Source organism: Streptococcus infantis, assembly GCF_047463635.1.
GTDB classification, from domain to species: Bacteria; Bacillota; Bacilli; order Lactobacillales; family Streptococcaceae; genus Streptococcus; species Streptococcus infantis_W.
The window spans coordinates 1-57,671 of the sequence record NZ_JASHDL010000010.1; the positions used below are offsets into that span (position 1 = coordinate 1).

At 39.3% G+C, this 57,671-nt stretch carries 55 protein-coding genes (1 of these 55 running past the window's edge); 48 read left to right on the plus strand and 7 right to left on the minus strand.

Features of this window, described 5'->3' with window-relative positions:
* Positions 1-230: 230 nt before the first annotated feature.
* The 11 genes from QM867_RS06790 to QM867_RS06840 all read left to right on the plus strand — a co-directional run bounded on the left by QM867_RS06790 (position 231) and on the right by QM867_RS06840 (position 13,735).
* Positions 231-1,268, plus strand: coding sequence for a M42 family metallopeptidase (locus QM867_RS06790; protein WP_414315401.1), 1,038 nt, complete (start codon positions 231-233; stop codon positions 1,266-1,268).
* 1 nt (position 1,269) lies between these two features.
* Positions 1,270-1,740 carry an HIT family protein gene (locus QM867_RS06795; RefSeq protein WP_414315402.1) on the plus strand — a complete coding sequence of 157 codons (471 nt, stop codon included), beginning with the start codon at positions 1,270-1,272 and terminating at the stop codon, positions 1,738-1,740.
* 3 nt (positions 1,741-1,743) lie between these two features.
* Complete coding sequence (ldcB, locus tag QM867_RS06800) at positions 1,744-2,460, plus strand: LD-carboxypeptidase LdcB/DacB (protein WP_414315403.1); 717 nt, start codon at positions 1,744-1,746, stop codon at positions 2,458-2,460.
* 278 nt (positions 2,461-2,738) lie between these two features.
* A complete protein-coding gene (gene pheS / locus QM867_RS06805; protein ID WP_414315404.1) occupies positions 2,739-3,785 on the plus strand; it encodes a phenylalanine--tRNA ligase subunit alpha in 1,047 nt (348 codons plus the stop codon).
* A gap of 131 nt (positions 3,786-3,916) precedes the next feature.
* Positions 3,917-6,322, plus strand: coding sequence for a phenylalanine--tRNA ligase subunit beta (gene pheT, locus QM867_RS06810; protein ID WP_414315433.1), 2,406 nt, complete (start codon positions 3,917-3,919; stop codon positions 6,320-6,322).
* Between the two features lie 234 nt (positions 6,323-6,556).
* Positions 6,557-7,450, plus strand: a complete 894-nt coding sequence (locus QM867_RS06815) for an ABC transporter ATP-binding protein (RefSeq protein WP_414315405.1) — start codon at positions 6,557-6,559, stop codon at positions 7,448-7,450.
* Positions 7,447-8,646 carry an ABC transporter permease gene (locus tag QM867_RS06820; protein WP_414315406.1) on the plus strand — a complete coding sequence of 400 codons (1,200 nt, stop codon included), beginning with the start codon at positions 7,447-7,449 and terminating at the stop codon, positions 8,644-8,646. Before QM867_RS06815 ends, QM867_RS06820 begins: the two co-directional genes overlap by 4 nt.
* A 292-nt stretch (positions 8,647-8,938) precedes the next feature.
* Positions 8,939-9,514 (plus strand): DNA-directed RNA polymerase subunit delta, encoded by a 576-nt coding sequence (gene rpoE / locus QM867_RS06825; protein WP_000418422.1) that lies wholly within the window; start codon positions 8,939-8,941, stop codon positions 9,512-9,514.
* A 321-nt stretch (positions 9,515-9,835) separates the two neighbouring features.
* Complete coding sequence (locus tag QM867_RS06830) at positions 9,836-11,443, plus strand: CTP synthase (RefSeq protein ID WP_281334723.1); 1,608 nt, start codon at positions 9,836-9,838, stop codon at positions 11,441-11,443.
* A gap of 98 nt (positions 11,444-11,541) precedes the next feature.
* Positions 11,542-12,495 (plus strand): class I SAM-dependent methyltransferase, encoded by a 954-nt coding sequence (locus QM867_RS06835; protein WP_248035703.1) that lies wholly within the window; start codon positions 11,542-11,544, stop codon positions 12,493-12,495.
* 49 nt (positions 12,496-12,544) lie between these two features.
* Complete coding sequence (locus tag QM867_RS06840) at positions 12,545-13,735, plus strand: acetate kinase (protein WP_045763559.1); 1,191 nt, start codon at positions 12,545-12,547, stop codon at positions 13,733-13,735.
* A 55-nt stretch (positions 13,736-13,790) separates the two neighbouring features.
* Here the strand turns inward: QM867_RS06840 and birA are convergent, their stop codons facing one another.
* The gene (gene birA, locus QM867_RS06845; RefSeq protein WP_414315407.1) at positions 13,791-14,726 is read right to left on the minus strand and encodes a bifunctional biotin--[acetyl-CoA-carboxylase] ligase/biotin operon repressor BirA; all 936 of its coding nucleotides are present in this window, start codon (positions 14,724-14,726) and stop codon (positions 13,791-13,793) included.
* Positions 14,727-14,937: 211 nt separating this feature from the next.
* Here birA and QM867_RS06850 point away from each other — a divergent pair, with 211 nt between their 5' ends.
* A complete protein-coding gene (locus QM867_RS06850) occupies positions 14,938-16,128 on the plus strand; it encodes an O-antigen ligase (RefSeq protein WP_315639487.1) in 1,191 nt (396 codons plus the stop codon).
* 52 nt (positions 16,129-16,180) lie between these two features.
* On the opposite strand, the gene QM867_RS06855 is transcribed toward QM867_RS06850, so the two are convergent.
* A complete protein-coding gene (locus QM867_RS06855; protein WP_414315408.1) occupies positions 16,181-16,729 on the minus strand; it encodes an NADPH-dependent FMN reductase in 549 nt (182 codons plus the stop codon).
* A gap of 261 nt (positions 16,730-16,990) precedes the next feature.
* On the opposite strand from QM867_RS06855, the gene QM867_RS06860 reads away from it, so the two are divergent.
* From QM867_RS06860 to QM867_RS06890, 7 genes are all read left to right on the plus strand, one after another.
* Positions 16,991-17,479: a DUF5590 domain-containing protein gene (locus tag QM867_RS06860; protein WP_414315409.1), complete on the plus strand. Its 489-nt coding sequence runs from the start codon at positions 16,991-16,993 to the stop codon at positions 17,477-17,479.
* Positions 17,476-18,654 carry a pyridoxal phosphate-dependent aminotransferase gene (locus QM867_RS06865; protein WP_414315410.1) on the plus strand — a complete coding sequence of 393 codons (1,179 nt, stop codon included), beginning with the start codon at positions 17,476-17,478 and terminating at the stop codon, positions 18,652-18,654. The genes QM867_RS06860 and QM867_RS06865 overlap by 4 nt, the downstream gene beginning before the upstream one ends.
* Before the next feature lie 149 nt (positions 18,655-18,803).
* On the plus strand, positions 18,804-20,147 hold the full coding sequence (asnS, locus tag QM867_RS06870) for an asparagine--tRNA ligase (protein ID WP_414315411.1): 1,344 nt from the start codon (positions 18,804-18,806) through the stop codon (positions 20,145-20,147).
* Positions 20,148-20,416: 269 nt separating this feature from the next.
* A complete protein-coding gene (locus QM867_RS06875; RefSeq protein WP_414315412.1) occupies positions 20,417-21,616 on the plus strand; it encodes an MFS transporter in 1,200 nt (399 codons plus the stop codon).
* A gap of 67 nt (positions 21,617-21,683) precedes the next feature.
* Positions 21,684-22,451 (plus strand): epoxyqueuosine reductase QueH, encoded by a 768-nt coding sequence (locus QM867_RS06880; protein ID WP_000567559.1) that lies wholly within the window; start codon positions 21,684-21,686, stop codon positions 22,449-22,451.
* Positions 22,452-22,813: 362 nt separating this feature from the next.
* A complete protein-coding gene (locus QM867_RS06885; RefSeq protein ID WP_414315413.1) occupies positions 22,814-23,581 on the plus strand; it encodes a class I SAM-dependent methyltransferase in 768 nt (255 codons plus the stop codon).
* An 18-nt stretch (positions 23,582-23,599) separates the two neighbouring features.
* On the plus strand, positions 23,600-24,457 hold the full coding sequence (locus QM867_RS06890; protein ID WP_414315414.1) for a helix-turn-helix domain-containing protein: 858 nt from the start codon (positions 23,600-23,602) through the stop codon (positions 24,455-24,457).
* A 351-nt stretch (positions 24,458-24,808) separates the two neighbouring features.
* Here QM867_RS06890 and QM867_RS06895 read toward each other — a convergent pair whose 3' ends face one another.
* The 3 genes from QM867_RS06895 to QM867_RS06905 all read right to left on the minus strand — a co-directional run bounded on the left by QM867_RS06895 (position 24,809) and on the right by QM867_RS06905 (position 26,991).
* Positions 24,809-25,342 carry a DUF402 domain-containing protein gene (locus QM867_RS06895; RefSeq protein WP_000775325.1) on the minus strand — a complete coding sequence of 178 codons (534 nt, stop codon included), beginning with the start codon at positions 25,340-25,342 and terminating at the stop codon, positions 24,809-24,811.
* 88 nt (positions 25,343-25,430) lie between these two features.
* A complete protein-coding gene (gene recX / locus QM867_RS06900) occupies positions 25,431-26,207 on the minus strand; it encodes a recombination regulator RecX (RefSeq protein WP_414294317.1) in 777 nt (258 codons plus the stop codon).
* Positions 26,208-26,217: 10 nt separating this feature from the next.
* Positions 26,218-26,991 carry an aminoglycoside 3'-phosphotransferase gene (locus QM867_RS06905; protein WP_414315415.1) on the minus strand — a complete coding sequence of 258 codons (774 nt, stop codon included), beginning with the start codon at positions 26,989-26,991 and terminating at the stop codon, positions 26,218-26,220.
* Positions 26,992-27,046: 55 nt separating this feature from the next.
* Here QM867_RS06905 and rlmD point away from each other — a divergent pair, with 55 nt between their 5' ends.
* The 13 genes from rlmD (at position 27,047) to whiA (ending at position 39,490) form a co-directional block, all read left to right on the plus strand.
* Positions 27,047-28,414 carry a 23S rRNA (uracil(1939)-C(5))-methyltransferase RlmD gene (rlmD, locus tag QM867_RS06910; protein WP_414315416.1) on the plus strand — a complete coding sequence of 456 codons (1,368 nt, stop codon included), beginning with the start codon at positions 27,047-27,049 and terminating at the stop codon, positions 28,412-28,414.
* A gap of 118 nt (positions 28,415-28,532) precedes the next feature.
* On the plus strand, positions 28,533-29,291 hold the full coding sequence (tpiA, locus tag QM867_RS06915; RefSeq protein ID WP_075232122.1) for a triose-phosphate isomerase: 759 nt from the start codon (positions 28,533-28,535) through the stop codon (positions 29,289-29,291).
* A gap of 124 nt (positions 29,292-29,415) precedes the next feature.
* A complete protein-coding gene (locus QM867_RS06920) occupies positions 29,416-31,152 on the plus strand; it encodes an ABC transporter ATP-binding protein (protein ID WP_414315417.1) in 1,737 nt (578 codons plus the stop codon).
* Between the two features lie 10 nt (positions 31,153-31,162).
* Positions 31,163-32,944: an ABC transporter ATP-binding protein gene (locus tag QM867_RS06925; RefSeq protein WP_414315418.1), complete on the plus strand. Its 1,782-nt coding sequence runs from the start codon at positions 31,163-31,165 to the stop codon at positions 32,942-32,944.
* A gap of 149 nt (positions 32,945-33,093) precedes the next feature.
* Positions 33,094-33,612: a Dps family protein gene (locus QM867_RS06930; RefSeq protein WP_075232119.1), complete on the plus strand. Its 519-nt coding sequence runs from the start codon at positions 33,094-33,096 to the stop codon at positions 33,610-33,612.
* A 127-nt stretch (positions 33,613-33,739) separates the two neighbouring features.
* Positions 33,740-34,246: a dihydrofolate reductase gene (locus QM867_RS06935; RefSeq protein ID WP_414315419.1), complete on the plus strand. Its 507-nt coding sequence runs from the start codon at positions 33,740-33,742 to the stop codon at positions 34,244-34,246.
* On the plus strand, positions 34,246-34,416 hold the full coding sequence (locus QM867_RS06940) for a hypothetical protein (RefSeq protein WP_315639470.1): 171 nt from the start codon (positions 34,246-34,248) through the stop codon (positions 34,414-34,416). The genes QM867_RS06935 and QM867_RS06940 overlap by 1 nt, the downstream gene beginning before the upstream one ends.
* A 31-nt stretch (positions 34,417-34,447) precedes the next feature.
* A complete protein-coding gene (gene clpX / locus QM867_RS06945) occupies positions 34,448-35,680 on the plus strand; it encodes an ATP-dependent Clp protease ATP-binding subunit ClpX (protein WP_006145154.1) in 1,233 nt (410 codons plus the stop codon).
* Positions 35,681-35,688: 8 nt separating this feature from the next.
* Entirely contained in the window at positions 35,689-36,276 is a 588-nt protein-coding gene (gene yihA, locus QM867_RS06950; protein WP_006148034.1) for a ribosome biogenesis GTP-binding protein YihA/YsxC, read from the plus strand.
* Between the two features lie 9 nt (positions 36,277-36,285).
* Positions 36,286-36,666: a RidA family protein gene (locus tag QM867_RS06955; protein WP_001140420.1), complete on the plus strand. Its 381-nt coding sequence runs from the start codon at positions 36,286-36,288 to the stop codon at positions 36,664-36,666.
* Between the two features lie 51 nt (positions 36,667-36,717).
* On the plus strand, positions 36,718-37,608 hold the full coding sequence (gene rapZ / locus QM867_RS06960) for an RNase adapter RapZ (RefSeq protein WP_414273216.1): 891 nt from the start codon (positions 36,718-36,720) through the stop codon (positions 37,606-37,608).
* Positions 37,605-38,582, plus strand: a complete 978-nt coding sequence (locus tag QM867_RS06965) for a YvcK family protein (RefSeq protein WP_414315420.1) — start codon at positions 37,605-37,607, stop codon at positions 38,580-38,582. Before rapZ ends, QM867_RS06965 begins: the two co-directional genes overlap by 4 nt.
* Positions 38,579-39,490: a DNA-binding protein WhiA gene (gene whiA / locus QM867_RS06970; protein ID WP_153225748.1), complete on the plus strand. Its 912-nt coding sequence runs from the start codon at positions 38,579-38,581 to the stop codon at positions 39,488-39,490. The genes QM867_RS06965 and whiA overlap by 4 nt, the downstream gene beginning before the upstream one ends.
* Before the next feature lie 212 nt (positions 39,491-39,702).
* Here the strand turns inward: whiA and tnpA are convergent, their stop codons facing one another.
* Positions 39,703-40,167: an IS200/IS605 family transposase gene (tnpA, locus tag QM867_RS06975; protein ID WP_414315421.1), complete on the minus strand. Its 465-nt coding sequence runs from the start codon at positions 40,165-40,167 to the stop codon at positions 39,703-39,705.
* A gap of 383 nt (positions 40,168-40,550) precedes the next feature.
* On the opposite strand from tnpA, the gene QM867_RS06980 reads away from it, so the two are divergent.
* Genes QM867_RS06980 through QM867_RS07000 form a run of 5 tightly spaced genes read left to right on the plus strand, consistent with a single transcriptional unit; the run spans position 40,551 to position 44,772 of the window.
* Positions 40,551-41,246: a lantibiotic protection ABC transporter ATP-binding protein gene (locus QM867_RS06980; RefSeq protein WP_371620441.1), complete on the plus strand. Its 696-nt coding sequence runs from the start codon at positions 40,551-40,553 to the stop codon at positions 41,244-41,246.
* Between the two features lie 2 nt (positions 41,247-41,248).
* Positions 41,249-41,986 carry a lantibiotic immunity ABC transporter MutE/EpiE family permease subunit gene (locus tag QM867_RS06985; RefSeq protein ID WP_375555737.1) on the plus strand — a complete coding sequence of 246 codons (738 nt, stop codon included), beginning with the start codon at positions 41,249-41,251 and terminating at the stop codon, positions 41,984-41,986.
* Positions 41,986-42,723 (plus strand): lantibiotic immunity ABC transporter MutG family permease subunit, encoded by a 738-nt coding sequence (locus tag QM867_RS06990; protein WP_414273220.1) that lies wholly within the window; start codon positions 41,986-41,988, stop codon positions 42,721-42,723. Before QM867_RS06985 ends, QM867_RS06990 begins: the two co-directional genes overlap by 1 nt.
* 19 nt (positions 42,724-42,742) lie before the next feature.
* Positions 42,743-43,402 (plus strand): response regulator transcription factor, encoded by a 660-nt coding sequence (locus QM867_RS06995; protein ID WP_414273221.1) that lies wholly within the window; start codon positions 42,743-42,745, stop codon positions 43,400-43,402.
* A complete protein-coding gene (locus QM867_RS07000; RefSeq protein WP_414273222.1) occupies positions 43,393-44,772 on the plus strand; it encodes a sensor histidine kinase in 1,380 nt (459 codons plus the stop codon). Before QM867_RS06995 ends, QM867_RS07000 begins: the two co-directional genes overlap by 10 nt.
* A gap of 382 nt (positions 44,773-45,154) precedes the next feature.
* Here QM867_RS07000 and QM867_RS07005 read toward each other — a convergent pair whose 3' ends face one another.
* Positions 45,155-46,123, minus strand: coding sequence for an NAD(P)/FAD-dependent oxidoreductase (locus tag QM867_RS07005; protein WP_315639464.1), 969 nt, complete (start codon positions 46,121-46,123; stop codon positions 45,155-45,157).
* 134 nt (positions 46,124-46,257) lie between these two features.
* Between QM867_RS07005 and cdaA the strand changes: the two genes are divergently transcribed.
* From cdaA to QM867_RS07060, 11 genes are all read left to right on the plus strand, one after another.
* Complete coding sequence (cdaA, locus tag QM867_RS07010; protein WP_281334689.1) at positions 46,258-47,115, plus strand: diadenylate cyclase CdaA; 858 nt, start codon at positions 46,258-46,260, stop codon at positions 47,113-47,115.
* On the plus strand, positions 47,102-47,893 hold the full coding sequence (locus QM867_RS07015; RefSeq protein WP_414315422.1) for a YbbR-like domain-containing protein: 792 nt from the start codon (positions 47,102-47,104) through the stop codon (positions 47,891-47,893). The genes cdaA and QM867_RS07015 overlap by 14 nt, the downstream gene beginning before the upstream one ends.
* A gap of 26 nt (positions 47,894-47,919) precedes the next feature.
* The gene (gene glmM, locus QM867_RS07020) at positions 47,920-49,269 is read left to right on the plus strand and encodes a phosphoglucosamine mutase (protein WP_414315423.1); all 1,350 of its coding nucleotides are present in this window, start codon (positions 47,920-47,922) and stop codon (positions 49,267-49,269) included.
* Between the two features lie 65 nt (positions 49,270-49,334).
* On the plus strand, positions 49,335-49,709 hold the full coding sequence (locus QM867_RS07025) for a DUF1149 family protein (protein WP_075232111.1): 375 nt from the start codon (positions 49,335-49,337) through the stop codon (positions 49,707-49,709).
* A 3-nt stretch (positions 49,710-49,712) separates the two neighbouring features.
* On the plus strand, positions 49,713-50,561 hold the full coding sequence (locus tag QM867_RS07030; protein ID WP_075232110.1) for a DegV family protein: 849 nt from the start codon (positions 49,713-49,715) through the stop codon (positions 50,559-50,561).
* 281 nt (positions 50,562-50,842) lie between these two features.
* A complete protein-coding gene (gene dapB / locus QM867_RS07035; protein ID WP_414276637.1) occupies positions 50,843-51,610 on the plus strand; it encodes a 4-hydroxy-tetrahydrodipicolinate reductase in 768 nt (255 codons plus the stop codon).
* The gene (locus tag QM867_RS07040) at positions 51,607-52,806 is read left to right on the plus strand and encodes a CCA tRNA nucleotidyltransferase (RefSeq protein ID WP_414276638.1); all 1,200 of its coding nucleotides are present in this window, start codon (positions 51,607-51,609) and stop codon (positions 52,804-52,806) included. Before dapB ends, QM867_RS07040 begins: the two co-directional genes overlap by 4 nt.
* Positions 52,803-54,671: an ABC-F family ATP-binding cassette domain-containing protein gene (locus QM867_RS07045; protein ID WP_414315424.1), complete on the plus strand. Its 1,869-nt coding sequence runs from the start codon at positions 52,803-52,805 to the stop codon at positions 54,669-54,671. The genes QM867_RS07040 and QM867_RS07045 overlap by 4 nt, the downstream gene beginning before the upstream one ends.
* Positions 54,672-55,397: 726 nt before the next feature.
* Positions 55,398-55,910: an adenine phosphoribosyltransferase gene (locus QM867_RS07050; RefSeq protein ID WP_414294335.1), complete on the plus strand. Its 513-nt coding sequence runs from the start codon at positions 55,398-55,400 to the stop codon at positions 55,908-55,910.
* A 191-nt stretch (positions 55,911-56,101) separates the two neighbouring features.
* Positions 56,102-57,046: a homoserine O-acetyltransferase MetA gene (gene metA / locus QM867_RS07055; RefSeq protein WP_075230842.1), complete on the plus strand. Its 945-nt coding sequence runs from the start codon at positions 56,102-56,104 to the stop codon at positions 57,044-57,046.
* A gap of 8 nt (positions 57,047-57,054) precedes the next feature.
* A protein-coding gene (locus QM867_RS07060) for a DnaD domain-containing protein (RefSeq protein WP_414294336.1) crosses the window boundary here: on the plus strand, positions 57,055-57,671 show its 5' portion. Its footprint extends 58 nt past the window's final position; 617 of the gene's 675 nt are visible here — the first part of the coding sequence; it begins with the start codon at positions 57,055-57,057; the stop codon falls past the right edge of the window.

Here is a 57,671-nt window from a genome sequence, read left to right on the forward strand (position 1 = left end):
CATATGATTCTTTCTAATGAGTTGTTTGATCGCTTTTCATTATAGGTCATATGGGACTTTTTTTCTACACAAAAATAGGCTCCATAATATCCATAGGGGATTTACCCACTACAAATATTATAGAGCCGAATAATCACTAAAATCACTTTTGTAGCTAAGTCTACAGGAGTGATTTTCTTTTTTTATCCGATGATAAATGTGTTATAATAGGTAGCAAAAGAGGTGAAGAAATGAATCAAACTGTAGAATATATCAAAGAACTAACTGCTATTGCGTCACCAACAGGTTTTACGCGTGAAATTACGAATTATTTAGTTGAGACGCTTGAAAAACTAGGTTATCAACCAATCCGTACTGCCAAAGGTGGTGTCAACGTTACTGTTAAAGGTAAAAATGACGAGCAACAGCGTTTTATAACTGCCCATGTGGATACCTTGGGAGCTATCGTTCGTGCTGTTAAACCAGATGGGCGTCTCAAAATGGATCGTATCGGTGGCTATCCTTGGAATATGATTGAAGGCGAAAACTGTACGGTTCATGTGGCTAGTACAGGTAAGACTATTTCAGGTACCATTTTGATCCACCAGACTTCTTGTCATGTATACAAGGACGCTGGAACTGCTGAACGCACGCAGGACAATATGGAAGTGCGTTTGGATGAAAAAGTGACCAATGAAAAAGAAACACGCGCACTTGGTATTGAGGTTGGTGACTTTATCAGCTTTGACCCACGAACTGTCGTAACTGAGACAGGCTTTATCAAATCGCGTCATTTGGATGATAAGGTCAGTGCAGCTATTCTCCTCAATCTCCTCAAAGTCTACAAAGAAGAAGGAGTTGAACTCCCTGTTACTACGCATTTTGCTTTTTCAGTCTTTGAAGAAGTGGGGCATGGTGCTAACTCAAGTATCCCAAGTCAAGTTGTCGAATATCTAGCGGTAGATATGGGAGCAATGGGAGATGATCAGCAGACGGATGAGTACACAGTGTCTATCTGTGTCAAAGATGCTTCAGGTCCTTATCACTACGAATTTCGTCAACATCTGGTTGCCTTGGCAAAAGAGCAGGATATTCCATTTAAACTCGATATTTATCCATTTTACGGTTCGGATGCTTCTGCAGCTATGTCAGCTGGAGCAGAAGTCAAACACGCTCTTCTCGGAGCTGGTATTGAGTCTAGTCACTCATACGAGCGGACTCATATTGATTCTGTAGTTGCTACTGAGCGTATGGTGGACGCTTACCTCAAGAGTGGATTGGTAGACTAAGATGTGCTTGATTTGCCAACGAATTGAATGGATTAAGGCAGGGGAAAATCCTTACTTTGTGAAGGAACTGGAAACAGGCTATGTTGTCATTGGAGATCACCAGTATTTTGAAGGCTATACTCTATTCCTAGCCAAGGAACATGTGACAGAATTGCATCATATGGAAGCTCCAGTTAAACTCCGCTTTTTAGAGGAAATGAGTTTAGTCCAAGAAGCAGTCGCCAAAGCCTTTTCTGCTCAAAAGATGAATGTAGAGTTGTTGGGAAACGGTGATGCACATGCCCACTGGCATATTTTTCCGAGACGAGAGGGTGATATGAAGGGACACGGTCTTAATGGTCGTGGTCCAGTTTGGTGGATTCCTTGGGAAGAAATGGTCGCTGAAGAATATCAGGTTAAGGGAAGCAAATTAGAAGGTTTGGTTGAAACCTTATCTGAAACTTTGGACCAAATGATAGAAATGAAAGGATAAACAATGAAAAAAAGATACCTTGTATTATCAGGATTGCTAGCCTTGACATTGGCAGCTTGTTCGCAAGAAAAGCCAGCGACTACAGAAACGCAGACTTCAACTGAAGAAAAAACCGTCCAAGAAGGAACTGTCGGTAGTAAATCTCAGGAAGCAAGCCAAAAAAAGGCAGAAGTAGTTAATAAGGGAGATTACTATAGCGTTCAAGGGAAGTACGATGAGATTGTTATCGCTAATAAGCATTATCCCTTGTCTAAGGACTATAATCCTGGAGAAAATCCTACAGCAAAGGCGGAGTTGTTGAAGCTTATTGCTGCTATGCAGGAAGCAGGTTTCCCAATCAGCGACCACTATAGTGGTTTCAGAAGTTATGAAACTCAAACTCAACTTTATCAGGACTATGTCAACCAAGACGGAAAGGCAGAGGCTGACCGCTATTCTGCTCGGCCTGGATATAGTGAACACCAAACTGGTCTTGCTTTCGACCTTATCGGCACAGATGGAGATTTAGTGACAGAAGAAAAAGCTGCCCAATGGCTCTTAGATCATGCTGCTGACTATGGTTTTGTCGTTCGCTATCTCAAAGGTAAGGAAAAAGAAACGGGCTATATGGCTGAAGAATGGCATCTTCGCTACGTCGGAAAAGAAGCCAAGGACATCGCTGCAAGTGGTCTCAGCTTGGAAGAGTATTACGGCTTTGAAGGTGGGGACTATGTTGATTAGTCGCAAAATATCTTGCAAGAATGCTTGAAATTTGATAAAATGAATAATAATTAAATAGGAATCTGCAAGACTAGTATCTCAGGGGAAGTATATCAGGGAGGAGAGCCGTGACTGAAAGCTCTCTATATGAAAGCTGGGTGAATTCACTTGCCTATGGATTCGGAAATAAAGGTCTGACTTGTCAGATAAAAACGGATGGTACCGCGTGTCAACGCTCCGAGTGTGGAGTTTTTGGCATGTGGTTTTCTTTTTATCTACGAGAGACTGATGGAGGAATTATGTCAACTATTGAAGAACAATTAAAAGCGCTTCGTGAAGAAACGCTAGCTAGCCTGAAGCAGATTACTGCTGAAAATAAAAAAGAAATGCAAGAATTGCGCGTCTCTGTCCTTGGTAAAAAAGGTTCTCTTACTGAAATCCTCAAAGGGATGAAGGATGTATCAGCAGAAATGCGCCCTGTTATCGGGAAACACGTCAATGAGGCTCGTGATGTCTTGACAGCTGCTTTTGAAGAAACAGCTAAGCTCTTGGAAGAAAAGAAGGTTGCAGCTCAACTAGCAAGTGAGAGCATTGATGTGACGCTTCCAGGGCGTCCAGTTGCGACTGGTCACCGTCACGTCCTCACACAAACCAGTGAAGAAATCGAAGATATCTTCATCGGGATGGGTTACCAAGTAGTAGATGGTTTTGAAGTTGAACAAGACTACTATAACTTTGAACGTATGAACCTTCCAAAGGATCACCCAGCTCGTGATATGCAGGACACTTTCTATATCACAGAAGAAATCTTGCTTCGTACTCACACGTCTCCAGTTCAGGCTCGTGCTATGGATGCCCATGATTTTTCAAAAGGTCCTTTGAAGATGATTTCACCGGGGCGTGTGTTCCGTCGTGATACGGACGATGCAACCCACAGTCACCAGTTCCACCAAATCGAAGGTTTGGTTGTTGGGAAAAACATCTCTATGGCTGACCTTCAAGGAACCCTCCAGTTGATTGTACAAAAAATGTTTGGTGAAGAGCGTCAAATCCGTTTGCGTCCATCTTACTTCCCGTTCACAGAGCCTTCTGTTGAGGTGGATGTTTCGTGCTTCAAATGTGGAGGAGACGGCTGTAATGTATGTAAGAAAACAGGTTGGATCGAGATTATGGGTGCCGGTATGGTTCACCCACGTGTCCTTGAGATGAGTGGTATCGATGCAACTGTCTACTCTGGTTTTGCCTTTGGTCTTGGACAAGAACGTGTAGCTATGCTCCGTTACGGAATCAACGATATCCGTGGATTCTACCAAGGCGATGTCCGCTTCTCAGAACAGTTTAAATAAGATTGAAACCTGAAACACAATCCTAAACAGTCGTTCTCGTTTTCACATACTCTAGAAATAGAAACGACTGACTCGAAGAAAAAGAAAGGAATTGAAAAGGTCTCACTTATTGAGATCTTATGCTCAGAATTATGTTAGTATCATACAAATGGTTAAAAGAATTGGTGGACATTGATGTACCATCACAAGAGTTGGCTGAAAAAATGTCAACTACAGGGATTGAAGTGGAAGGTGTGGAATCACCAGCTGCTGGTCTCTCAAAAATTGTCGTCGGAGAAGTCTTGTCTTGTGAAGATGTGCCAGAAACACACTTGCATGTCTGCCAAGTCAATGTAGGTGAAGAAGAAATCCGTCAAATCGTCTGTGGAGCACCAAATGTGCGTGCAGGCATCAAGGTCATGGTAGCTCTTCCAGGTGCACGTATTGCTGATAACTACAAGATCAAAAAAGGGAAAATCCGTGGCTTAGAGTCACTCGGAATGATCTGTTCACTTGGTGAGTTGGGCATTTCTGACTCAGTTGTACCAAAAGAATTCGCAGACGGGATCCAAATCTTGCCTCAAGATGCTGTTCCAGGGGATGAAGTCTTCTCATACCTAGACTTGGATGATGAAATCATCGAGCTTTCTATCACTCCAAACCGTGCAGATGCTCTTTCTATGCGTGGAGTGGCGTATGAAGTAGCCGCTATCTATGACAAGGCAGTCAACTTTAAAGAATTTACTCTTTCAGAAACTGACCAAGCTGCAGCAGATGCTCTTTCTGTGGGCATTGAGACAGACAAGGCGCCTTACTATGCAGCTCGTATCTTGGACAATGTGACTATCGCACCAAGTCCACAATGGTTGCAAAACCTCCTCATGAACGAGGGAATCCGTCCAATCAATAACGTAGTGGACGTGACCAACTACATCCTTCTCTACTTTGGTCAACCAATGCACGCCTTTGACTTGGATACCTTTGAAGGGAGTGACATCCGTGTACGTGAAGCACGTGCTGGTGAGAAATTAGTGACCTTGGATGGTGAAGAACGTGAGTTGGAAACAAATGACATAGTCATCACTGTAGCAGACAAGCCAGTAGCTCTTGCAGGTGTCATGGGTGGACAAGCTACAGAAATCTCTGAAAAGTCTACTCGTGTCGTTCTTGAAGTAGCTGTTTTCAATGGCAAATCTATCCGTAAGACAAGTGGTCGTCTCAATCTTCGCTCTGAGTCATCTTCTCGCTTTGAAAAAGGGATCAATGTGGCAACTGTTAACGAAGCCCTTGATGCAGCAGCAAGTATGATTGCTGAGCTTGCAGGTGCAACCGTGCGTAAGGGAATCGTTTCAGCAGGTCAGTTGGATACTTCAGATGTAGAAGTTTCTTCAACCCTTTCTGACGTCAATCGTGTCCTTGGTACTGAGCTTTCCTACGCGGATGTAGAGGATGTCTTCCGTCGTCTTGGCTTCGGTCTTTCTGGAAATGCAGAAAGCTTTACAGTCAGCGTCCCTCGTCGTCGTTGGGATATTACTATTGAAGCTGACCTCTTTGAAGAAATCGCTCGTATCTATGGCTATGATCGCTTGCCAACTAGTCTTCCAAAAGATGATGGAACAGCTGGTGAATTGACTGCGACACAAAAATTGCGCCGTCAAGTTCGTACCATTGCAGAAGGTGCTGGATTGACAGAAATTATCACCTACGCTCTGACAACTCCTGAAAAAGCAGTCGAGTTTACGATTCAGCCAAGTCATTTGACAGAATTGATGTGGCCAATGACTGTGGACCGTTCAGTTCTCCGTCAAAATATGGTTTCAGGTATTTTGGATACAGTTGCCTACAACGTAGCACGTAAGAATAAAAACTTGGCTCTTTATGAGATTGGAAAAGTTTTCGAGCAAATCGGTAATCCAAAAGAAGAATTGCCAAATGAAATCAATAGCTTTGCCTTTGCCTTGACTGGCTTAGTTGCTGAAAAAGACTTCCAAACAGCAGCTGTCCCAGTTGACTTCTTCTATGCCAAGGGAATTTTGGAAGCCCTCTTTGCTCGCTTGGGTCTTGAAGTGACTTATACAGCAACCTCTGAAATCGCTAGCCTTCACCCAGGACGTACAGCCTTGATTTCACTCGGTGATCAAGTAGTCGGTTTCCTCGGTCAAGTGCACCCTGTGACGGCTAAGGCTTACGATATTCCAGAGACTTATGTAGCTGAGCTTAACCTTTCAGCTATTGAAGAAGCCCTTCAACCAGCTAGCCCATTTGTGGAAATTACTAAGTTCCCAGCAGTGAGCCGTGATATCGCCCTTCTCCTCAAGGCAGAAGTCACTCATCAAGAAGTTGTAGATGCTATCCAGGCTGCAGGCGTGAAACGATTGACAGATATCAAACTCTTTGACGTCTTCTCAGGTGAAAAACTAGGACTTGGTATGAAATCAATGGCTTATAGCTTGACCTTCCAAAATCCAGAAGATAGCTTGACTGATGAAGAAGTCGCACGCTACATGGAAAAAATCCAAGCATCACTTGAAGAAAAAGTCAATGCAGAAGTGCGTTAAAGTATCAATCCATCCTTCGGGGTGGATTTTTGCTTTTCAAATAACAATTCAGGATCAAAAATAGACAGTTGAGGAACAGAGAAGATAAATTGGAGTTTACCAGTGTATAATGTACTCATAACTCAAAGTACCCTAAGATTTTTTACTAAAATGAGGATGATAAAATGGACAGAAATTATTGTAAAGGCTATCAAAAAGGAGTATAATGAGTGCAAGACATTTCGGAGGTGAAAGATGCTAGAAGTAAGAAGTCTAGAGAAAAGTTTTGGATCCAAGCAAGTTTTGTTTGGTATTGACTTTCAAGCGCGACCAGGTCGTATTTTGGGGCTAGTCGGGAAAAACGGTGCTGGGAAAACAACGATTTTCCACAGTATTTTGAAGTTTTTAGAATATCAGGGAGAAATCAGTCTAGATGGTCAGGATATTCGTCAAGAGACCTACGCTCGGATTGGCTATCTGCCTGAAGAACGCAGTCTCATGCCTAAATTGACAGTCCTTGAACAAGTTCGTTACTTGGCGACTCTAAAAGGAATGGATGCTAAGGAAATCAAAGAAAAACTCCCTCAATGGATGGAAAAACTGGAAGTCAAGGGGAAACTGACGGATAAGATTAAAAGTCTCTCAAAAGGAAATCAACAGAAGATTCAGTTGATTATCACTTTGATTCATGAACCAGATTTGATTATCCTAGATGAGCCTTTTAGTGGCTTGGATCCGGTTAATACCGAACTTCTTAAGCGGGTTATCTTGAAAGAAAAAGAACGCGGCGCGACTATTATCTTTTCTGACCATGTTATGACCAATGTCGAAGAGCTTTGTGATGATATCCTCATGATTCGAGATGGACGTGTGGTCTTGCATGGACCGGTTCAAGAAGTCCGCAATCAATACGGCAAAACACGACTTTTTGTTTCAAGTGAACGAAGCAAGGAAGAACTGGAGAGCCTTCCTCATGTCAAACAGGTTAGCTTGACCAAGCAAGGTAGCTGGAAGTTGATCTTGGATGATGAAAGTGCAGGTAGAGAGCTCTTCCCAATCTTGACTCAAGGTCAATATATCGCGACTTTTGATCAACAAGCTCCAACAATCGATGAAATCTTTAAATTAGAATCAGGGGTGGAAGTATGAGAAATATGTGGGTTGTAATCAAAGAAACCTATCTAAGACATGTCAAGTCGTGGAGTTTCTTCTTTATGGTGATTTCGCCTTTCCTCTTTTTAGGTCTATCGGGAGGAATTGGTGTTCTACAAGGTTCTTCCTTGGCTCAAAATAGTAAGGTAGCAGTAGTTAGTGCCGTTCCTCTTGTTACAGAAGAACTTAAATCGACCAATGGTCTTAACTTTGACTATAAGGATGAAGCAAGTGCCCAAGCCGCTATCAAGGATGAAAAAATAAAAGGCTATCTAACCATTGACCAGGAGAACAGTGTCCTCAAGGCAGTCTATCATGGTGAAACTTCACTAGAGAGTGGCATTAAGTTAGCAGTGACTGCTAAGTTGAATGAACTCCAATCCCAACTCAACCGTTCAGAAGCAAATTTGTCTCAGGAACAGGAAAAACGTCTAGCTCAAACTGTTGACTTTACGGAGAAGATTGACGAATCCAAAGAAAATAAAAAGATGGTTCAAACCATTGCGGCTGCAGGACTAGGTTTCTTCCTCTATATGATTTTGATTACTTATGCTAGTGTCACTGCTCAAGAGGTAGCTAGTGAAAAAGGAACTAAAATCATGGAAGTGGTCTTCTCAAGCATTCGTGCTAGCCATTATTTCTACGCCCGCATGATTGCCTTACTTCTTGTTATTTTGACTCATATTGGTATTTATGTTGTAGGTGGACTTGGAGCTATTTTCTTCTTTAAGGATATGCCTATCTTGGCTAATTCAGGTATTCTAAATCACTTGGGAGAAGCCTTTTCGATCAATACCTTGTTATTTGTCTTGGTTAGTCTCTTTATGTATGTGGTCTTGGCTGCCTTCTTAGGTTCTATGGTTTCGCGACCTGAAGACTCTGGTAAGGCCTTATCGCCTTTGATGCTTTTGATTATGGTAGGTTTCATTGGAGTAACTGTCTTAGGAACTTCTGGGGATAATTTAATCTTGAAAATCGGTTCTTACATCCCATTCGTTTCAACCTTCTTTATGCCATTCAGAGCTATCAATGGTTACGCAAATGGACTAGAGGCTTGGATTTCGCTTGCTATAACGGTGATTTTTGCAGTTACTGCAACAGCTTTTATCGGACGTATGTATGCTAGTTTGGTTCTTCAAACAGATGATTTGGGGATCTGGAAAACCTTTAAACGAGCTTTAAGTTATAAATAAAGTATCGGGCCTGTGAGTGTATCTCCCAGGTCTTTTATACTCTTCGAAAATCTCTTCAAACCACGTCAGCGTCCATCTGCAACCTCAAAACAGTGTTTTGAGCAGCCTGTGGCTAGCTTCCTAGTTTGCTCTTTGATTTTCATTGAGTATTAATTAGCTGAAATATTTCACATTTATTTCTCCTAAACCTTTGACTATTAGGCAAAATTATCGTACAATAAAGAGTACATGATAAAATGAGTTCAGAGTTTATCCACTCTGGCGTTAGTAGTAAAAAATGAGGAGAAACGCTTTGGAATTAGAAGTATTTGCTGGGCAAGAAAAAAGTGAACTATCTATGATTGAGGTGGCTCGTGCCATCTTGGAACTCCGTGGTCGTGATCACGAAATGCATTTTAGTGATTTAGTTAATGAAATCCAAAACTATCTCGGTACCTCTAATAGCGATATTCGTGAAGCTTTGCCTTTGTTCTATACAGAGTTGAACTTTGACGGAAGCTTTATCTCACTTGGAGATAACAAATGGGGGCTTCGTTCATGGTATGGAGTCGATGAAATCGATGAGGAAATCATTGCTCTTGAAGAAAGTGATGATGAAGAAGTAGCACCTAAGGCTAAGAAAAAACGTGTCAACGCCTTTATGGATGGTGATGCAGATGCTATTGATTACAGTGCAGATGATCCAGAAGATGAGGATGCATACGAAGAAGATCCAGCTCTTTCTTATGATGATGAAAATCCAGATGATGAGAAGAATGAAGTGGAAGCCTACGATGCTGAAATCAATGAAATCGCCCCAGATGATCTAGATGAAGAAGTCGATCTTAATGAAGAGGACGACGAAGACTCTGAAGAAGAGGAAGAATAAAAATAAAAAGGAGTTGGAGCTGGAATCGGTCTATCAAGTCTCGGTTTCCTAGATCCAGCCTCTTTTTTAGTTTTTAGTTTTAATGAGTTATGCAAGATAGAATGCCAAGTCAACGATTTGTTCTATTTGACAAATGCTTCATTTTGAGGTAATATATTGTTCGGGCACCTCTTTTAGAGGTCGGAGCTCCCTAGTTATTAGGGAGCTATTTTTGTTTTTCCAGGAAGCTTTTCTTCTTGGGGTGTAGTTATTGATGAAGGTCTTGTTTTCTCAATCCCCTGTTAGTGAACAAGACCTTGAGCATTTTAGAAAGAGGAATCTATGTCTACGAAATATATTTTTGTCACTGGTGGTGTGGTATCGTCTATTGGGAAAGGGATCGTTGCAGCGAGCCTTGGGCGTCTTTTGAAAAACCGTGGTTTGAAGGTGACCATTCAAAAATTTGACCCTTATATCAATATTGACCCCGGAACCATGAGCCCTTACCAGCACGGAGAAGTATTTGTAACAGATGATGGGGCTGAGACAGACTTGGACCTAGGTCACTATGAACGTTTTATTGATATCAACCTCAACAAATACTCAAACGTGACAACTGGTAAAATCTACAGCGAAGTTCTTCGTAAGGAACGCCGTGGAGAATACCTTGGAGCAACTGTGCAAGTTATTCCTCATATTACAGATGCTTTGAAAGAAAAAATCAAGCGTGCTGCCCTAACGACAGACTCTGATGTCATTATTACAGAGGTTGGTGGAACAGTCGGCGACATCGAGTCCCTTCCATTCTTAGAAGCTCTTCGTCAGATGAAGGCAGATGTGGGTGCAGATAATGTCATGTATATCCATACGACCTTGCTTCCTTACCTCAAGGCAGCTGGTGAAATGAAGACAAAACCAACTCAACACTCTGTCAAAGAATTGCGTGGTTTGGGAATCCAGCCTAATATGTTGGTCATCCGTACTGAAAAGCCAGCTGGACAAGGAATTAAAAATAAACTAGCCCAGTTCTGTGATGTGGCGCCCGAAGCAGTTATTGAGTCCTTGGATGTGGATCATCTTTACCAAATCCCACTTAATCTGCAGGCACAAGGCATGGATCAAATCGTCTGTGACCATTTGAAAATAGATGCACCTGCAGCAGATATGACAGAGTGGTCAGCTATGGTTGACAAGGTCATGAACCTCAAAAAACAAGTCAAGATTGCCCTTGCCGGTAAGTATGTTGAGTTGCAGGATGCCTACATCTCCGTTGTTGAAGCCTTAAAACACTCTGGTTATGCCAATGATGCAGAAGTCAAGATTGATTGGGTCAATGCTAACGATGTGACAGCTGACAATGTGGCAGAACTTCTATCTGACGCTGACGGAATCATCGTTCCAGGTGGTTTTGGCCAACGTGGAACAGAAGGTAAGATTGAAGCGATTCGCTATGCGCGTGAAAATGATGTACCAATGCTTGGAGTCTGCTTGGGTATGCAGTTGACCTGTATCGAGTTTGCCCGTAATGTCTTAGGTCTTGAAGGAGCTAATTCAGCAGAGCTAAATCCTGATACCAAATACCCTATCATCGATATCATGCGTGATCAGATTGATGTTGAGGACATGGGTGGTACCCTTCGTTTGGGACTTTATCCTTCTAAGTTAAAACGTGGTTCTAAGGCAGCGGCAGCTTATCATAACAAAGAGGTGGTGCAACGCCGTCACCGTCACCGCTATGAATTTAACAATGCCTTCCGTGAACAGTTTGAAGGAGCAGGTTTTGTCTTTTCAGGTGTTTCACCAGACAACCGCTTGGTCGAAATTGTGGAAATTCCAGAAAATAAATTCTTTGTGGCTTGTCAGTACCATCCAGAGCTTTCAAGTCGTCCAAACCGCCCAGAAGAACTCTACACTGCTTTTGTAACAGCAGCTGTCGAAAATAGTAAATAGTCATGATTAAACCTTTGAGAGTCATCTCAGAGGTTTTAATTTGTTTTCACTATCATGAAAATCTGGAAAAAGGACATTATTTTTGGTAAGATAAGGGTATGGATTTTGAAAAAATTGAACAAGCCTATACCTATTTACTAGAAAATGTCCAAATCATTCAAAATGATTTGACGACAAATTTTTACGATGCCTTGATTGAGCAAAATGGAATCTATCTGGATGGTCAGACAAATCTGGAAGATGTCAAGAAAAACAATCAAGCATTAAAACGATTGGCTCTTCGAAAAGAAGAGTGGTTACGAACCTACCAATTCTTGTTAATGAAGGCAGCGCAAACAGAACCTCTCCAAGCAAATCACCAGTTTACACCAGATGCCATTGGTCACTTGATGATTTTTCTGATAGAGCAACTGTGGCCTGCTGAGAATCTAAGTTTATTAGAGTTGGGGTCTGGGATGGGAATTCTAGGTGCTAGCTTCTTAACGTCCATGAACAAAAAGGTAGATTACCTTGGGATTGAGCTAGATGACCTCTTGATCGATCTGGCTGCAAGCATGGCAGAAGTTATGGATCTGCAAATGGGCTTTGTCCAAGGAGATGCAGTACGTCCACAAGTATTAAAAGAAAGTGATATTATTGTGAGCGACCTCCCAATTGGCTACTACCCAGACGATCAGATTGCTTCACGTTACCAAGTGGCAGCAAAGGATGAACATACTTACGCTCATCATCTATTTATGGAGCAATCTCTCAAGTATCTTAAGACGGGAGGCTATGCTATTTTTCTTGCTCCAACAGATCTTTTGACGAGTCCTCAGAGTGATTTCTTGAAATCCTGGCTGACTGATCAAGCTCAACTAGTCGCTATCATAGCTTTACCAGAGGAGCTATTCGCTCAAGGAGCCCAGTCTAAGACCATTTTTGTTTTGCAAAAGAAGGTGGGAGAAGGGACAGAGCCCTTTGTTTATCCACTTACTAGCCTTCGGGATCCTGAAATTTTGTTGGAATTTAAGGAAAATTTTCAAAATTGGTGTCAAGAACATGAAATCTAGTATAAATTTTGATATAATAGTTGAAAACGCTTAAAAAAGGGGAAACATTATGACAAAAACCATTGCAATTAACGCTGGAAGCTCTAGCTTGAAATGGCAACTCTATCAAATGCCAGAAGAAAAGGTGCTTGCAAAAGGGTTGATTGAGCGAATTGGATTGAAAGATTCTATTTCTACAGTTAAATTTGATGGTCGTTCAGAACAACAAGTCCTTGACATTGACAACCATACTTTGGCAGTTAAGATTTTGCTTGATGACTTGATTCGTTTTGATATTATTAAATCTTATGATGAAATTACTGGTGTTGGACACCGTGTCGTTGCAGGTGGAGAGTACTTCAAAGAGTCTACAGTCGTGGAAGGTGATGTAATTGAAAAAGTTGAAGAGTTAGGTCTTCTTGCTCCATTGCACAATCCTGCAAATGCTGCGGGTATTCGCGCCTTCAAAGAATTATTGCCAGATATTACGAGTGTCGTTGTTTTTGATACTTCCTTCCATACAACAATGCCAGAGAAAGCTTATCGCTATCCTCTACCAACAAAATATTACACAGAAAACAAGGTTCGTAAGTACGGAGCGCACGGTACAAGCCATCAGTACGTTGCTCAAGAAGCAGCAAAACTCTTGGGTCGTCCACTTGAAGAGTTGAAGTTAATCACTTGTCACATCGGTAATGGTGCTTCTATTACAGCTGTTAAGGGTGGGAAATCTGTTGATACCTCAATGGGATTCACTCCGCTTGGTGGTGTAATGATGGGAACTCGTACAGGGGATATTGACCCAGCCATCATTCCTTATTTAATGCAATATACAGAGGACTTTAACAAGCCTGAGGACATCAGTCGTATTCTCAATCGTGAGTCAGGATTGATGGGTGTTTCTGGTAAATCTAGTGACATGCGTGATGTAATTGCTGCTATGGATGCAGGAGATCATGATGCTACTTTGGCTTATGAAATGTATGTTGACCGTATCCAAAAACATATTGGTCAATACCTTGCAGTCCTAAATGGAGCAGATGCTATTATTTTCACAGCAGGTATCGGTGAAAATTCTACTAATGTACGTGAAGATGTTATTTCAGGGATTTCTTGGTTCGGTTGTGATGTAGATCCAGAGAAAAATGTCTTTGGTGCAACCGGAGATATTTCGACAGATGCAGCAAGTGTACGTGTACTGGTTATTCCAACAGATGAAGAACTCGTTATCGCACGTGACGTTGAACGTTTGAAAAAATAACAGATCAAAAAATCGACCTTCAATAATAAAGGTCGATTTTTTTGATCTAGGAAAACTACCATTTAGTCAGTGAAACTTCGCCACTATTGAGCCAAATCTTTTCACCGTTTGCTAATTCTATCTGCAGTTGGCCTTGGTCAGAGATGTCACAGGCTTTTCCTGTGATTATTTCTTGATCCTTCTTGAAAGAAATCTCTTTTCCTAAAACGATTGAGCGCTTTTTATAGAGATAGAGGAGTTCATCGGCTTCTGTTTCATAGAAACATTTCCAGATTTCAGCAATCAATTCATTGCGAGTAATGGGAGTATTTTGAGAAAATAAGCTTCCAGCTTTAGTTTGTAGATTCTTGGGAAATTCAGCGATAGAAAAGTTGATCCCGACCCCAATGATAACATCTGTAACGAGTCCAGTTTCGACGGAGGTAATGGCTTCGGTTAGAATGCCAGCAATTTTTTTCTGGTTCAGATAAATGTCATTGACCCACTTGATATCCACGTCGATTAAACTAAGGTTTTTGATAGCCTTGTAGATAGCTCCAGCTGTTAGAAGTGTATAGGCAGGAAGATTCTGATAAGGGAGATTGGGTTGTAGGTGAAGGGACATGTAAATCCCCCCCTTATCTGGAGAATAATAGGGACGTTGAAAACGACCGCGTCCCATGGTTTGACTAGTGGAAAGGTAGAGTTTATCCCCTTTGGCACCAGCTTCCATACCCTCTTTAGCATCGGTTTGGGTAGATTTAGTCGAGGGTTTAAACAGGACAGTAATGGGACTATTCGCTTCGATTTCCTGAGGTAAGATAAGATCACCGTCCAGAAGTTTATAGCCACGATTTTTGATACTGTCAATCTCCAGTCCCTCTTGCTGGAGACGTTGGATCGCCTTCCATACGGAAGTTCGAGATAGGTTTAATCTCTCAGCGATTTTTTCTCCGCTTAGATAATCAGTTTCAGTAGCTAGTATTTTATAGACTTCTTGGTAGGATTTCATGCTAGACCCTTTCTGGAATAATTAGATTTATTGTACCATATTTTTAAAAAAGGGATAGCGTTTTTTAGAGTAATCTTAGCTAACTATAAAATTTTACCCAGTTTTAGTTAGGATGATAGAGGCAAAGAGGTTTTCAAATCGCTTGAAAAATGGTAAAATGTTTTAATAGCTTATTTATCTGAATGTGATATTCAGAAGGAAAGGATCTGTTGTGAAATCAATAGGTGTCATTGAAAAGTTAAAAAGTTTATCGAAACAAGAAGGACTTCTTTTAGGAGTTATTCTGAGTATTTTTCTTCCTTTTTATCTTTTTGTTATTATTTTTATCTCTTACTTACTTTGGTTAGTATATACTGGGGAGATGAAGGGGATCTTGAAACGTTTGTCTCAACACCCTGTCTTGCTCTTTTTTATTGCTTATAGCACTGCAATTTCTCTTCTGGCACAAAATGTGATGGGAGTAGTTTCTTCGGTGGCCATGTTTCTGTTTGCCATCTTCTTTTACTATTATCAATCTCAATTGACTCCTAAATTTTTCAGGTTGACGATTGAAGGAATATTAGCTTTAAGTGTCTTTGCAGCAGCCTTTGCAGCCTTGGAACATTTCCAAATTGTAAAGAAATTTGATTATACCTTCCTCTCACCACGAATGCAGGTTTGGCATCAGAATCGAGCGGAGGTTGCCTTCTTTAATCCCAATTACTATGGAATTATCTGTTGTTTCTGTATCATGATTGGCTTTTACCTAATTAGCACAACGAAGTTAAGGTGGTTACGAATCTTTTCTATGATTGCCATCTTTGCTAATTTATTCGGTTTAAACTTTACGCAGAATCGCACAGCTTTTCCAGCCATTATCTTTGGAGCGATTATTTATCTCTTCACAACTATTAAGAACTGGCGTGCCTTTTGGCTTAGTGTTGGAGTTTTTGGGGTTGGTTTAGCTTTTCTATTTTCTAGTGATTTGGGTGTTCGAATGGGAACCTTAGATTCATCTATGGAAGAACGTGTTTCTATCTGGAATGCTGGGATGGCCTTGTTTAAGCAAAATCCATTCTGGGGTGAAGGACCGCTAACCTATATGCACTCTTTTCCTCGTATTGGAGCACCTTATCATGAACATGCTCATAGTATTTATATAGATACGATTTTGAGTTATGGAGTTGTTGGTACAGTTCTCTTGGGGATTGCTTCTTCCACTCCGGTACGAATGTTGATTGATATGAGTCAAGTACCTAGTAAGCGTCCTATCCTTGGACTTTACCTCTCTTTCTTGACAGTAGTAGCTGTGCACGGAATTTTTGATTTGGCTCTCTTTTGGATTCAATCTTCCTTTATTTTCCTTTTAGTGATGTGTAGTTTACCACTGAAACATAGTATGATTGATGAATTAGTTGATTAAGAAAAAGATAGTAGAAACTAACATTTTCTACTATCTTTCTTTTTTAATTCAATTATTGAATAGCTTGAACCAAGTCTTCAGCTTGTTGTTTTAGGGAAGAAGCAACACTGTCTTCAAGGACTAATTTGCCATCTACCCAAGCAGAATCATTGACACGAGCTGCAGTGAATTCACCTACAACTTGTGTACGGATGAATGGCAAGAGGTCTTTGTAGATTGCAAAGAGTTGTTCATGACCTGCATTTGCTACTGAAGACACAGTAACGATTTTATCTTGAAGAGCAGATGCTCCGCGTGTATCAGACAAGTCAATTGCGCGTGAAAGCCAGTCAAGCAAGTTTTTAACTGTTCCAGGAATTGAGAAGTTGTAGACTGGTGAGAAAATCCAGATAGCATCAGCAGCCAGAACAGCTTCACGAGCTGCTGCTACAGCTGGAAGAGTTGGAACTTCAAGTTCTTGGTTAAAAAGTGGGATTGCTGAGTAGTCAAGGTAGTTAACCTCAGCTTTACCTGCAAGAGCTTTTTCGGCTTCTAGCGCCATTTGGTGGTTGAAGGAACCTTCACGAAGTGAACCAACGATAAATAATACTTTTTTAGACATAGGGAGTCTCCTTTATATTTTAATCAGAGCTTTTTCTGTTGTTACAAACAATGTTACAACAAAACGAAATCATTTGCAAGAAATTTGCCCAGAAAATAAAAATCGATGATAGTCAAGATTATTTTTAGGAGTAGAGATTAGGAAAAGTCTGTGAAATCAATGATTCAAGCGTCATATATTCCTGTCATAAGAGAAGTTCCGAGCCAAATCCTCCTCCTTTATTCACTTGTAATTCACTTGGATAGATGGTAAAATAGACGAGTGAAAATGAGACAGAAAAAAGAAAAAAATTCCTTATTATTTCAGTACAGTATTGGCTTGACCCTGCTGGCTCTAGTTGTGACTTCTTCCTTTCTCTATTTGGTGTGGTTTAGCATGAAGCCTTATCAGACAGCAAAGGTAGAAGGGGAAAAGCTTGCCAAGCAGTATGCGAATCTGGAAACGGTCAGTCAGGTTGATTTCTTCAATGGTTTGGAAACTTATTATAGTGTTCTTGGCCAAGACAAGAATCAAAAACCAGTAGCTGTTTTAATTGAGAAAAATAGTCAAAAAATCTATGTGTATCAACTAGAAAGTGGCACTTCACAAGAAAAAGCAGAAGCAGTTGTTAGAGAAAAAGGAGCAACTGAAATTGATACGGTTACCTTTGGACGCTATGCTGAAAAGCCTGTTTGGGAAATCAAGTCTGGCGGAGACTATTATCTAGTAGATTTTGAAACTGGTGCCCTAATCGAAAAGGAGAAGCTATGAAATTATCTAAACGTGTCTTAGAAATGGAAGAAAGCGTCACTCTGGCTAGTGATGCAAGAGCAAAGAAGTTAAAGGCTGAAGGAAAAGATGTACTTTTCTTAACTTTAGGTCAGCCCGATTTTCATACTCCTGAAAATATTCAAGATGCCGCTGTTGCAGCCATTCGAGATGGACGTGCTTCTTTCTATACGGTAGCTTCAGGTTTGCCTGAGTTAAAAGCAGCGGTCAATACCTATTTTGAGCGTTATTATGGTTATTCCGTAGCGGCCAACGAAGTCACATTTGCTACCGGTGCTAAGTTCTCACTTTACACTTTCTTTATGGCTGTGGTTAATCCTGGAGATGAGGTTATCATTCCAACCCCTTACTGGGTCAGCTATGGTGACCAGGTTAAGATGGCCGAAGGTGTTCCAGTATTTGTCCAAGCCAAGGAAGACAATCACTTTAAAGTGACTGTTGAGCAATTAGAAGCAGCTCGTACAGTTAAGACCAAGGTCTTGGTTCTTAACTCACCATCTAATCCTACCGGTATGATTTATTCTCGTGAGGAACTCTTGGCTATCGGAAATTGGGCTGTTGAACATGACATTCTCATCCTAGCAGATGATATTTATGGTCGTTTGGTCTATAACGGGAATGAGTTTGTGCCAATCTCTAGTCTATCAGAAGCTATTCGCAAGCAAACCATTGTCATTAACGGTGTTTCAAAAGCCTATGCCATGACAGGTTGGCGAGTAGGTTATGCAGTTGGTGATCCAGAAATTATTGCTGCTATGAGCAAATTGACTGGTCAAACGACTTCTAACCTGACTGCGGTATCTCAATACGCAACAATCGAAGCGCTAACTGGTCCACAAGACTCTGTAGAAACTATGCGTCAGGCTTTTGAGGAACGTTTAAACACCATCTATCCACTCTTGTGTCAAGTCCCTGGCTTTGAAGTAGTCAAACCTCAAGGAGCTTTCTATCTCTTCCCAAATGTTAAAAAAGCTATGGAGATGAAAGGCTATACAGATGTAACAGCATTTACAACGGCTATTCTTGAGGAAGTTGGTCTGGCCTTGATTACGGGAGCAGGCTTTGGTGCGCCAGAGAATGTCCGTCTCAGCTATGCGACAGACTTGGAAACTCTTAAAGAAGCTATTCGTCGTTTGCATCTATTTATGGAAAAATAAAAATAAGATCTTCGTCGTCTTGACGGAGATTTTTTTGGATAAAACCTGAGATTTTTCTCTGATAGAATCTAGCTATCAGGCATTATTTGTGGTACAATAGTGGGTAATAATGTCTTTAGACAAGTTAAACAAAAAAAGGAAGATAAAACATGACAAAACGTGTAACAATTATCGAAGTAAAAGATTACGTTGGTCAAGAAGTCACTATCGGTGCTTGGGTTGCCAACAAATCTGGAAAAGGGAAAATTGCCTTCTTGCAATTGCGTGATGGAACAGCCTTCTTCCAAGGTGTGGCCTTTAAACCAAACTTTGTAGAAAAATTTGGTGAAGAAGTGGGGCTTGAGAAGTTTGATGTCATCAAACGCTTGAGCCAGGAAACTTCTGTTTATGTGACAGGTATTGTCAAAGAAGACGAACGTTCTAAGTTTGGTTATGAGTTGGACATTACAGACATCGAAGTGATCGGTGAATCTCAAGATTACCCAATCACTCCAAAAGAACACGGAACAGACTTCTTGATGGACAACCGTCACTTGTGGTTGCGTTCACGCAAACAAGTCGCTGTCATGCAAATCCGTAACGCTATCATCTATGCGACTTATGAGTTCTTCGACAAGAACGGCTTTATGAAGTTTGATAGCCCAATTCTTTCAGGAAATGCTGCAGAAGATTCTACAGAACTTTTCGAAACAGACTACTTCGGAACACCAGCCTACTTGAGCCAATCTGGTCAGCTTTATCTTGAAGCTGGGGCTATGGCTCTTGGTCGTGTCTTTGACTTTGGTCCAGTATTCCGTGCTGAAAAATCAAAAACTCGTCGTCACTTGACTGAATTCTGGATGATGGATGCGGAGTACTCATACTTGACACACGATGAGTCACTTGATTTGCAAGAAGCTTATGTAAAAGCATTGCTTCAAGGTGTTCTTGATCGTGCTCCTCAAGCCTTGGAAACCTTGGAACGTGACACTGAGCTTTTGAAACGCTACATTGCAGAGCCATTCAAACGCATCACTTACGATCAAGCCATTGACCTCTTGCAAGAGCATGAAAATGATGAAGACGCTGACTACGAGCATCTTGAACATGGTGATGACTTTGGTTCACCACACGAAACTTGGATTTCAAACCACTTTGGTGTGCCAACATTTGTCATGAACTACCCAGCAGTCATCAAGGCCTTCTACATGAAACCAGTTCCTGGAAATCCAGAGCGCGTGCTTTGTGCAGACTTGCTTGCGCCAGAAGGTTACGGAGAAATCATCGGTGGTTCAATGCGTGAGGAAGACTACGATGCCCTTGTTGCGAAGATGGAATCACTTGGTATGGATCGTACAGAATACGAATTCTACCTTGACCTTCGTAAATACGGTACAGTACCACACGGTGGATTTGGTATCGGTATCGAGCGTATGGTAACCTTCGCAGCTGGAACTAAACACATCCGTGAAGCTATTCCATTCCCACGTATGTTGCACCGTATCAAACCTTAATAGCCATAAAAACGCCGTCTGGCGTTTTTATACTCTTCGAAAATCTCTTCAAACTACGTCAGCTTCACCTTGCCGTATATATGTTACTGACTTCGTCAGTTCTATCCACAACCTCAAAACAGTGTTTTGAGCAGCCTGCGGCTAGCTTCCTAGTTTGCTCTTTGATTTTCATTGAGTATTACTTTAAATGAAAGAGGTGGAGAAAATGTAGGCAAATCTAGGTAAGTCTTTTAGAAACAATTATATTACATATTGAAAGAGAGAAAACAATGTTTAAAAGAACTTACAAACGCAATATTCCACTCTTAGCAGGTCTGGAATTCACTTCTTATTTTGGAATCACCAGTTTTTGGATTTTATTTTTCATTCAAAATGGTCTTTCCTTACTTCAAATCGGCCTATTAGAGAGTATCTTTCATGGGACAAGTCTCTTGTGTGAAATTCCCTCTGGTATGTTGGCCGATCGATTTAGTTACAAGACCAATCTCTATTTGGCTCGCTTGGCCAGTATTGTGTCCTCTATCTTGATTTTGTTTGGTAAGGGGAATTTTTGGATTTATGCGATTGCTATGATGGTTAATGCTTGGTCCTACAATTTTGACTCGGGGACCAGTACCGCTTTCTTATATGATTCGGCAGTTGAAGCGGGTCAAAAGGACCGTTATCTTCAGATTTCTAGCTTTTTGTCTGGTGTGGCAGAAGTCACTCGAACTCTAGGTACAGTTGTGGCAGGCTTCTTTATTCACGGAGCATTGGCCTGGACCTATCTGCTTGCTATAGGATTTTCATTTCTTTCTATCGTTTTGATTTATTTTATGAAAGAACCAATGGCCAAGAGAGAGAAAAATGAAGTCTTAACCTTTAAAATGATTGTCCAGCAAGTTCGTAAAGAATGGCAGGAAAAACCAGTACTCTTTTACTGGATGCTGACTTACCAGCTAGTCGGGACACTCATGTGTATGTTTTACTTTTATTATCAGCAGAAAATAAGTGACTTAGCAGGATGGCAGGTTTCACTGGTTATGCTGATTGGTAGTGGGTTAAATCTTATAGCGGTTTATGTAGCTAGTCAAATCGGTAAAAAATGGAATAGTAATCGAGTTTTTCCGACTCTTGTTGCACTAACGGGCTTGGCCTTGTTGTTGGTGTTTTCAGGGACCCCCTTTGCTTTTCTTCTTGTATATCTTTTAACTGATACACTTTATGCAGTTTATCAGCCGATCTATTTCAATGACTTACAAGGTTATTTATCTTCCAGTGTAAGAGCAACTATGCTTAGTATCAATTCCATGCTCTTTAGTCTTTCCATGATTGTCATATTTCCACTGACAGGTTGGTTGATCGATCGTTGGGGTCTTGTAGCTGTCTTTTTAGTTCTAGGTCTTATCTTGCTTTTAACCTACCCTATCCTAATAATCGGTCTAAAAAGGATGGGCAAGGTATTGGACAAGGACTTAAAAACTGAGTAAAGCACGAAAACCTATTTGCCCAAAGGATCATCCTGTGGTACAATAGCAAGAGGAAAAGGAGAAGAGTATGATCGATGTAGAAGAAATTCTAAGTAAGATGAATCCCAATCAAAAGATCAACTATGACCGTGTCATGCAAAAGATGGTCCAAGTTTGGGAAAAAAATGAAGAAAGACCCACTATTCTCATGCACGTCTGTTGTGCTCCTTGTAGCACCTACACTCTAGAGTACTTGACCAAGTATGCGGATGTGACTATTTATTTTGCTAATTCCAATATCCATCCTAAAGCTGAGTATCACAAGCGTGCCTATGTAACCAAAAAGTTTGTCAGTGATTTCAATGAACGGACTGGCAACAAGGTTCAATATCTAGAAGCACCCTATGAACCCAACGAATACCGTCAGCTGGTCAGAGGTTTGGAAGAAGAACCGGAAGGTGGCGATCGTTGCAAGGTTTGTTTTGACTATCGTCTGGATAAGACAGCGCAGGTGGCTATGGACTTGGGCTTTGACTACTTTGGCTCAGCCCTAACCATCAGTCCCCATAAGAATTCACAAACCATCAATAGTATCGGGATTGATGTGCAGAAAATCTACACCACGCATTATCTTCCGAGTGACTTTAAGAAAAATCAAGGCTATAAACGCTCTGTAGAAATGTGTGAAGAGTATGACATTTATCGCCAATGCTACTGTGGCTGTGTCTATGCCGCTCAAGCCCAAAATATTGACTTGGTACAGGTCAAGAAGGATGCAACCGCCTTTATGGTAGATAAGGATATCGAAAAAGACTATTCGCATATCAAGTTCACTGTTACGAAGTTAGATATTTAGACGAAAACCTGCCCAATGTGGCAGGTTTTTTGCTAACAAAAGGTGGTAGAATAGAAATCAATGGAGCAAGTCTTGAATTCCTAGTTCGAGCTTGTGAGACTTCAATAAACATGTGAATTCTTAAAACTTGTGAATAAAAGAAAAAATTTTGATTGGGGATATTTGGAATCTAGAAGACAGATAAACAGTTTAATGCTGTTTCAAGAAAAAAATGGAAAATTTATTGATATTTTTTATTTTTAATCCAGGGAGTTTAGCAATGCTGTGGTAAAATTATTCCTTTTTTGCATTTATACAACTTATTTAACGCTGTATTTATTCTTGTGATATAATGTCAAATTATAGAGTGGAGGTCATTCAGAATGATTGATAAAGTAATTGAACAATATAAAAGTCATGATAATCTTGATATTCGAGTAGAATTGCATAAGAAGTATTCAAAAAATAAACTGGGATTTAATAATTGGATATTTTCTAACTATCAAATCACTGATGAAGTAAAGGTGCTAGAATTAGGATGTGGTACAGGAGAACTGTGGAAAAGTAATAGTGATTCTATAGATAAAATGAAGCAGTTGGTTGTTACAGATTTTTCTCAAGATATGGTAAAAACAACGAAGTCAGTAATTGGAAATAGAGACAATGTCAACTATGAAATAATGGATATTCAAAAGATTTCTTTTGAGAATGAAACCTTTGATATTGTTATTGCTAATATGCTTCTACATCATGTGAAAGATATTCCTAAAGCTCTTTCTGAGGTGAATAGGGTCTTAAAAATAGGAGGCATTTTTTACTGTGCTACATTTGGTGAAAATGGGGTTGTAGATTATTTGGCAAGTTTATTTAGAGATGAAGTTGATCAAGATTTAGAAAATAAAACGTTTACTTTACAAAATGGTAAAATGTACCTGAGTAGGTATTTTAACTCTGTCGATACATTACTCTATGATGATGAGTTACAGGTAACTAGTATAGATGACCTAGTTAAATACATCCAATCGTTTAAAGGAATTTCAGAAATAGGTTCACTAGAAGAGGAAATAATACGTAAAAGATTGGAAAGTGAGTTTAATAATGGTATGTTGATCATTCCTAAAGAATATGGTATGTTTATCGCTCGAAAATAAAGTTAAGGGAACGAAAGTATGAAAAATTACGGAGAAGCTTTTCGATATTTTAGAAAATTAAACGGATATTCTTTAGAGTATGCTGCATCTGATTCTATATCAAAATCTCAACTCTCTAGATTTGAAAGGGGAGAAAATGAAATTTCTCTCTCAACGTTTTTTGAATTATTATCAAATATCAATGTTTCGATCGAGAATTTTTGTAATTATCTAGAACATTATAAAAGATCGGAGCTTGATGATTTTTTGGTTAATTTATCTCCAAATTTTTATAGTTTGAATACTAAAGGATTGGAGGAAATAAAAAATGAGCAACAAAAACTTTTTGAGAAGAGTGGAGAAAAAACTTATAGAATAAATACAATTATGGTTCAGGGACTATTAAATCAGATAGATTGTAATTATGTAGTTAGTAGAGATGATCTAAATTTAGTATATGACTATTTATTCCAGAAGGAACGATGGGAGTCCTATGAGATAGCGCTGATTGGTAATTTATATCATCTTTTTGAAATAGATTATATCTACAGGGTCGGAAAAGAAATACTAGAGCGTACACATTATTACGAAAAAATCGGTAAGAATAGAAATTTAGTTGTGTCAGCTTGTTTAAATTTTTGGTTCTGTTGCCTTGAAAATTCACATCTATCATATGCAGACTACTTTGAAATGAAATTAAGAAAATTATTAAAAGATGACACAAAAGTCTTTGAAAAATCTACATTCAAGTTTGTAGAAGGATATAAAATCTACCTGATAGAATCTAAAGAATCTGGAATTAAACAAATGCAAAATGTCATTAAATATTTTGAGTTTATTGAATCTAAAAATATTGCTTTATATTTTCAAAAACGATTAAATGAGCTGGTAGATTAATAGCATTTTCTCTGTTAAGGTATCCTTTTAAAAAGTTGTACTAAAAGATTGATGTTATATTGAAATACAAAAACTAAATATTTTGATACGAAGGTGATTTGTATTTTTTTATACCGATTATCTTCGTATTTTTTGTATTAAACGATAGAAGATTGTTCTTAACTTACAAGGAACAAAGACATATCAGTAAAACTATTTGTTTTGAATATCACGTGAATTCTGCATAAATCTCTTTCTAGTAATGTATTGCAACTCTACTATAACGGTTTTATTCCTTTTTTGTGTTTACACAACTTATTTTACACTATCCAAAAAACGAGGTCAGGATTTAAATCCTGACCTCTGACAACTTTACCGATTCTTTAGTTCTACATAGCGTTTGTACCAAATGTTGACATAGGCTTCTGAGAAAGGACCTCGCTCATTGTTAATCCAATCAACAAGAATCTTAACATGCTCTTTCAGAATATAGTCTAGATCAGAAGAATACTTCATTTTTCGCTTGTGTCGTTCATACTCCTCAACGTCCAAGAGGCGTTTCTCACCATCTGTAAAAACTTTAACATCCAAATCATAGTCAATGTATTTTAAAGCTTCTTCATCCAGATAGTAAGGACTTGCCATATTGCAGTAGTAGGAGATACCATTTTCACGAATCATAGCGATAATATTAAACCAATATTTCTTGTGAAAGTAAACAATAGCCGGTTCTCGAGTCACCCAACGACGACCGTCACTTTCGGTAACAAGTGTGTGGTCGTTGACGCCGATAATAGCGTTCTCTGTTGTTTTTAGTACCATGGTGTCTCGCCAAGTACGGTGAAGACTCCCATCATGCTTATAACTTTGAATTGTAATAAAGTCGCCTTCTTTTGGAAGTTTCATAACTAACCAACTTTCTACAATTTATAAGTTTATCGTTTACTATTGTATCACATTTTTGTTTAAAGTTCTTAGTTTTTTCATGAAAAAATTAAAGATATTCTCTGAGAGCGCTAGCTATATCCGAAAAATCATAACCTTTTCTAGCTAAAACTTGGGTCAAACGTTGTTTCAGTTCGTATCCTTCATACTTTCGTGAGTATTTTGGGTATTGCTTATCTAACTCTTTAAAAATAAGTTCCTGAACGGTACCTTCTTCGACCTGGCTGTCCAATTGGTCAAAGGCTGTTTTGGCTTCTGTGTAGGAAAATCCTTTATTGGTTAGGCCTTGGATAATCTTATCCTGTAGAGCACGGGCAGGTAATTTCCCCTGGTATTTTTTCAATAGTTTTTCAGCTGTGCGCTCTGCGACTTCCGTCATATCAAATTCTTGTAAGACTTCTTGGATAATGGATTTGGCAACCCCTTTTTGAGAAATCTTCTGCATCAGCATATAGCTTCCCTTATCTCCTGAAAGCTGATTGGAATTGATGATAGCTTGAGCATATTGGCGATCATTGATCCAATTATCATCTTTTAAAGACTGGATAACTTTGGAGATGATGTTCTCATCAATTTCATGTTTGGCAAGATAATCTCTAACTTCTTTTTCAGTACGGGCCTTGAATGATAAGTAGTAGAGAGCTAGATTTTTACTGTAGGAAAATTGTGCAAAGGATTTAATCTCAGTTAGTTCTTCAGCTGAGATCTCTTTCCCTTTTGTCAACATAAAGCGAACAATGGTATCCTCTGTAATGTAGCAGGAATTGTCGCTATCAAGCTCGAGCAGATAGAGTCGTTTTTTCTTTTCAAGTTTTGTGATTTTCATGGTTTACCTCTTATCCAAATGCTTCGAAGGCAGCAACGAGTCGAAGTTTGTTGCTATCAACCAGTTCCCTCCCGTAATAGTCGAGAAATAGTTCAGCATATTTGGGATCTTTTAAGTTGTAATTGAGGGACCAAACTGCCCAAAAGAGATCGATATGTCGGTCACTGAAATCAGCCAAACCAAGGTCAATAAAACAAGAGAAATGGCTGGCATCTTTAAGAATAAAGTTTGGAAGGCAGGCATCCCCATGAATAAAGGCATTAGTTTTTAAAAGATGCCCTTGTTCTTGGATGAGTTGGAAGGCCTCTTCGCGACTGTTAATCTGGAATTGGGGTAGGAGCGCCTTGGCATAGAACTCTCCTTTTTCATAGTTTTTAAAGGCTCGTTCTTTATAGGCTTTTAAATGATTTTCTGATGGAAAATTTTGTGGGTTTAAGTTGTGAAGCTTTTTAAGAGCCTCTGCCATTGTTCGGCAGATTTTTTCTGGCTGGTCTAAAAAAGCGAGAGCATCATGACCAATAGCCTCTTTAGTCAGGAGGTAGTCTTTATCTGTTGATAGATAGTGGATGACTGGAGTTCCTATTCCCTCTTGTTCAAACCAACTGGCAATGCTAGCTTCTCGCTCTAATCTTCCCTTTTGATCAATTTTTAAATAGTAACCTGAGTCAAGATAAAGAACCCTTGCGCCTGAATGAGAAGAGCTGTCAGAAAGGCTTGCCCCCTCTATATAAGTTCGTAATTGCTCAGGAAAATCCAATGAGGAAAAAGATATCTTTGTATTCATGGTTTTATTGTAACATATTCTTAACCATTGAGAAACTACGTGGTATAATAGACTTATGAATCTAAAAGTCAAACAAAAAATTCCATTAAAAATCAAGCGTATGGGGATAAACGGGGAAGGTATCGGATTTTACCAGAAAACCCTCGTTTTTGTTCCAGGTGCCCTCAAGGGAGAAGATATCTATTGTCAGGTGACTTTGGTTAAGCGTAACTACGTTGAGGCTAAATTGCTTGAGGTCAATAAAAAATCCAAGTTTCGAGTAGTTCCCGACTGTACCATTTATAATGAGTGTGGTGGCTGTCAGATCATGCACCTTCATTATGACAAGCAGTTAGAATTCAAGACGGATCTTCTCCATCAAGCTCTGAAGAAATTTGCACCTGCAGGCTACGAAAACTTTGAAATCAGACCAACTATTGGCATGCAGAAACCTAAGTATTATCGGGCTAAACTGCAATTTCAAACGCGAAAGTTTAAAGGTCAAGTCAAGGCAGGTTTGTATGCTCAGAATTCCCATTATTTGGTCGAGTTAAAGGACTGTCTTGTTCAAGACAAGGAGACACAAGCGATTGCCAATCGCATCGCTGAACTCTTGACTTACCATCAAATTCCGATTACGGATGAACGGAAAATCCTTGGAGTTCGGACCATCATGGTTCGTCGAGCACGGAAAACTGGGCAAGTCCAGATTATCATTGTCACCAATCGCCAATTGAATTTGACTCAATTTGTGAAGGACCTAGTCAAGGATTATCCTGAAGTAGTGACTGTCGCAGTCAATACCAATACTGCTAAAACTTCTGAGATTTATGGGGATAAGACTGAGATTATTTGGGGGCAGGATAGTATACGCGAAGGTGTATTAGACTATGAGTTTTCTCTTTCACCTCGAGCTTTCTATCAACTCAATCCTGAACAGACTGAAATTCTCTATAGTGAAGCCGTTAAGGCCTTGGAAGTGACTGAAGACGACCATCTGATCGATGCCTATTGTGGTGTTGGGACCATTGGTTTTGCCTTTGCTAAAAAAGTCAAAAGTTTGAGAGGGATGGATATTATTCCCGAAGCTATTGAGGATGCCAAAGAAAATGCTAAGCGCATGGGGTATACCAATACCCACTATGAGGCTGGAACTGCAGAAGAAATTATTCCTCGTTGGTACAAGGAAGGCTATCGTGCCGATGCCTTGATTGTGGACCCGCCACGTACAGGTTTAGATGATAAGCTCTTGGATACCATTGTCAAATACGCTCCTGAAAAGATGGTTTATGTATCCTGCAATGTGTCTACCTTGGCGCGTGATTTAGTCCGATTGCTAGAGGTTTATGACCTGCATTATATCCAGTCTGTTGACATGTTTCCACACACGGCTAGAACAGAAGCAGTGGTCAAATTAACGAGGCGCAAGCCAGCTTCCAAATAGAAAAAGGCAACTAGAAAGTTTTTGAAAAGAAGACTTCTAGTTACAGAGTAAGATTTGCAAGCTCCCTCTATTTATGATAAAATAAGTAGAAAATAAAATGAAAAAAGAGGTATGTGAAATGTCACGTAAACCATTTATCGCTGGTAACTGGAAAATGAACAAAAACCCAGAAGAAGCAAAAGCATTCGTTGAAGCTGTAGCATCAAAACTTCCTTCAGCTGATCTTGTTGAAGCAGGTATCGCAGCTCCTGCTCTTGACTTGACAACTGTTCTTGCTGCTGCTAAAGGTTCAAACCTTAAAGTTGCTGCTCAAAACTGCTACTTTGAAAATGCAGGTGCTTTCACAGGTGAAACTAGCCCACAAGTTTTGAAAGAAATCGGTACTGACTATGTTGTTATCGGTCACTCAGAACGTCGTGACTACTTCCACGAAACAGACGAAGACATCAACAAAAAAGCAAAAGCAATCTTTGCTAACGGCATGCTTCCAATCATCTGTTGTGGAGAGTCACTTGAAACTTACGAAGCTGGTAAAGCAGCAGAATTCGTAGGTGCTCAAGTTTCAGCTGCTCTTGCTGGATTGACTGCAGAACAAGTAGCTTCATCAGTTATCGCTTATGAGCCAATCTGGGCTATCGGTACTGGTAAATCTGCTTCACAAGACGACGCACAAAAAATGTGTAAAGTTGTTCGTGACGTTGTAGCTGCTGACTTCGGTCAAGAAGTAGCTGACAAAGTACGTGTTCAATACGGTGGTTCAGTTAAACCTGAAAACGTTGCTGAATACATGGCTTGTCCAGACGTTGACGGAGCTCTTGTTGGTGGTGCATCACTTGACCCAGAAAGCTTCTTGGCATTGCTTGACTTTGTAAAATAAGCCTTAAATATCTGAGACAGACAGTTCCCTCTCTCGAGGTTTTGGCTGCCTGTCTTCTTTTTAGTAAAATGGCGTGCGAAAGCACGCTCTTTTCTGCATTTTAGAAGAAAAAGAAAGGAGAATTATGCTTTATATTTGGTCTTATCTCAAACGCTATCCCAAGTGGTTAGTGTTAGACTTTCTCGGGGCAATTTTCTTTGTCATTGTCAATCTAGGTTTACCAACAGTTTTAGCCCGCATGATTGACCAGGGAATCAACCAAGGTGATCAGGATAAACTCTATTTTTGGGCCGTAATCATGTTGGTTATTATCGTCTTGGGAACATTTGGACGGGTTGTTCTGGCTTATGCTGCTAGTAAACTGACCACGAATATGGTTAAGGACATGCGGGATGATGTCTATGCTAAGCTGCAAGAGTATTCTCATCACGAGTACGAGCAAATCGGTGTGTCTTCACTAGTCACTCGTATTACCAGTGATGCCTTTGTCCTCATGCAGTTTGCGGAACAAACGCTTAAGTTGGGTGTTATCACTCCCATGATGATGCTGTCGAGTATTCTGATGATTTTCTTGACCAGTCCTTCACTAGCTTGGATTGTGGCTTTTTCCGTTCCTTTTCTAGCTGTAGTAGTTATTTATGTGGCGGTGAAAACGCGTCCCTTATCTGAAAAACAACAGAAAACTTTGGATAAGATTAACCAGTATGTCCGTGAAAATTTGATGGGGCTACGAGTAATTCGTGCCTTTGCTCGTGAAGATTTTCAAGAAAAACGTTTCGAAGAGAAAAATGCAATCTATGCAGATAATTCGAATCGCTTGTTCAAATTGACTGGTTTGACGGAGCCGCTTTTTGTGCAAATCATTATCGCTATGATTGTAGCTATCGTTTGGTTTGCTCTAGATCCTCTCAAGCAAGGAAGTTTGCAGATTGGGGATTTGGTAGCCTTCATCGAGTATAGTTTCCACGCCCTCTTGTCTTTCTTATTCTTGTCAAACCTCTTTACCATGTATCCACGTACGGCTGTGTCTAGTGAGCGTTTAAAGGAAATCATGGATATGCCGATTTCCATTGATCCAAATGAGGACGGAATTCAAGAGACAGAAACACATGGTTACTTAGAATTTGATAATGTGACCTTTGCTTATCCTGGGGAAACAGAAAGCCCTGTGTTGCATAACATTTCCTTTACTGCTAAACCGGGAGAAACCATTGCTTTTATTGGTTCGACTGGGTCAGGTAAGTCTACTCTAGTTCAGTTAATTCCACGTTTCTACGATGTTACACTGGGGAAAATTAAGGTCGATGGTGTTGATGTCCGGGATTACCGTCTCAAATCACTCCGCCAGAAAATTGGTTTTATTCCACAAAAAGCCTTGCTCTTTACAGGGACTATCGCAGATAATCTCCGTTACGGAAAAGAGGACGCCAGTCATGAGGACTTGCACCAAGCAGCTGATGTAGCCCAAGCCAAAGACTTTATCGAAAGTCGAGAAGAAGGTTTTGCAACTCATCTGGCTGAAGGGGGAAGCAATCTATCAGGTGGTCAAAAGCAACGCTTGTCGATTGCCCGCGCAGTCATCAAGGGTCCAGATATCTATATCTTTGATGATTCCTTCTCAGCCTTGGACTACCGTACAGATGCTATCTTGCGCCGTCGTCTCAAGGAAGTGACTCAAGATGCTACGGTATTGATTGTTGCGCAACGTGTTGGAACCATTATGGATGCGGACCAGATTATCGTCCTTGATAAGGGCGAAATCGTTGGTCGTGGCCGTCATGAAGAATTGATGGAAACCAATGACATCTATCGAGAAATTGCTGAGTCGCAGTTAAAAAATGCGTCTCTGACAGAAGAATAGGAGGTAAAGGATGAAACAACAATCTAGTCTAGCTCGTCTATGGAGCTATTTAAAAGCCTACCGCTTCTCTGTTTTCTTTGCAGTCTTCTTGAAAATAGTCAGCGTCATTATGAGTGTTATCGAGCCTTTCGTATTGGGACTTGCTATCACTGAGTTAACCAGCAATCTTCTTGCCATGGCAAATGGTGTTGCAGGAGCAGGGATTAATACTAGCTATATCGCAGTGATTCTGGTGATCTATCTCTTGCGTGGCCTTTTTTATGAGTTGGGTTCTTACTACTCAAACTATTTCATGACCAATGCGGTGCAGTCCATGATACAGGATTTGCGAAATGAAATGAGCGAAAAAATCAACCGCATCCCTGTGTCTTACTTTGACAAGCACCAATTTGGAGATTTGCTGGGACGTTTTACTAGTGATGTAGAGACCGTATCTAATGCACTCCAACAATCCTTCTTACAGATTGTTAATGCAGTCTTTACCATTATTTTTGTTATGGGAATGGTCCTCTATCTAAATCTTCAGCTGGCTATCATTGTTATCTTGTCGATTCCAGTGACTTATTTTGGAGCTAAAACGATTCTAAATCGTTCCCAGCCTTATTTTAAACAACAGGCAGCTATCTTGGGACGCATGAATGGATTTGTACAGGAAAACTTGACAGGTTTTAATGTTTTGAAGCTCTATGGACGTGAAGAAAACTCGCAGCAGGAATTTGCAGCTATTACAGATGAATTGCAACAGATTGGTTTTAAGGCTAGCTTTATCTCAGGTTTGATGATGCCTGCTCTTCACATTGTATCTGATTTAACCTACCTGATTGTTGCAGTATTAGGTGGATTGCAGGTTATTGCAGGGCGCTTGACGATTGGTAATATGCAGGCCTTCGTTCAATATGTATGGCAAGTCAGCCAACCAATCCAAAATATCACTCAATTAGCTGGGCAAATGCAAAGTGCTAAGTCTTCGCTTGATCGTGTTTTTGAAGTTTTAGATGAACAGGAAGAAGTTCAAAGTGAGGAAGTAAAAGACTTGGCACCATTGACAGGTCAAGTTAGTTTCAAAAACGTCGATTTCCAATATGTGGAAAACAAACCATTGATTCGTAATTTCAACTTAGATGTTGAACCTGGAGAGATGGTAGCCATCGTAGGACCAACTGGAGCAGGTAAAACAACCTTGATAAACCTTCTCATGCGTTTTTACGATGTAACAGCTGGTGCCATTTTAGTGGATGGACAAGATATTCGAGACTTGTCTCGTCAGGACTATCGTCGCCAGTTTGGCATGGTCTTACAGGATGCCTGGCTCTATGAAGGCAGTATCAAGGAAAATCTTCGCTTTGGAAATCTTGAGGCAACAGATGAAGAAATCGTTGAAGCTGCTAAGGCTGCCAATGTTGACCACTTTATCCGTACTCTTCCTGGTGGTTACAACATGGAGATGAACCAAGAGTCAAGTAATATTTCTCTTGGTCAGAAGCAGTTGTTAACTATCGCGCGTGCTCTCTTGGCTGATCCAAAAATTCTAATCCTTGACGAAGCGACCTCATCAGTCGATACGCGTCTAGAACTCTTGATTCAAAAGGCCATGAAGCGTTTGATGAAAGGGAGAACAAGCTTTGTTATCGCCCATAGACTTTCGACTATTCAGGAAGCGGACAAGATTTTGGTGCTGAAAGATGGACAGATTATCGAACAAGGAAATCATGAAAGTCTCTTAGCTGCAAAAGGTTTCTATTATGACCTTTACCAAAGTCAATTTTCTAGTAAAAACAGTGAAAATAGCTAGGATAAATAGCCACTCATTTTCTTAAATTATCAGTCAATTAGAACTTTTTTAATATGGGTTAATTTTCTTGCGTTTGTCTACTAGATGTAGTATACTGAGATAGTAATCAATAAATATGGTTGCAAAAATAATATTATGAGGTGAGAAAGATGGTAGAATTGAAAAAAGAAGCAGTAAAAGACGTAGCAACATTATCTAAACCAGCGGCAGAAGCGCTAGTAAATACAAAGGAAGTTTTGAATCAAGCAGTAGCTGACTTGTATGTAGCACATATCGCTCTTCATCAAGTACACTGGTACATGCGTGGACGTGGATTCATGGTATGGCATCCTAAGATGGATGAATATATGGATAGCCTTGATGGTTACCTTGATGAAATCAGCGAACGCTTGATTACACTTGGTGGAAAACCATACTCTACTTTGACAGAATTTCTTCAACACAGTGAAATTGAAGAAGAAGTTGGAGAGTTCCGTAATGTAGAAGAAAGTTTGGAACGTGTTCTTGAAATTTATCGTTACCTCATCACTCTTTTCCAAAAAGCTTTGGATGTAACAGATGAAGAAGGTGATGATGTAACCAATGATATCTTCGTTGGTGCTAAGGCAGACCTTGAAAAAACAGTCTGGATGCTTGCGGCAGAATTAGGACAAGCACCTGGTTTGTAAGATACTCTATTTTGTCAAAAATCCGTAGAAGATTTCTACGGATTTTTTCTATTTCGGAGGGCGTTCCAAAACAGTCTTTTTTCAAGATTTTTGATAAAATAGAACTATCAATAAAAAGGATGAAAGTATGCTAAAGAAAATCGTAGCCATCTGGGCACAAGATGAAAAGGGTGTAATCGGAAAAGAGGATCGCTTACCATGGCATTTGCCAGCAGAGTTAAAACATTTTAAAGAAACAACCTTGAATCATGCCATCTTGATGGGACGTGTCACCTTTGATGGAATGGGACGACGATTGCTTCCAGGACGTGAGACTCTGATTTTGACGCGCAATCCTGAAGAGTCAATTGAGGGTGCTCTGGTTTTCCAAAATGTTGAGGATGTTTTAGACTGGTACCATAAACAGGATAAAAATCTCTATATCATTGGGGGCAAGCAGATTTTTCAGCTTTTTGAACCTTATCTCGATGAGATTATTGTGACACAAATCCATGCTCAAGTTGAAGGGGATACTTTTTTCCCAGCAGATTTTGACTTGACTGTTTTTGAGACTCTTGCAAGCAAATCTTATAGCAAAGATGAGAAAAATGCCTATGATTTTACCATCGAATATAGAAAGAGAAAGGAAGTCTAATGGAACGTAGTATATTTGGTTTTTTCACAGCTTTGCTGTGTTTGGTCTGTTTGCTTGCTGGAGCACAGGCTTTTCGTAAAAAGCGCTTTGGACTTGCTACTCTACTTTGGCTTAATGCTTTTACAAACTTGGTGAATAGCATTCATGCTTTTTATATGACCTTATTTTAGATAGAAAAATCATTTAGAACGGAAGGGAATCATGCCTACAAATAGGAAAAATGATATGATGGTTTATTGCTCATTTTGTGGCAAAAGCCAAGAAGAAGTTAAAAAAATAATCGCTGGGAACAACGCCTTTATCTGTAATGAGTGTGTGGAGTTGGCCCAAGAAATCATTCGTGAGGAGTTGGCAGAGGAAGTCCTAGCAGACTTGTCTGAAGTACCAAAACCAATCGAACTCCTGAATATTTTGAACCACTATGTGATTGGTCAAGATCGTGCCAAACGTGCTTTGGCAGTTGCTGTATATAACCACTACAAACGCATCAATTTCCATGACACTCGTGAAGAATCAGAAGATGTGGATTTGCAAAAGTCAAACATTTTGATGATTGGTCCAACTGGTTCAGGGAAGACTTTCCTTGCTCAAACTCTTGCTCGAAGTTTGAATGTACCATTTGCTATTGCTGATGCAACAGCCCTTACTGAGGCTGGTTATGTAGGTGAGGACGTGGAAAATATCCTCCTCAAACTCTTGCAGGCAGCTGATTTTAACATCGAACGTGCAGAACGTGGAATTATCTACGTAGACGAAATCGACAAGATTGCTAAGAAGAGCGAGAACGTTTCTATCACACGTGATGTATCTGGTGAAGGTGTGCAACAAGCTCTCCTCAAGATTATCGAGGGAACTGTAGCCAGCGTACCACCTCAAGGTGGACGTAAACATCCACAACAAGAAATGATTCAAGTGGACACTAAGAATATCCTCTTTATCGTGGGTGGTGCCTTCGATGGCATCGAAGAAATCGTCAAACAGCGTCTAGGTGAAAAAGTTATTGGTTTCGGACAAAATAACAAGGCCATTGACGAAAATAGTTCTTACATGCAAGAAATCATCGCAGAAGATATTCAAAAATTCGGAATTATTCCTGAGTTGATTGGACGCTTGCCAGTCTTTGCAGCACTTGAACAGTTGACTGTGGATGATTTGGTTCGAATCTTGAAGGAGCCAAGAAATGCCTTGGTCAAACAATACCAGACCTTGCTTTCTTATGATGATGTAGAGCTTGAATTTGACGACGAAGCCCTTCAGGAAATTGCAAACAAAGCCATCGAACGTAAAACTGGTGCCCGTGGTCTTCGTTCAATCATCGAAGAAACCATGCTAGACGTTATGTTTGAAGTTCCAAGTCAAGAAAATGTGAAAACAGTTCGTATCACAAAAGAAGCGGTTGACGGAACGGCTAAGCCAATTCTAGAGACAGCCTAGAGGTGACTATGGAAATCAATACACACAATGCTGAGATTTTGCTGAGTGCAGCCAACAAGTCCCACTATCCGCAGGATGAACTTCCTGAGATTGCTCTTGCAGGTCGCTCAAATGTTGGAAAGTCAAGCTTCATCAACACCATGCTCAATCGTAAGAATTTAGCTCGTACTTCAGGAAAACCAGGAAAAACACAACTACTCAATTTCTTTAATATTGATGACAAGATGCGTTTTGTGGATGTACCTGGTTATGGTTATGCCCGTGTTTCCAAAAAGGAACGTGAAAAATGGGGTCGTATGATTGAGGAGTACTTGACTACTCGAGAAAATCTTCGAGCGGTTGTTAGTCTCGTTGACCTTCGTCATGACCCGACGGCTGATGATGTACAGATGTACGAATTTCTTAAGTATTATGAGATTCCTGTCATCATTGTAGCGACAAAGGCAGACAAGATTCCGCGTGGTAAATGGAATAAGCACGAATCAGCTATTAAAAAGAAATTAAACTTTGATCCAAGTGATGATTTCATCCTCTTTTCTTCAGTGACAAAAGCAGGAATGGACCAAGCTTGGGATGCTATTTTAGAAAAATTATGAGGAATACATATGGCAAAAACAATTCATACAGATAAAGCTCCAAAGGCAATCGGACCTTATGTTCAAGGAAAAATTGTTGGCAATCTTTTGTTTGCTAGCGGTCAAGTACCTCTATCTCCTGAAACTGGAGAAATCGTAGGAGAAACGATCCAAGAACAGACAGAGCAAGTTTTGAAAAACATTGGAGCTATTTTAGCAGAAGCAGGGACAGATTTTGACCATGTGGTCAAAACAACCTGTTTCTTAAGCGATATGAACGATTTTGTACCCTTCAATGAGGTTTACCAAACAGCCTTTAAAGAGGAATTTCCAGCTCGTTCAGCTGTAGAAGTAGCTCGTCTTCCTCGCGATGTAAAAGTCGAAATTGAAGTCATCGCAGAGATTGGATAAGCGAGTTGAAGTTTGGTTCTTCCAAACTTCTTTTGATATAAGGAGACAATGATGACAAAGAAACAACTTCACCTGGTGATTGTGACAGGGATGAGTGGTGCAGGAAAAACCGTAGCCATTCAATCCTTTGAAGATTTAGGATATTTTACCATTGATAATATGCCACCTGCCCTCTTACCAAAATTTTTACAGTTGGTTGAGACCAAGGATGATGACCACAAGTTGGCCCTAGTGGTGGATATGCGTAGTCGTTCTTTCTTCTCAGAGATTCAGGCTGTCTTGGATGAATTGGAAAATCAAGATGATTTGGACTTTAAAATCCTCTTTTTGGATGCAGCAGATAAGGAATTGGTGGCACGTTATAAGGAAACTAGAAGAAGTCACCCTCTGGCAGCAGATGGTCGTATTTTGGACGGAATTAAGCTGGAACGTGAACTCTTGGCACCCTTGAAAAATATGAGTCAAAACGTGGTTGACACAACAGAGTTAACTCCTCGTGAACTCCGTAAGACCATTGCAGAGCAGTTTTCAGACCAAGAACAGGCTCAGTCCTTCCGTATTGAGGTTATGTCTTTCGGGTTTAAATATGGCATTCCTATTGATGCTGACTTGGTATTTGATGTCCGTTTCCTCCCAAATCCCTACTATCTACCAGAACTTCGCAATCAGACAGGTGAAGACCAGGACGTTTATGACTATGTTATGAATCATGAGGAATCTGAGGATTTCTACCGCCATTTGTTGGCCTTGATTGAACCAATCCTACCTGGCTATAAGAAAGAAGGAAAATCTGTTTTAACCATTGCAGTAGGTTGTACAGGAGGACAACACCGGAGTGTTGCCTTTGCCAAACGATTAGCCAATGATTTGTCTAAGAATTGGCCTGTAAATGAAAGCCATCGTGATAAAGACCGAAGAAAGGAAACGGTAAACCGTTCATGAGAAAACCAAAAATTACGGTGATTGGTGGAGGAACCGGAATCCCTGTTATTTTAAATAGTTTAAGGGAAAAGGATGTGGAAATTGCAGCCATTGTAACCGTTGCGGATGATGGCGGTTCTTCAGGCGAATTGCGTAAAAATATTCAACAGTTGACACCTCCAGGGGATTTACGTAATGTTCTTGTGGCCATGTCAGATATGCCAAAATTCTATGAAAAGGTCTTTCAATACCGTTTTTCTGAGGATGCAGGTGCTTTTGCTGGTCATCCATTAGGAAACATTATCATAGCTGGCTTATCTGAAATGCAGGGTTCAACCTATAATGCTATGCAATTACTGAGTAAATTTTTCCATACGACAGGAAAGATTTATCCATCTAGTGACCATCCCTTGACACTCCATGCCGTCTTTAAAGATGGAACAGAAGTAGCTGGAGAAAGTCACATTGCAGACCATCCAGGCATGATTGACCATGTTTATGTCACCAATACCCTGAATGATGAAAAACCCCAAGCAAGTCGCCGAGTTGTTAATACAATTCTTGAGAGTGATATGATTGTCTTAGGGCCTGGTTCACTCTTCACCTCCATTTTGCCGAATATTGTCATTGAAGAGATTGGACAAGCCCTTCTTGAAACCAAGGCTGAAATTGCCTATGTCTGCAACATCATGACTCAGCGCGGAGAGACAGAACATTTCTCAGATAGTGATCACGTAGCAGTCTTGCATCGTCATCTTGGTCGTCCCTTTATTGATACCGTACTTGTTAATATTGAAAAGGTTCCAAGAGACTATATGGACACCAATCGTTTCGATGAGTATCTAGTTCAGGTTGAGCATGATTTTGATGGTTTGCATCAACAAGTTCCCCGTGTCATTTCATCCAACTTCCTACGTTTGGAAAATGGTGGTGCTTTCCATGATGGGGATTTAATCGTGGATGAATTAATGCGCATCATACAGGTGAGAAAATGAGTTTCACAGTAGCAGTAAAAGAAGAAATCCTAGGTCAACACCACCTGAGTCGCTATGAATTATCAGCCATTATCAAGATGTCTGGAAGCGTAGGTTTGTCTAGTTCTGGCTTGACCTTGTCCGTTGTTACAGAGAGTGCCAAACTTGCCCGCCATCTCTATGAATCGTTTTTACACTTTTATGGTATCAAGTCGGAGATTCGTCATCATCAGAGAAGCAATCTTCGTAAAAATCGGGTCTATACTGTGTTTACAGATGAACAAGTCCAAGAACTTTTAGCGGATTTGCGTTTGGCTGATTCTTTCTTTGGTCTGGAGACGGGAATTGATCCGGATATTTTAGGAGATGAAGAAGCAGGTCGTGCCTATCTTTGTGGTGCATTTTTAGCAAATGGGAGTATTCGGGATCCCGAGTCAGGCAAGTATCAGCTGGAAATTAGTTCAGTTTATCTGGACCATGCCCAAGGGATCGCTTCGCTCTTGCAGCAGTTCTTGTTAGATGCCAAGGTGATTGAACGAAAAAAAGGTGCAGTGACCTATCTCCAGCGAGCAGAAGATATTATGGATTTCCTGATTTTAGTAGGAGCTATGGAGGCACGTGATACTTTTGAAGGTGTCAAGATTCTCCGAGAAACTCGAAATGACCTCAATCGTGCCAATAATGCAGAGACGGCAAATATTGCTCGTACGGTTTCTGCAAGCATGAAAACCATTAATAATATCAGTAAAATCAAAGATAGAATTGGCTTGGATAATCTGCCAGCAGACTTGCAGGAAGTTGCCCGTCTGCGTATCCAGCATCCAGACTATTCTATTCAAAAGTTGGCAGATAGTCTGACAAATCCCTTAACCAAAAGTGGTGTCAATCATCGCCTGAGAAAGATCAACAAAATTGCAGAGGAACTGTAAAATATAATATATTGATGTTCAAAAAAGATATATCGAGATTGATGTTTAAAAATTTTTAAAATAACCTCAAATCATAACCACCCGTCTAACGGGTGGTTTGCACCAGGGCTATAAGCCCAAATTACCAGCCAGCGCCTAAAGACGCTGGCTTTCACGTTGTTCAAGCCGCATTGCTCTTGACTCGTCACTTGCCTCTTAAAGAGGCGTGAGTATTACTTGCCACTATCCCTAAAGGGATCCTCATATTCTTTTACACTTAATTTATCTAGTGCTATATCATGCTTTTCCTGACCTTGTATGTATTTCCTTATCGTGGCTTCATTAAGCCCTACTGTACTCACATAATAACCTTCTGCCCAGAAATGCCGATTCCCAAACTTGTACTTGAGGTTGGCGTGTTTGTCAAACATCATGAGTGCACTTTTACCTTTTAAATAACCCATGAAACTCGAAACACTTATCCTTGGTGGAATACTTACTAACATATGTACATGGTCTGGCATTAAGTGACCCTCGATAATTTCAACTCCCTTATAACTACACAAGCGATGAAATATTTCACCTAAACTACTCCGATATTGATTATAGATGACTTTTCGTCTATACTTAGGGGTGAACACAATGTGATACTTACAGTGCCACTTTGTGTGTGATAAACTATGAGACTTTTGTACCATGGTTTTCTCCTTTCGCTTTACAATTGGCTTGAACACCTTTATTGTATCGCGTTTGGAGTTTTTTTGGTATAACCTTCGACGCGCACCCGCATAGCGGGTGGTTTATTTGTCTCGCACCTCACGGAGCGAGACGGACTAATAGTCACATAAATTTAAAAAATTCTACTGAAGTTTCATTCAGTAGAATTTTCATTTTCAGAGGATTCGTTGTTTTAAGAGATTAAGGTTCTAGATAGAATACTAAAAATTTCAAATTTTTTTTAATCTTCATTAAATTGCGTAGTTATAGTTTTCTTAAAAATTAATAGATAATTATGTATTTTCTTTATAAAATCTTTAAATTTATATTTTATTATTGAAGTGTAAATTTAAGGAGGATCAAAATGGAAAAAAATATTTTAGAGACAAGGAATTTGTCAAAGAAATTTGGGAATCAACTTGTAGTGAATAATATTTCATTACAAGTGAAAGAGAATTGTATCTACGGATTACTTGGTCCAAATGGTGCTGGGAAATCAACAACACTAAAGATGATAACAGGAATGCTCCATAAATCGTCCGGAGATATTATATTTAATGATCATACATGGAGTAGAAAGGATCTTGAACAAATTGGTGCCTTGATAGAGCTACCTCCGTTATATGAGAACTTAAGTGCAAGAGAAAATTTAAAAGTAAGAACAATGTTACTTGGATTACCCGAATCAAGAATTGATGAAGTTCTAAAAATCGTTGGTCTATCAAATACAGGTAAAAAAAGAAGTGGAAAATTTTCTTTGGGAATGAAACAACGATTAGGAATTGCAATAGCACTGTTAAATAATCCTAAATTATTAATTTTAGATGAGCCAACCAACGGCTTAGATCCATTGGGAATTCAAGAATTAAGGGAGATGATTCTTGGCTTTCCAAAACAAGGCATTACAGTAATTCTATCCAGCCATAACATTTCCGAAGTTGAGCAAGTTGCAGATTATATCGGAATAATATGTGAAGGTGAATTAAAATACCAAGATATAAAAAACTCTCAAGAAAGTTTAGAAAATTTATTTTTGGAAGTAGTAAAGAAGGAGAATTAAAAATGATAAATTATATCCTTAGTGATTATTTAAAATATAAAAGAACTTTTTTAAAAAAAATAATCTATATAATACCTATATCTTTGATAATTCTTTCTTATATACTGGCACCACCATATTTTACAGTAGATTCATATAATTGGTGGTATACTATAATTATGCCAATTACTTATGCACTGATTCCTGCTTTAATGAATCGATACGAAGATAAAAAAATAAAATATAGGGCAGTTTATCCTCTAAGTATTGATTTAAGAAAGATTTGGATATCAAAAATTATTGTAGCAAGCTATTTGATTCTGATGACAAGTTTGGTTCATTTGATAGCAGTTTTAATTGTGCAATTTATTTTTGGAAAACAAATATTTTTAAGCTATAGCTTTAGTACTTTATTAGTTTCGAGTATAGTATTAGTGGTATCAAGTATATGGCAAATTCCATTTTGCCTACTATTAGCTAAAAAGTTTGGTTTTTCTACTAGTCTTATGATAAATGGTTTATTAGGTGTTGTACTAGGAATTATGTTTTCTGCTGGAGATTATTGGTTGTTTTCCCCATATAGTTGGAGTATAAGAACTATGGTTCCAATGCTGAAAATTATGCCAAATGGACTACCAGCAGATGCAGGAAATATGATGTTAAACACATCCATTTTGCCTCCATGTATCTTCTCAATTCTGTTATTTCTTCTATTATCTTACTTATCATCTATTTGGTTTGCAAAACAGGAGGTGGGATAGTGATAAATATTTTAAAGTCTGAACTATATAAGATAAAACATACTTGGTTACCCTGGTTATATCTGTTTCTCCCAATACTATTTGTGATTATGATATATGCTGGTTTTAAATTTACGAGCCTAAGTAGGTATTCAATAGAGGATGTCACATTAAATTATTTGATTACGTTAGGTGCATTGTTCCCGATTATTATTGGTTTTATTACTGCAAAGGTAATAGAAATGGAAGCAGAAGCAGGTTGTTTTCAGATAATGTTAACTGGTTCGCAATCAAGAACTAGTATGTATATTGGTAAGTTATTATCCTTATTGTTGTGTGCATCTCTATCACTTGTTTTACTCCAAAGTAGTTTTTTGATGTTTTTTAATTATCAAGAATTTTATGATTTGATATTGGAATCAGTCTTAATGATTATCGGAGTTGTTCCGTTATATTTAATACATCTGGTTATTAGCCTCAGATTTGGGAGTGGTGCCTCTATTGGTCTTGGTTTCTTTGAAACTTTGATAGCGCTACTTGCTGTTACAAGTATGGGGGATAATATTTGGTATTACTTACCAAGTTCATGGCCTTCAAGGCTTTGTGGTCTTTATTTTGTAGATAAAATTTCAGGTGAAAACTCATTTTATTTTGAATTTTTTAAATGGTCTTTAGTTGCAACACCAATAATAGTTGTAATGTTATTTGTAAGTTTGATTTGGTTTAATAAATGGAACGGCAGAACTAATATGGAATAGAAATGAAGGTGGTAATAAGATGGTGAAAATATTAGCTATAGATGATGAAATGGATCTTTTGGTCTTAATCAAAAATATTTTAACACAAAAATTATATCATGTAGATATTTTTCAAAATCCAACAGAAGTACCTATTTCTAAATTATCAGAGTATGATTTAATCTTGTTAGATATAATGATGCCAAAAATCGATGGTATATCTTATTGTAAATCTATTAGAGATAGAGTAGACTGTCCCATCTTATTTTTAACTGCAAAATCTTTGGAAAGTGACATTGTTTCGGGTTTATCAACAGGAGCTGATGATTACATTCTAAAACCTTTTGGAGTAAATGAATTAATTGCGAGAGTTGATGCCCATTTACGTCGAGAAAACCGAGAGAGACATTTAAGTTTAAATCTTGGAAAAATTAGATTTGATTTATCAGCGAATATGATTTATGTGAATGATAAGAAAATTCCTTTTACAAAATCTGAGTATCGAATTTGTGAACTTCTGGCACGTAGGCGCGGGCAAGTATTTTCAAGAGAACAGATTTATGAGATGATATTTGGATATGATGGAATTGGTAATTCTTCAGCTATTTCAGAACATATTAAGAATATTCGCGCAAAATTACAGAAGGAAGGTGTATCTCCAGTTGTAACTGTATGGGGAATTGGATATAAATGGGAATAAAATTAAAAGGGCAATCGCTAAGAATAATATTTTTAGAATATCTAATAAGTGTAGGAATTGTACTGTTTCTTTCAGTTGGTTTAGTAATTCTGATGTTCACCACCATGTATTCATTAGGATTTATTTTACCTGCCGATTACACAGAAAATCAAATTTATGAGAGGAAGAATGCGATAGCCAATACAGAGACTTTTGATAAAAATCTTATACCAGATAATGCTTCATATCTATTAATTTCAAAGGATGGAAATATCATTACTAGTTCAATGAGTAAAGATGAAGAAGATCGAGCAATTCGATACTATAATAATGAGAGAGTATATAATACCCCATCTTATAGCTATATAGAAATTTTACGAAATGACGGTTATTGTATTATTCAATATTCAGTAAAACCCTATTTTACAAATAAATTCATGGCAAAATATTTTCCTAATGTCAATGTAGTGTATGTCAGTATTCTTATTTTAGTTAGTTTACTAAATACATTGGTTGTTACAATAGTATGGGCTAAATATCTTGTGAAACAACTCTCACCTATATTTGCTGCTTCCGAAAAAATATCAGAACAAACTTTAGATTTTGAACTGCATTATTCAAGAGTCAAAGAATTTAATGAAGTTCTATTTAGTTTAGAGAAAATGAGAAATGCTTTGCAAGAGTCATTAATCAAAGAGTGGATACAGGAAGAAAACAAGCAAAAACAGATTTCTGCTTTGATACATGACTTGAAAACCCCAGTATCTATTGTTCAAGGAAATGCTGAGTTGCTTAAAAAGACATCTGTGACAGAGGACCAGAGTATTTATATAGATTATATACTGAGGAATAGCAATAGAATATCTGAATATATAAAAACACTTCTAATCATGAATAAGAATTCTAATGCCACTGAATACCAGCCACAATCGTTGGCAGTAAAAACTGTATCAGAACAATTGGTAACAGTTTCTAAAGAACTAATGTCAATTAATTCTAACAATCTAAAAACTAATGTAGTAGTTGAAGATGGTATAATGAGTGTAGACTTGAAACTCTTAGAGAGAGCATTGCAAAATGTCTTAGCGAATTCAATTGAAAATAATAATGGAATAGTTACATTGGAATTGAATTTAAAAACTGTAGATGAATTTTTAGAAATATCAGTATTAGATAACGGGAAAGGTTTTTCTGATATCGATTTAATTCACGCAAAAGAACAGTTCTATCGTGGAGATTATAGCAGGCATTCTGCAACCAATTATGGTATTGGATTATTTATTACTGAACAAATAATTAAATTACATGGTGGATCAGTAATCTTGAAAAATAGAGAAGCTTGTCGTGGTGCTGAAGTTAAATTTATATTACCGATACAGAATGATAAATGAGCCAGATTAACACTTAACTTATGTAATAATTAATCTAACAGCCACTAACATCAAACTTTATAACATGTTCATAACTGTATTTAACGTCAATTTGTAAATGTTAACTTCGAACTTTCACTACAAATTACACTAAGATAGAATATTATCTAGTATTACTCATACGGTGCACAGAGTTTGTTAGTCTGAATATGTCGGAATGAGGGGAAATATTAAAAAACTAATCAATAAGTATTAAACTTTATATAAAAAGCAAATAAAGGTGGTTAGTGGAAAAGTTTTTAAAATCATAAAAACGCATAATAGCAAGTTCTTTAGATACTTGTTATTATGCGTTTTATCATGAAATTTCACTTGATTTTTTAATAAAATTGTAATTTTGACATTATAGACTTGTAGAGTGTTTTGGTTGTACTTTTTGTTCGGGGTCAATGTAGTTGATAGCATTATTAACGGCAGTTGGTGCTTCACCTAGACCGGTTGCAATCAAGTCAATCTTACCTTCATAGTAGCAGCAGTCACCGATAGCATAAATTCCAGCTTGGCTTGACTCCTGCTTGCTATTGACGATAATCTTGTGGCGGTTAAGGTCTAATCCCCACTTTTTAAGATTACCGACAGAAGATTTAAAGCCATAGTTGACAAAGAGATGATCTAGTTCAAGGTTTTCGGTCTCATCGGATTTAACTTTTGATATTTCAAGCTTGTCTAAAGTTTTTCCATCTCCAAGAAGCTGACTTGGCACAAATGGTGTTTTGATAGTCACAGAAGACTCTTGCAATGCTTGGACGCTATGCTCAAGAGCACGGAAGTTATCGCGACGATGCACAAGTGTAGTTGGAGCAATCTTTTCAAAAGCTAGTGCCCAGTCAACGGCTGAGTCACCACCACCCAGAATGGTTACCTTCTGACCAGCGTATTGTTGCATATTAGAAACATGGTAGTGGATATTGTCGTAGCCTTCAACACCTTCTAATTCGAGTGGACGTGGTTTAAAGGCACCACCACCCATAGCAATAATAACGGTTTTAGAAGTATGGTTTCCCTTATTAGTTGTAATCTTAAAAACATCATCCTCTTTTTCAATCTCAAGAACAGTTTCATTGAGGTGTACAGGCGTCTCAAACCCTTCAAGTTGTTCCAAAAGGCGGTTAGTCAATTCTTCCCCTGTGAGGTTTGGAAAACCAGGAACATCGAGAATTTGTTTTTCAGGATATAGGATAGCAGGTTGACCACCTAGTTGAGGAAGAGAATCGATGATTTGTACTTTGGCTTGACGAAGGTGAGCATAAAAGGCTGCGAAGAGACCGATAGGACCACCTCCTACAATAGTGATATCATATAGTTCAGACATGGTTTCTCCTTAATTCATTTCTATCATTTAATTCTATCATATTTTCTACCAATTTAAAATGAAGTAGAGGGAAGAAAATTTTCATATAAAATGATATAATGAAGAGTAGCTTTTTTATGGAGAGGAGGCCTAGAATGAATTTTCAGCAATTATCTAATCTTCAATACTGGTCTAGTTTATTTTCCAGTCCTTGGAGTATTCTGATAAATGTGATTGATATTCTTATCGTTGCCTATATCTTATACCAATTTACAAAATCAATTGCAGGAACCAAGATTATGATCCTGGTTCGAGGTGTTTTAGTTTTTATCTTAGCTCAGATAGTAGCAAATACTCTGGGCTTGACGACTATTTCTTGGTTGATCAATCAATTGATTACTTACGGTGTTATCGCAGCGGTTGTTATTTTCTCTCCAGAAATTCGGACAGGTTTAGAGCGATTAGGACGTGCGACTGATTTCTTTTCAAGTACACCAATGAGTTCAGAAGAACAGATGATTCAGGCCTTTGTTAAAGCAGTTGAATATATGAGCCCGCGAAAAATTGGAGCACTTGTATCAGTTCAGCGTGTCAGAACCTTGCAGGAATATATTTCCACGGGGATTCCTTTAGATGCTAAGATTTCTGCAGAACTCTTAATCAATATCTTCATTCCAAACACACCTTTACATGATGGTGCAGTCATTATAAAAGGTGATCGAATAGCTGTAACATCTGCTTATCTTCCACTTACTGAAGACACTGGTATTTCTAAGGAGTTTGGAACGCGACACCGTGCAGCCATTGGTTTATCTGAGGTTTCTGATGCTCTCACTTTTGTGGTATCAGAGGAAACTGGAGGTATTTCCATTACCTATAATGGTGTCTTTAAGCATGATTTAACGATGGAAGAATTTGAGGAAGAGCTACGTCGTATACTGATTCCGGAAAATTCACAAGAGCCAAGCTTAACAGAGCGTATATTAGGAGGCTGGAAGAATGAAAAAAAATAGTTTATATATCATCTCCTCACTCCTCTTTGCTTGCGTTTTATTTATTTACGCTACCTCTATTAATTATCAAAATAATAATAATGCAAGACCGGCTCGAACAGAAACCTATACCAATACGGTCGTAAATGTACCAATTGATATTCAGTACGATAGTGAGCAGTATTTTATTAGTGGTTTTAGTTCAGAAGTAACGGTATTTTTAACTGGATCCAATCGAGTGACCTTGGCTAGTGAGATGCAAGAAAGCACTCGTAAATTTAAGGTTACTGCAGATTTAACACAGGCGACAGAAGGAACCGTTGAAGTTCCCTTGACCATTGAGAATCTACCAAGTGGTTTAACAGCCCTAGCAACACCGCAGAAAATCACCGTTAAAATTGGGAAGAAAGCAACACGGGATAATTTACCAGTCACTCCACAGATTGACTCTGGTAAGGTTGATGAACGAATTCTCATCGATAGTGTGACTGTTTCAGATGAACGCGTTTCGGTTACTAGTGATGTTGATACCTTGTCTAAGATTGATAAGATTGTGGCTGTTTTACCAACGAGTGAGCAAATTTCAGGGAATTACTCTGGTTCGGTGCCTCTTCAAGCAGTTGATAAAAATGGAACAGTTCTACCAACGGTGATTACACCGTATGAAACAACCATGAAGATAACAACGAAACAAGCTCGATCAGCAAGTAGTTCTAGCTCAGCAACGACAAGCTCATCTTTGGGCAGTTCGTCTTCAACTAGTTCTGAAACCAAGTCAGACTCTTCAAAAAAAGACTAATAAAACACAATAGAAAAGGATAAAAAATGGGTAAATATTTTGGAACGGACGGAGTCCGTGGAGAAGCAAACGTAGAATTAACGCCAGAATTGGCTTTTAAACTTGGTCGTTTCGGAGGTTATGTCCTCAGTCAACATACGACTGAAGCGCCGAAAGTTTTTGTAGGACGCGACACACGTATTTCAGGTCAAATGCTAGAAGCGGCTTTGATTGCTGGTCTCCTTTCAGTCGGAATTCACGTTTATAAGCTTGGAGTTCTTGCAACACCAGCAGTAGCATACTTGGTTAAAACTGAGGGAGCAAGTGCAGGTGTCATGATTTCAGCTAGTCATAACCCAGCCCTTGATAACGGAATTAAATTCTTTGGTGGTGACGGCTTTAAACTAGACGATGACAAAGAAGCAGAAATCGAAGCCTTGCTTGATTCAAGTGAAGATACTCTTCCACGTCCAAGCGCTGAAGGTTTAGGTACTGTTGTTGATTATCCAGAAGGCTTGCGCAAGTACGAAGCCTACCTTGTTTCAACTGGAACTCCTCTTGAAGGGATGAAGGTGGCCTTGGATACTGCCAACGGTGCAGCTGCAACAAGTGCTCGTCAAATTTTTGCAGACCTAGGTGCTCAATTAACAGTTATCGGTGAAACACCAGATGGCCTTAATATCAACTTGAACGTTGGTTCAACTCATCCAGAAGCTTTGCAAGAACTTGTAAAAGAAAGTCAATCTGCCATTGGCTTAGCCTTCGATGGGGATAGTGACCGTTTAATTGCTGTTGATGAAAATGGCGACATCGTCGATGGTGACAAGATTATGTACATTATTGGTAAATACCTTTCTGAAAAAGGTCAGTTGGCCCAAAACACTATTGTGACAACAGTTATGTCCAACCTTGGTTTCCATAAGGCCTTGGATCGTGAAGGAATCAATAAAGCAGTTACTGCTGTTGGAGACCGCTATGTCGTTGAAGAAATGAGAAAATCTGGCTACAATCTCGGTGGTGAGCAGTCAGGTCACATTATCTTGATGGACTATAATACTACTGGTGATGGGCAACTATCAGCTGTGCAATTGACGAAAATCATGCAAGAAACAGGTAAGAGTTTGTCTCAATTGGCCTCAGAAGTGACCATTTACCCACAAAAATTAGTCAATATTCGTGTGGAAAATGCCATGAAAGAAAAAGCCATGGAAGTGCCAGCTATCAAGGCTATTATTGAGAAGATGGAAGCAGAAATGGCAGGTAATGGTCGCATCCTCGTTCGCCCAAGTGGAACGGAGCCACTCTTGCGTGTCATGGCAGAAGCACCTACTACTGAGGAAGTAGACTACTATGTAGACACTATTGCTGAAGTTGTTAAAACTGAGATTGGTATTTAGTAACTCTAGCAGAAAATAAAAAAATATGGTACAATGGCAACTATATTGTACTAATGGAGATGAAAATGAATTTAAAACGTGAACAAGAATTTGTCAGCCAGTATCACTTTGATGCGCGTAACTTTGAATGGGAAAATGAAAATGGAGCACCTGAAACTAAGGTTGATGTAAACTTCCAGTTGCTTCAGCATGATCAAGATAATCAAGTTACTTCTTTGGTAGTTGTTTTGAGCTTTATGATTGTCTTTGATCGATTTGTCATTAGTGGAACGATTTCTCAAGTCAATCATGTTGAAGGTCGTATTATCGATCAACCAAGTGATTTCAGCCAAGAAGAGGTTGAGACACTAGCTCGTCCATGTTTGGATATGCTTAATCGTTTGACTTATGAAGTAACAGAAATTGCCCTTGATATACCGGGAATTAATTTGGAGTTTTAAGAAATGAAATTAGCGGTCATAACAGACTCGTCTGCTTTTCTACAAGCGGAAACCTTGCGGAAAGAAGATTTATTTGTGCTAGACATTCCTGTGAATATCGATGGACAGGAGTATGTTGAAGGTGTAAATCTAACCGCTCAAGAATTTTATGAAAAAATGGCTTCAGCAAGCGAATTGCCAAAAACGAGCCAACCAAGTATTGCCAAGTTAGATGAAATTTTATCATCATTAAAAGCTAAAGGCTATACACATGCCTTGGGTCTTTTCCTATCTTCTGGAATTTCAGGGTTTTACCAAAATATCCAATACATGAAGGATGAGTTTGAAGGTTTGACCATTGCTTTTCCAGATACTCGAATTACAAGTGCTCCTTTAGGCTATATGGCTGAAAGTGTCTTTAAATGGGTAGAACAGGGAGATGGTTTCGAGTCTATCTTAGATAAAGTAACTGAACAGATTGAAAATACCTCAGCCTTTATTATGGTGGATGATCTTGACCATCTAGTTAAGGGGGGACGTCTTTCAAATGGTGCGGCCATTTTAGGGAATCTCCTTAGTATCAAGCCAATCCTATACTTCAATGACCAAGGTGTGATAGAAGTATATGAAAAGGTTCGTACAGAGAAAAAGGCTACCAAACGCTTGGTTGAAATTGTTAAAGAAGCAACAGCTATTGGGAATTACCAGATTACTGTCATTCACGGGAATGCTCCTCAAAAAGCAGCAGATTTACGTCAACTTTTGATTGATGGTGGAGTGGCTACAGATGTTTCAATTGCAACCTTCGGTAGTGTTATTGGGACTCACCTGGGAGAAGGAAGTATTGCTTTGGGCTATACACCCATAATCTAGACTATTTTTTAGGGGCAACTAAGGTCCTTTGTATCTTGAAATTCAACACGTCTGGAACCCAGTGTGAAAAAGATAGTTCTTCCAAGGAGTAGATACTCCTTGCTCAGACCTCCTATTTTCACTTTGTGTTCTTACAGGCTTTGTATCTTAGAAATTGAACACGGACTACCTGCCTCTTGAAAAAAGATGCCTGTCTTGCCTTTCGTGGAAAGTCAGCGCCATTCCCTATTTTTCATGGGCAGCTAACGTCCTTTGTATCTTAAACAGGAGTAGAGATTGAGATGAGTATTCGAGTAATTATTGCTGGTTTTAAGGGAAGAATGGGCCAATCTGCTTGTCAAATGGTTTTGTCTGATCCTGAACTTGAACTAGTAGCAGTTGTAGATCCTTTCGAGTCTGAGACCCAATGGCAAGGAGTTCCTGTTTTCAATGATAAGAATGACTTGGCAGGTTTTGAGGCAGATGTATGGGTTGACTTTACAACGCCAGCTGTTGCCTATGAGAATACACGTTTTGCTCTTGAAAATGGCTTTGCTCCAGTGGTTGGTACAACAGGCTTTACTAGTCAGGAAATCGAAGAATTAAAAGATTTTTCTCGTTCACAAGACTTGGGTGGCTTGATTGCTCCCAACTTTGCTTTGGGTGCTGTCTTGCTCATGCAATTTGCGGCACAAGCTGCAAAATACTTCCCAAATGTAGAGATTATTGAGCTTCACCATGACAAGAAAAAAGATGCTCCGAGCGGAACAGCTATCAAAACAGCGGAATTGATGACAGAAGTTCGTGAGTCTATCCAACAAGGTGCTAGTGATGAGGAAGAACTCATTTCAGGGGCACGTGGAGCCAACTTTGATGGTATGCGAATCCACTCAGTCCGTTTGCCAGGTTTGGTAGCTCATCAGGAAGTTATATTTGGAAATCAGGGAGAAGGATTGACTCTACGTCATGACTCCTATGATCGTAGCTCCTTCATGACAGGGGTGAATTTGGGAATCAAAGAAGTTGTCAAGCGTCATGAGCTTGTCTATGGATTAGAACACTTATTATGAGATTAACACAAATGCCTTCTGAATTTCAGAAGGCTTTACCAGTATTAGAAAAAATTAAAGAAGCAGGCTTTGAAGCCTATTTTGTTGGAGGCTCTGTTAGGGATGCCCTACTCAATCGTCCCATCCATGATGTGGATATTGCGACTTCATCTTATCCAGAAGAGACCAAGCAGATTTTTCCACGGACAGCTGACATTGGCATTGAGCACGGAACAGTTTTGGTTTTAGACGGAGATGAAGAGTACGAAGTAACCACTTTTAGAACTGAGGATGTCTATGTAGACTACCGTAGACCAAGTTCAGTTTCTTTTGTTCGTTCGTTAGAAGAGGACCTCAAACGCCGTGATTTCACAGTCAATGCCTTTGCCTTGGATGAGATGGGAAAAATCATTGATTTGTTCGATGGTTTGAGAGATCTAGATAATCAAGTTTTACGAGCAGTTGGTGTAGCTAGTGAGCGTTTCAATGAAGATGCTTTGCGGATTATGCGTGGTTTCCGTTTTCAGGCCAGTCTTGGCTTTGAGCTTGAGCAAGAAACCTTTGAAGCTATGAAAGATCTGACACCACTATTAGAGAAAATTTCTGTGGAACGTACTTTTGTTGAATTTGATAAACTTCTATTAGCTCCTCATTGGCGAGTAGGTCTGTCTTCTATGATTGCAAGTAAAGCTTATGATTATCTTCCGGATATGGCTGGTAGTCAGGAGAACCTCCAATCTTTATTTGACTTAGATGCTGATTTTACTTTTGAATCTTCTGAACAAGCCTGGGCTGCACTTTTATGGGTTTTAGAAGTGGAAGATGCTCAACAATTTTTGAAACATTGGAAAACTTCGCGTCAATTCGCTAAGCAAGTTCAAGATTTACTTACGATCTTAGAACTTCGTGAAGAAGGGGAACTAAGCAAGCGCGATTGTTACCGTTTTGATCTAGATTTGCTTTTACAGGCTGAAAATCTTCGTCAGGCTCAAGGAAAAGAAGTCAATCCACAGGCTATCGAAGAGACTTACCACAGCCTAACCATCCATGATAAAAAAGAAATTCAAATCAATGGTGGGATTTTGATCAAAGAATATGGCTATCAACCAGGACCAGAAATGGGAGAAATTTTAGCAGAGATTGAGTATGCTATTGTAGATGGAGATTTGGAAAATAACTTGGAAGCTATTCATGCCTACTTGAGGGAGAAAAAATGAGTGATTTTATCGTTGAAAAACTAAGTAAATCTGTCGGTGACAAGACCGTTTTTAAGGATATTTCCTTTATTATCCATGACTTGGATCGAATCGGTCTTATCGGTGTCAATGGGACAGGGAAGACAACTCTTTTGGATGTCCTTTCGGGAATCTCTGGTTTTGATGGTGACGTAAGCCCTTTTTCGGCAAAAAACGACTACAAAATTGGTTATCTGACCCAGGACCCAGATTTTGATGATAGCAAGACTGTCTTGGATACTGTTCTATCGAGCGATTTGAAAGAAATCCAGTTGATCCGTGAGTATGAATTGCTCATGCTCAACTACAGTGAGGATAAGCAAGCCAGTTTGGAGCGGGTTATGGCGGAGATGGATTCTCTCCAGGCTTGGGAAATTGAGAGTCAGGTTAAGACGGTTCTTAGCAAGCTGGGGATTCAGGATTTATCAACTCCCGTTGGAGCCCTGTCAGGTGGTTTGCGAAGACGGGTCCAGTTGGCTCAAGTACTTTTGGGTAATCATGATCTCTTGCTGCTAGATGAGCCTACTAACCACTTGGATATTGCTACCATTGAATGGCTGACCCTCTTTTTGAAAAATTCCAAGAAAACGGTTCTCTTTATCACCCACGATCGTTATTTCCTAGATGCGCTGTCAACACGTATTTTCGAGTTGGACCGAGCAGGATTGACCGAGTATCAGGGGAATTACCAAGATTATGTTCGCCTCAAGGCGGAACAGGATGAGCGTGATGCTGCTCTTCTCCACAAAAAAGAGCAACTTTATAAGCAGGAATTGGCCTGGATGCGCAGACAACCACAGGCTCGTGCAACCAAGCAACAAGCTCGGATCAATCGTTTCCATGATCTGAAAAAAGAAGTCTCAGGAACTACAGCTGAGACAGACTTGAGCATGAATTTTGAAACCAGCCGTATCGGTAAGAAGGTGATCGAGTTTAAGGACGTTTCCTTTGCCTATGACGATAAACCGATTCTGAAACATTTTAACCTTTTGGTACAAGCTAAGGACCGTATCGGAATCGTTGGGGACAACGGTGTTGGGAAGTCAACCCTTCTTAACCTCATTGCAGGAAGTCTTGAACCAACTGATGGACAAGTTATCATCGGCGAAACGGTTCGCATCGCCTATTTCTCTCAGCAAATCGAAGGCTTGGATGAAAGCAAGCGGGTTATCAATTATTTGCAGGAAGTGGCAGAAGAGGTTAAGACCAGTGGTGGCTCTACGACCTCTATCGCGGAGTTGTTAGAACAGTTCCTTTTCCCGCGCTCAACTCACGGCACCTTGATTGAGAAGTTGTCTGGTGGTGAGAAAAAACGACTTTACCTCCTTAAACTTCTCCTCGAAAAACCAAATGTTCTCCTCTTGGATGAGCCAACCAATGACCTAGATATTGCGACCTTGACAGTTTTGGAGAATTTCTTGCAAGGCTTTGCTGGTCCAGTTTTGACAGTTAGCCATGACCGCTATTTTTTGGATAAGGTAGCGACCAAGATTCTCGCTTTTGAAGATGGTAAGATTCGTCCTTTCTTTGGGCATTATACCGACTACCTAGATGAAAAAGCCTTCGAAGCAGAAGCAACAAGCCAAGTTCAAAAGGCTGAGAAGGAAAAAGTTGTCAAAGTCCGTGAAGAAAAGAAACGCATGACCTACCAAGAAAAGCAGGAGTGGGCAAGTATTGAAAGTGATATCGAAGCCTTGGAAAATCGTATCTCTGTTATTGAAGAAGAAATGCAGGCCAATGGCTCTGACTTTGGCAAACTAGCTACCCTTCAAAAAGAGTTAGATGAGAAGAATGAAGCCTTGCTTGAAAAATATGAACGCTATGAATATTTAAGTGAGTTAGCTTAATGGAAGAAAAAATCATAAAATGGAGCAGTAAGACAATCATCTGGACTACTCTTCTCTGCTTGATTGAGTTAGCTTTTCTGATTTGGATACTCTCTTTTATGATGACCTATCCCAAGGAGGCACCTGTGGGATTGGTGGTATTAATACTCTTTGTTGGTTTCTTAATCATCATTGTTGGATGGATTTTGTATGAACGTTTGCGACTTCTTTTTCAGATAAAGAGTATTTGAAATGTACGTCCCAAGTTTTTTCCTATAAGCCACATCCTAAAAAAGATTGGCAGTTTTATTCTTGGGAATAAGTAGAAACATTTTCTCTTATGAGAATTAAGGGGGGAATAAATTCAAGGGATTTTTATAATATTGAAGTTCATTTTTATGACAAGGATTTTATAAAACCCAACTCTTTATGGAATCGTCTACGAAGTAGATTTTTGACTGCAAAGCAAGCAAATGTTTTGAAAATCCCAATCTATTTGCTGGATGTTGGTTTACCGCGCAGAGTATTTGAAACCATGTCCTACTTTGAGCGAGAGTGGCGAATCCAACAAAATCGTCAACGCAATCAAAACTCTAAAAGCAAAAAGAAGGAAAGATTTCATTAAACGAGCAATAGTTATAGATTTGATTAGAAGCCTTGGACTCAGTTTCCAGGGGTTCTTTCTATTTCTCTTTTCTAAGATTTATGGTATAATAGGGAGTAAAAACTTAAAAAGAAAGAAATGCTATGAACTTAAAAGATTACATTGCAAGTATTGAAAATTATCCACAAGAAGGAATTACATTCCGTGATATCAGCCCTTTGATGGCCAACGGCAATGCCTACAGCTATGCTGTTCGTGAAATTGTTCAATACGCTACTGACAAAAAAATCGATATGATTGTTGGACCAGAAGCGCGTGGATTTATCGTTGGATGTCCAGTCGCTTTTGAATTGGGAATCGGTTTTGCGCCTGTTCGTAAACCTGGAAAACTACCACGTGAAGTTGTTTCAGCTGACTACGAAAAAGAATATGGTGTTGATACTTTGACTATGCACGCAGATGCTATCAAACCAGGACAACGTGTTCTTATCGTAGATGACCTCTTGGCAACAGGTGGTACTGTTAAGGCTACCATCGAAATGATTGAAAAATTAGGTGGAATCGTAGCAGGTTGTGCCTTCTTGATCGAACTTGATGAGCTTAAAGGTCGTGAAGCTATCGGAGATTACGACTACAAGGTGCTTATGCATTATTAATGAAAAACAGTCCCTAGGGCTGTTTTCTCTTCATTTGATATAAAAATAAGCTATACCTAGTTAGAGAAAAACTATAATTGAAAACTATATCTTCTTACAGTATAATAAAGGGAAAGAGAAACGTCAGCATTTTTCCCCGTTGACGATACCATGTTTACTTGAGTCCAATATGATACAGTAAGGAGATTTCTATGCCGATTCGAATTGATAAAAAATTACCAGCAGTTGAGATTTTACGAACGGAAAATATTTTCGTCATGGATGACCAGAGGGCGGCTCATCAGGATATTCGACCACTGAAAATTCTGATTTTAAACTTGATGCCACTGAAAATGGTTACAGAAACTCAGCTTTTACGCCATTTAGCCAATACTCCTTTGCAGTTAGATATTGAATTTTTATATATGGAAAGTCATCAGTCGAAAACAACTCGTTCTGAGCATATGAAGACTTTTTATAAGACCTTCTCAGAAGTTCAAGACCAGTATTTTGATGGCTTGATTATTACAGGTGCTCCAGTTGAACATCTCCCTTTTGAAGAAGTGGACTATTGGGAGGAATTTACTAAGGTTATCGATTGGTCTAAGACTCATGTCTTTTCAACCCTGTATATTTGCTGGGGAGCACAAGCGGGTCTATACTATCGCTATGGCGTAGATAAATACCAGATGGACCAGAAGCTTTCTGGGATTTATTCTCAAGATGTTTTGAAAGAAGGTCATCTTCTACTGAGAGGTTTTGATGATTTATATGTATCCCCTCATTCTCGCCATACAGAAGTCCACAAAGAAGATATTCTAAACAAAACAAATCTAGAGATTTTAGCATCAGGAGAAGAGGTAGGAGTCTCTATCCTTGCGAGTCGAGATTTGAGAGAAGTCTATAGCTTTGGGCATTTAGAGTATGATCGCGATACGCTCGCAAAGGAATATTTTAGAGATCTAGATGCTGGTTTAGATCCACATATACCAGAAAATTATTTCAAAAATGATGACATTCATGAACTTCCTTGTATGAGGTGGAGTTCATCTGCAGCCCTCTTTTTCAGTAACTGGGTAAATTATGCAGTATACCAAGAAACGCCTTTTGAATGGAAGAGTGCAGAAGAAGATGTGTCTCATTTTGGATATTTATAAGAGGAATTATGACATATTTAGATGCTTTCAAATCAGGGAACTTGGTGTTACCAAGTGCTCTGCTCTTACACTACAATCAACTGTTCTCATCAAGCGATGATTTTCTTGTTTGGCAATTTTTTTATCTGCAAAACACAACGGCCTTGGGCGAATTGTCCCCAAGCCAAATCGCTGAGAAAATAGGCAAGCAGGTCTATGAAGTCAATCAAGCAATTTCACGCTTGACAGAAAAAGGCTTACTCCAATATCGTACTATTGAACTCAATGGAGAAATAGAAGTTATTTTTGATGCGACTTTGGCTTTAGAGCGCTTAGACCAACTTTTTGAAAAGCAAGAACCAAACCAAGTGGCACCTGCTAAAAATGATTTGAAAGACTTGGTGGAAACCTTCCAACAAGAGCTAGGTCGTCTCTTAAGTCCTTTTGAAATCGAAGATTTAGAAAAGAGTTTGAAAGAAGACGGAACCAGTGCGGACCTGATCAAAGAAGCCCTACGTGAGGCCGTTTTGAATGGAAAACCAAATTGGAAGTATATCCAAGCTATCCTAAGAAACTGGCGTCATGAAGGCATTAAGAGTGTAGTCCAGGTAGAGGCTAAGCGTCAGGAGAGAGAAGCGACTAATCC

Coding starts and splice junctions, on each gene's coding strand:
- QM867_RS06790 (WP_414315401.1), top strand. CDS start 231: ATGAATCAAACTGTAGAATATATCAAAGAACTAACTGCTATTGCGTCA.
- QM867_RS06795 (WP_414315402.1), top strand. CDS start 1,270: ATGTGCTTGATTTGCCAACGAATTGAATGGATTAAGGCAGGGGAAAAT.
- ldcB (WP_414315403.1), top strand. CDS start 1,744: ATGAAAAAAAGATACCTTGTATTATCAGGATTGCTAGCCTTGACATTG.
- pheS (WP_414315404.1), top strand. CDS start 2,739: ATGTCAACTATTGAAGAACAATTAAAAGCGCTTCGTGAAGAAACGCTA.
- pheT (WP_414315433.1), top strand. CDS start 3,917: ATGTTAGTATCATACAAATGGTTAAAAGAATTGGTGGACATTGATGTA.
- QM867_RS06815 (WP_414315405.1), top strand. CDS start 6,557: ATGCTAGAAGTAAGAAGTCTAGAGAAAAGTTTTGGATCCAAGCAAGTT.
- QM867_RS06820 (WP_414315406.1), top strand. CDS start 7,447: ATGAGAAATATGTGGGTTGTAATCAAAGAAACCTATCTAAGACATGTC.
- QM867_RS06830 (WP_281334723.1), top strand. CDS start 9,836: ATGTCTACGAAATATATTTTTGTCACTGGTGGTGTGGTATCGTCTATT.
- QM867_RS06835 (WP_248035703.1), top strand. CDS start 11,542: ATGGATTTTGAAAAAATTGAACAAGCCTATACCTATTTACTAGAAAAT.
- QM867_RS06840 (WP_045763559.1), top strand. CDS start 12,545: ATGACAAAAACCATTGCAATTAACGCTGGAAGCTCTAGCTTGAAATGG.
- birA (WP_414315407.1), bottom strand. CDS start 14,726: ATGAAATCCTACCAAGAAGTCTATAAAATACTAGCTACTGAAACTGAT.
- QM867_RS06855 (WP_414315408.1), bottom strand. CDS start 16,729: ATGTCTAAAAAAGTATTATTTATCGTTGGTTCACTTCGTGAAGGTTCC.
- QM867_RS06865 (WP_414315410.1), top strand. CDS start 17,476: ATGAAATTATCTAAACGTGTCTTAGAAATGGAAGAAAGCGTCACTCTG.
- asnS (WP_414315411.1), top strand. CDS start 18,804: ATGACAAAACGTGTAACAATTATCGAAGTAAAAGATTACGTTGGTCAA.
- QM867_RS06875 (WP_414315412.1), top strand. CDS start 20,417: ATGTTTAAAAGAACTTACAAACGCAATATTCCACTCTTAGCAGGTCTG.
- QM867_RS06880 (WP_000567559.1), top strand. CDS start 21,684: ATGATCGATGTAGAAGAAATTCTAAGTAAGATGAATCCCAATCAAAAG.
- QM867_RS06885 (WP_414315413.1), top strand. CDS start 22,814: ATGATTGATAAAGTAATTGAACAATATAAAAGTCATGATAATCTTGAT.
- QM867_RS06890 (WP_414315414.1), top strand. CDS start 23,600: ATGAAAAATTACGGAGAAGCTTTTCGATATTTTAGAAAATTAAACGGA.
- QM867_RS06895 (WP_000775325.1), bottom strand. CDS start 25,342: ATGAAACTTCCAAAAGAAGGCGACTTTATTACAATTCAAAGTTATAAG.
- recX (WP_414294317.1), bottom strand. CDS start 26,207: ATGAAAATCACAAAACTTGAAAAGAAAAAACGACTCTATCTGCTCGAG.
- QM867_RS06905 (WP_414315415.1), bottom strand. CDS start 26,991: ATGAATACAAAGATATCTTTTTCCTCATTGGATTTTCCTGAGCAATTA.
- rlmD (WP_414315416.1), top strand. CDS start 27,047: ATGAATCTAAAAGTCAAACAAAAAATTCCATTAAAAATCAAGCGTATG.
- tpiA (WP_075232122.1), top strand. CDS start 28,533: ATGTCACGTAAACCATTTATCGCTGGTAACTGGAAAATGAACAAAAAC.
- QM867_RS06920 (WP_414315417.1), top strand. CDS start 29,416: ATGCTTTATATTTGGTCTTATCTCAAACGCTATCCCAAGTGGTTAGTG.
- QM867_RS06925 (WP_414315418.1), top strand. CDS start 31,163: ATGAAACAACAATCTAGTCTAGCTCGTCTATGGAGCTATTTAAAAGCC.
- QM867_RS06930 (WP_075232119.1), top strand. CDS start 33,094: ATGGTAGAATTGAAAAAAGAAGCAGTAAAAGACGTAGCAACATTATCT.
- QM867_RS06935 (WP_414315419.1), top strand. CDS start 33,740: ATGCTAAAGAAAATCGTAGCCATCTGGGCACAAGATGAAAAGGGTGTA.
- QM867_RS06940 (WP_315639470.1), top strand. CDS start 34,246: ATGGAACGTAGTATATTTGGTTTTTTCACAGCTTTGCTGTGTTTGGTC.
- clpX (WP_006145154.1), top strand. CDS start 34,448: ATGCCTACAAATAGGAAAAATGATATGATGGTTTATTGCTCATTTTGT.
- yihA (WP_006148034.1), top strand. CDS start 35,689: ATGGAAATCAATACACACAATGCTGAGATTTTGCTGAGTGCAGCCAAC.
- QM867_RS06955 (WP_001140420.1), top strand. CDS start 36,286: ATGGCAAAAACAATTCATACAGATAAAGCTCCAAAGGCAATCGGACCT.
- rapZ (WP_414273216.1), top strand. CDS start 36,718: ATGACAAAGAAACAACTTCACCTGGTGATTGTGACAGGGATGAGTGGT.
- QM867_RS06965 (WP_414315420.1), top strand. CDS start 37,605: ATGAGAAAACCAAAAATTACGGTGATTGGTGGAGGAACCGGAATCCCT.
- whiA (WP_153225748.1), top strand. CDS start 38,579: ATGAGTTTCACAGTAGCAGTAAAAGAAGAAATCCTAGGTCAACACCAC.
- tnpA (WP_414315421.1), bottom strand. CDS start 40,167: ATGGTACAAAAGTCTCATAGTTTATCACACACAAAGTGGCACTGTAAG.
- QM867_RS06980 (WP_371620441.1), top strand. CDS start 40,551: ATGGAAAAAAATATTTTAGAGACAAGGAATTTGTCAAAGAAATTTGGG.
- QM867_RS06985 (WP_375555737.1), top strand. CDS start 41,249: ATGATAAATTATATCCTTAGTGATTATTTAAAATATAAAAGAACTTTT.
- QM867_RS06995 (WP_414273221.1), top strand. CDS start 42,743: ATGGTGAAAATATTAGCTATAGATGATGAAATGGATCTTTTGGTCTTA.
- QM867_RS07000 (WP_414273222.1), top strand. CDS start 43,393: ATGGGAATAAAATTAAAAGGGCAATCGCTAAGAATAATATTTTTAGAA.
- QM867_RS07005 (WP_315639464.1), bottom strand. CDS start 46,123: ATGTCTGAACTATATGATATCACTATTGTAGGAGGTGGTCCTATCGGT.
- cdaA (WP_281334689.1), top strand. CDS start 46,258: ATGAATTTTCAGCAATTATCTAATCTTCAATACTGGTCTAGTTTATTT.
- QM867_RS07015 (WP_414315422.1), top strand. CDS start 47,102: ATGAAAAAAAATAGTTTATATATCATCTCCTCACTCCTCTTTGCTTGC.
- glmM (WP_414315423.1), top strand. CDS start 47,920: ATGGGTAAATATTTTGGAACGGACGGAGTCCGTGGAGAAGCAAACGTA.
- QM867_RS07025 (WP_075232111.1), top strand. CDS start 49,335: ATGAATTTAAAACGTGAACAAGAATTTGTCAGCCAGTATCACTTTGAT.
- QM867_RS07030 (WP_075232110.1), top strand. CDS start 49,713: ATGAAATTAGCGGTCATAACAGACTCGTCTGCTTTTCTACAAGCGGAA.
- dapB (WP_414276637.1), top strand. CDS start 50,843: ATGAGTATTCGAGTAATTATTGCTGGTTTTAAGGGAAGAATGGGCCAA.
- QM867_RS07040 (WP_414276638.1), top strand. CDS start 51,607: ATGAGATTAACACAAATGCCTTCTGAATTTCAGAAGGCTTTACCAGTA.
- QM867_RS07045 (WP_414315424.1), top strand. CDS start 52,803: ATGAGTGATTTTATCGTTGAAAAACTAAGTAAATCTGTCGGTGACAAG.
- QM867_RS07050 (WP_414294335.1), top strand. CDS start 55,398: ATGAACTTAAAAGATTACATTGCAAGTATTGAAAATTATCCACAAGAA.
- metA (WP_075230842.1), top strand. CDS start 56,102: ATGCCGATTCGAATTGATAAAAAATTACCAGCAGTTGAGATTTTACGA.